53 protein-coding genes, 2 tRNA genes and 2 riboswitches (1 of these 57 only partly in view) are annotated in these 57,671 nt (G+C 32.0%); of the genes, 19 read left to right on the plus strand and 36 right to left on the minus strand.

Annotated features, from left to right (window positions below; all coding sequences use genetic code 11):
• Window positions 1–61: 61 nt before the first annotated feature.
• The 7 genes from B4L98_RS06650 to B4L98_RS06680 form a co-directional block, all read right to left on the minus strand.
• Window positions 62–136, minus strand: a tRNA-Pro gene (locus tag B4L98_RS06650).
• 60 nt (window positions 137–196) lie between these two features.
• Window positions 197–1,381 (minus strand): tryptophan synthase subunit beta, encoded by a 1,185-nt coding sequence (gene trpB, locus B4L98_RS06655; RefSeq protein ID WP_125349944.1) that lies wholly within the window; start codon window positions 1,379–1,381, stop codon window positions 197–199.
• Window positions 1,382–1,393: 12 nt separating this feature from the next.
• Window positions 1,394–2,065 carry a phosphoribosylanthranilate isomerase gene (locus B4L98_RS06660; RefSeq protein ID WP_125349945.1) on the minus strand — a complete coding sequence of 224 codons (672 nt, stop codon included), beginning with the start codon at window positions 2,063–2,065 and terminating at the stop codon, window positions 1,394–1,396.
• A complete protein-coding gene (gene trpC, locus B4L98_RS06665; RefSeq protein ID WP_125349946.1) occupies window positions 2,062–2,847 on the minus strand; it encodes an indole-3-glycerol phosphate synthase TrpC in 786 nt (261 codons plus the stop codon). Before trpC ends, B4L98_RS06660 begins: the two co-directional genes overlap by 4 nt.
• Window positions 2,844–3,830, minus strand: a complete 987-nt coding sequence (gene trpD, locus B4L98_RS06670) for an anthranilate phosphoribosyltransferase (protein ID WP_125349947.1) — start codon at window positions 3,828–3,830, stop codon at window positions 2,844–2,846. Before trpD ends, trpC begins: the two co-directional genes overlap by 4 nt.
• A 4-nt stretch (window positions 3,831–3,834) precedes the next feature.
• A complete protein-coding gene (locus B4L98_RS06675) occupies window positions 3,835–4,398 on the minus strand; it encodes an anthranilate synthase component II (RefSeq protein ID WP_125349948.1) in 564 nt (187 codons plus the stop codon).
• A gap of 3 nt (window positions 4,399–4,401) precedes the next feature.
• Window positions 4,402–5,796, minus strand: coding sequence for an anthranilate synthase component I family protein (locus tag B4L98_RS06680; RefSeq protein ID WP_219033919.1), 1,395 nt, complete (start codon window positions 5,794–5,796; stop codon window positions 4,402–4,404).
• A 253-nt stretch (window positions 5,797–6,049) separates the two neighbouring features.
• Here B4L98_RS06680 and B4L98_RS06685 point away from each other — a divergent pair, with 253 nt between their 5' ends.
• Complete coding sequence (locus B4L98_RS06685) at window positions 6,050–6,826, plus strand: enoyl-CoA hydratase/isomerase family protein (protein WP_219033920.1); 777 nt, start codon at window positions 6,050–6,052, stop codon at window positions 6,824–6,826.
• A 73-nt stretch (window positions 6,827–6,899) separates the two neighbouring features.
• On the opposite strand, the gene trxA is transcribed toward B4L98_RS06685, so the two are convergent.
• Together trxA and B4L98_RS06695 are read right to left on the minus strand one after the other, a co-directional pair.
• A complete protein-coding gene (gene trxA, locus B4L98_RS06690; RefSeq protein ID WP_084106970.1) occupies window positions 6,900–7,256 on the minus strand; it encodes a thioredoxin in 357 nt (118 codons plus the stop codon).
• 234 nt (window positions 7,257–7,490) lie between these two features.
• The gene (locus tag B4L98_RS06695) at window positions 7,491–8,126 is read right to left on the minus strand and encodes a suppressor of fused domain protein (RefSeq protein ID WP_286495266.1); all 636 of its coding nucleotides are present in this window, start codon (window positions 8,124–8,126) and stop codon (window positions 7,491–7,493) included.
• Window positions 8,127–8,614: 488 nt separating this feature from the next.
• Between B4L98_RS06695 and B4L98_RS06700 the strand changes: the two genes are divergently transcribed.
• On the plus strand, window positions 8,615–9,349 hold the full coding sequence (locus B4L98_RS06700) for a hypothetical protein (protein WP_286495267.1): 735 nt from the start codon (window positions 8,615–8,617) through the stop codon (window positions 9,347–9,349).
• Window positions 9,350–9,358: 9 nt separating this feature from the next.
• Window positions 9,359–9,760 carry a hypothetical protein gene (locus B4L98_RS06705; protein WP_286495268.1) on the plus strand — a complete coding sequence of 134 codons (402 nt, stop codon included), beginning with the start codon at window positions 9,359–9,361 and terminating at the stop codon, window positions 9,758–9,760.
• Between the two features lie 254 nt (window positions 9,761–10,014).
• Here the strand turns inward: B4L98_RS06705 and B4L98_RS06710 are convergent.
• Window positions 10,015–10,087: transfer RNA gene (locus tag B4L98_RS06710), tRNA-Met, on the minus strand.
• 169 nt (window positions 10,088–10,256) lie between these two features.
• Window positions 10,257–11,408, minus strand: a complete 1,152-nt coding sequence (locus tag B4L98_RS06715; RefSeq protein WP_219034062.1) for an LOG family protein — start codon at window positions 11,406–11,408, stop codon at window positions 10,257–10,259.
• 126 nt (window positions 11,409–11,534) lie between these two features.
• Window positions 11,535–11,622: riboswitch (adenosylcobalamin-variant (AdoCbl-variant) riboswitch) on the plus strand.
• Between the two features lie 129 nt (window positions 11,623–11,751).
• On the opposite strand from B4L98_RS06715, the gene B4L98_RS06720 reads away from it, so the two are divergent.
• Both B4L98_RS06720 and B4L98_RS06725 read left to right on the plus strand, forming a co-directional pair.
• Entirely contained in the window at window positions 11,752–12,165 is a 414-nt protein-coding gene (locus B4L98_RS06720; protein ID WP_114998110.1) for an acyl-CoA thioesterase, read from the plus strand.
• A 119-nt stretch (window positions 12,166–12,284) separates the two neighbouring features.
• Window positions 12,285–13,661, plus strand: coding sequence for a tryptophanase (locus B4L98_RS06725; protein WP_114998113.1), 1,377 nt, complete (start codon window positions 12,285–12,287; stop codon window positions 13,659–13,661).
• Window positions 13,662–13,701: 40 nt separating this feature from the next.
• On the opposite strand, the gene B4L98_RS06730 is transcribed toward B4L98_RS06725, so the two are convergent.
• The 5 genes from B4L98_RS06730 to B4L98_RS06750 all read right to left on the minus strand — a co-directional run bounded on the left by B4L98_RS06730 (window position 13,702) and on the right by B4L98_RS06750 (window position 19,775).
• Entirely contained in the window at window positions 13,702–15,135 is a 1,434-nt protein-coding gene (locus B4L98_RS06730) for a M28 family peptidase (protein ID WP_260392384.1), read from the minus strand.
• 125 nt (window positions 15,136–15,260) lie between these two features.
• Complete coding sequence (locus B4L98_RS06735; RefSeq protein ID WP_038336778.1) at window positions 15,261–15,743, minus strand: inorganic diphosphatase; 483 nt, start codon at window positions 15,741–15,743, stop codon at window positions 15,261–15,263.
• Window positions 15,744–15,773: 30 nt separating this feature from the next.
• Window positions 15,774–18,311 (minus strand): DUF5686 family protein, encoded by a 2,538-nt coding sequence (locus tag B4L98_RS06740; protein WP_291065158.1) that lies wholly within the window; start codon window positions 18,309–18,311, stop codon window positions 15,774–15,776.
• A gap of 76 nt (window positions 18,312–18,387) precedes the next feature.
• Window positions 18,388–19,365, minus strand: a complete 978-nt coding sequence (locus tag B4L98_RS06745) for a pyruvate dehydrogenase complex E1 component subunit beta (protein WP_291077870.1) — start codon at window positions 19,363–19,365, stop codon at window positions 18,388–18,390.
• 158 nt (window positions 19,366–19,523) lie between these two features.
• Window positions 19,524–19,775, minus strand: coding sequence for a TM2 domain-containing protein (locus tag B4L98_RS06750; RefSeq protein ID WP_219034059.1), 252 nt, complete (start codon window positions 19,773–19,775; stop codon window positions 19,524–19,526).
• Between the two features lie 174 nt (window positions 19,776–19,949).
• Window positions 19,950–20,092, plus strand: a riboswitch (cobalamin riboswitch).
• Window positions 20,093–20,126: 34 nt separating this feature from the next.
• Here B4L98_RS06750 and B4L98_RS06755 point away from each other — a divergent pair.
• Entirely contained in the window at window positions 20,127–21,935 is a 1,809-nt protein-coding gene (locus B4L98_RS06755; protein ID WP_291077872.1) for a TonB-dependent receptor plug domain-containing protein, read from the plus strand.
• Between the two features lie 6 nt (window positions 21,936–21,941).
• Complete coding sequence (locus B4L98_RS06760; RefSeq protein ID WP_280049930.1) at window positions 21,942–23,018, plus strand: DUF5074 domain-containing protein; 1,077 nt, start codon at window positions 21,942–21,944, stop codon at window positions 23,016–23,018.
• A 36-nt stretch (window positions 23,019–23,054) separates the two neighbouring features.
• On the opposite strand, the gene B4L98_RS06765 is transcribed toward B4L98_RS06760, so the two are convergent.
• The gene (locus B4L98_RS06765; RefSeq protein ID WP_291047932.1) at window positions 23,055–23,960 is read right to left on the minus strand and encodes an EamA family transporter; all 906 of its coding nucleotides are present in this window, start codon (window positions 23,958–23,960) and stop codon (window positions 23,055–23,057) included.
• A gap of 77 nt (window positions 23,961–24,037) precedes the next feature.
• Between B4L98_RS06765 and B4L98_RS06770 the strand changes: the two genes are divergently transcribed.
• Window positions 24,038–24,478 carry a nucleoside deaminase gene (locus tag B4L98_RS06770; RefSeq protein ID WP_115001927.1) on the plus strand — a complete coding sequence of 147 codons (441 nt, stop codon included), beginning with the start codon at window positions 24,038–24,040 and terminating at the stop codon, window positions 24,476–24,478.
• Here B4L98_RS06770 and B4L98_RS06775 read toward each other — a convergent pair.
• A complete protein-coding gene (locus B4L98_RS06775; protein WP_114998131.1) occupies window positions 24,475–25,221 on the minus strand; it encodes an alpha/beta fold hydrolase in 747 nt (248 codons plus the stop codon). The two genes, B4L98_RS06770 and B4L98_RS06775, sit on opposite strands and share 4 nt — an antisense overlap.
• A 45-nt stretch (window positions 25,222–25,266) precedes the next feature.
• Between B4L98_RS06775 and B4L98_RS06780 the strand changes: the two genes are divergently transcribed.
• Together B4L98_RS06780 and B4L98_RS06785 are read left to right on the plus strand one after the other, a co-directional pair.
• Complete coding sequence (locus tag B4L98_RS06780) at window positions 25,267–25,746, plus strand: hypothetical protein (protein ID WP_114998135.1); 480 nt, start codon at window positions 25,267–25,269, stop codon at window positions 25,744–25,746.
• A 27-nt stretch (window positions 25,747–25,773) separates the two neighbouring features.
• Window positions 25,774–26,358 (plus strand): hypothetical protein, encoded by a 585-nt coding sequence (locus B4L98_RS06785; RefSeq protein WP_291059755.1) that lies wholly within the window; start codon window positions 25,774–25,776, stop codon window positions 26,356–26,358.
• A gap of 2 nt (window positions 26,359–26,360) precedes the next feature.
• Here B4L98_RS06785 and B4L98_RS06790 read toward each other — a convergent pair whose 3' ends face one another.
• Window positions 26,361–26,954, minus strand: a complete 594-nt coding sequence (locus tag B4L98_RS06790; RefSeq protein WP_219034054.1) for a hypothetical protein — start codon at window positions 26,952–26,954, stop codon at window positions 26,361–26,363.
• A 124-nt stretch (window positions 26,955–27,078) separates the two neighbouring features.
• Between B4L98_RS06790 and B4L98_RS06795 the strand changes: the two genes are divergently transcribed.
• The gene (locus B4L98_RS06795; RefSeq protein ID WP_291059759.1) at window positions 27,079–28,137 is read left to right on the plus strand and encodes a hypothetical protein; all 1,059 of its coding nucleotides are present in this window, start codon (window positions 27,079–27,081) and stop codon (window positions 28,135–28,137) included.
• Window positions 28,138–28,187: 50 nt separating this feature from the next.
• Here the strand turns inward: B4L98_RS06795 and B4L98_RS06800 are convergent, their stop codons facing one another.
• From B4L98_RS06800 to dprA, 4 genes are all read right to left on the minus strand, one after another.
• Complete coding sequence (locus B4L98_RS06800; RefSeq protein ID WP_286495281.1) at window positions 28,188–29,339, minus strand: cystathionine gamma-synthase; 1,152 nt, start codon at window positions 29,337–29,339, stop codon at window positions 28,188–28,190.
• An 83-nt stretch (window positions 29,340–29,422) separates the two neighbouring features.
• On the minus strand, window positions 29,423–30,142 hold the full coding sequence (gene recO / locus B4L98_RS06805; RefSeq protein WP_291059761.1) for a DNA repair protein RecO: 720 nt from the start codon (window positions 30,140–30,142) through the stop codon (window positions 29,423–29,425).
• Window positions 30,142–32,415 carry a two-component regulator propeller domain-containing protein gene (locus B4L98_RS06810; protein WP_291077874.1) on the minus strand — a complete coding sequence of 758 codons (2,274 nt, stop codon included), beginning with the start codon at window positions 32,413–32,415 and terminating at the stop codon, window positions 30,142–30,144. The genes recO and B4L98_RS06810 overlap by 1 nt, the downstream gene beginning before the upstream one ends.
• A gap of 88 nt (window positions 32,416–32,503) precedes the next feature.
• Window positions 32,504–33,601 carry a DNA-processing protein DprA gene (dprA, locus tag B4L98_RS06815; RefSeq protein ID WP_286495283.1) on the minus strand — a complete coding sequence of 366 codons (1,098 nt, stop codon included), beginning with the start codon at window positions 33,599–33,601 and terminating at the stop codon, window positions 32,504–32,506.
• 88 nt (window positions 33,602–33,689) lie between these two features.
• On the opposite strand from dprA, the gene B4L98_RS06820 reads away from it, so the two are divergent.
• Window positions 33,690–34,844 (plus strand): SPOR domain-containing protein, encoded by a 1,155-nt coding sequence (locus tag B4L98_RS06820; RefSeq protein WP_291047954.1) that lies wholly within the window; start codon window positions 33,690–33,692, stop codon window positions 34,842–34,844.
• 78 nt (window positions 34,845–34,922) lie between these two features.
• Here the strand turns inward: B4L98_RS06820 and B4L98_RS06825 are convergent, their stop codons facing one another.
• The 4 genes from B4L98_RS06825 to B4L98_RS06840 all read right to left on the minus strand — a co-directional run bounded on the left by B4L98_RS06825 (window position 34,923) and on the right by B4L98_RS06840 (window position 41,184).
• Window positions 34,923–36,371, minus strand: a complete 1,449-nt coding sequence (locus B4L98_RS06825) for a TolC family protein (RefSeq protein WP_286495286.1) — start codon at window positions 36,369–36,371, stop codon at window positions 34,923–34,925.
• On the minus strand, window positions 36,364–39,531 hold the full coding sequence (locus B4L98_RS06830; RefSeq protein WP_291077876.1) for an efflux RND transporter permease subunit: 3,168 nt from the start codon (window positions 39,529–39,531) through the stop codon (window positions 36,364–36,366). The genes B4L98_RS06825 and B4L98_RS06830 overlap by 8 nt, the downstream gene beginning before the upstream one ends.
• 18 nt (window positions 39,532–39,549) lie before the next feature.
• Entirely contained in the window at window positions 39,550–40,632 is a 1,083-nt protein-coding gene (locus B4L98_RS06835; protein WP_219034048.1) for an efflux RND transporter periplasmic adaptor subunit, read from the minus strand.
• A 156-nt stretch (window positions 40,633–40,788) separates the two neighbouring features.
• Window positions 40,789–41,184, minus strand: a complete 396-nt coding sequence (locus tag B4L98_RS06840; RefSeq protein WP_125349977.1) for a hypothetical protein — start codon at window positions 41,182–41,184, stop codon at window positions 40,789–40,791.
• A 180-nt stretch (window positions 41,185–41,364) separates the two neighbouring features.
• On the opposite strand from B4L98_RS06840, the gene B4L98_RS06845 reads away from it, so the two are divergent.
• Window positions 41,365–41,886, plus strand: a complete 522-nt coding sequence (locus B4L98_RS06845) for an acyl-CoA thioesterase (protein ID WP_219034046.1) — start codon at window positions 41,365–41,367, stop codon at window positions 41,884–41,886.
• Window positions 41,887–41,934: 48 nt separating this feature from the next.
• Here B4L98_RS06845 and B4L98_RS06850 read toward each other — a convergent pair whose 3' ends face one another.
• Genes B4L98_RS06850 through B4L98_RS06865 form a run of 4 tightly spaced genes read right to left on the minus strand, consistent with a single transcriptional unit; the run spans window position 41,935 to window position 45,574 of the window.
• Complete coding sequence (locus B4L98_RS06850) at window positions 41,935–42,330, minus strand: acyl-CoA thioesterase (protein WP_038336752.1); 396 nt, start codon at window positions 42,328–42,330, stop codon at window positions 41,935–41,937.
• Window positions 42,311–43,315 (minus strand): Gfo/Idh/MocA family protein, encoded by a 1,005-nt coding sequence (locus B4L98_RS06855; RefSeq protein ID WP_219034045.1) that lies wholly within the window; start codon window positions 43,313–43,315, stop codon window positions 42,311–42,313. Before B4L98_RS06855 ends, B4L98_RS06850 begins: the two co-directional genes overlap by 20 nt.
• Before the next feature lie 5 nt (window positions 43,316–43,320).
• Window positions 43,321–44,982: a DUF6909 family protein gene (locus B4L98_RS06860; protein WP_125349979.1), complete on the minus strand. Its 1,662-nt coding sequence runs from the start codon at window positions 44,980–44,982 to the stop codon at window positions 43,321–43,323.
• A 13-nt stretch (window positions 44,983–44,995) separates the two neighbouring features.
• Complete coding sequence (locus B4L98_RS06865; protein ID WP_219034044.1) at window positions 44,996–45,574, minus strand: DUF3109 family protein; 579 nt, start codon at window positions 45,572–45,574, stop codon at window positions 44,996–44,998.
• A 71-nt stretch (window positions 45,575–45,645) separates the two neighbouring features.
• Here B4L98_RS06865 and B4L98_RS06870 point away from each other — a divergent pair, with 71 nt between their 5' ends.
• The 4 genes from B4L98_RS06870 to rsmI all read left to right on the plus strand — a co-directional run bounded on the left by B4L98_RS06870 (window position 45,646) and on the right by rsmI (window position 48,954).
• Window positions 45,646–47,382: a 1-deoxy-D-xylulose-5-phosphate synthase gene (locus B4L98_RS06870; protein ID WP_291047966.1), complete on the plus strand. Its 1,737-nt coding sequence runs from the start codon at window positions 45,646–45,648 to the stop codon at window positions 47,380–47,382.
• The gene (locus B4L98_RS06875) at window positions 47,382–47,663 is read left to right on the plus strand and encodes a hypothetical protein (protein ID WP_219034042.1); all 282 of its coding nucleotides are present in this window, start codon (window positions 47,382–47,384) and stop codon (window positions 47,661–47,663) included. Before B4L98_RS06870 ends, B4L98_RS06875 begins: the two co-directional genes overlap by 1 nt.
• Before the next feature lie 61 nt (window positions 47,664–47,724).
• Window positions 47,725–48,219 (plus strand): DUF4252 domain-containing protein, encoded by a 495-nt coding sequence (locus tag B4L98_RS06880; RefSeq protein WP_038336746.1) that lies wholly within the window; start codon window positions 47,725–47,727, stop codon window positions 48,217–48,219.
• A 60-nt stretch (window positions 48,220–48,279) separates the two neighbouring features.
• Window positions 48,280–48,954, plus strand: coding sequence for a 16S rRNA (cytidine(1402)-2'-O)-methyltransferase (gene rsmI / locus B4L98_RS06885; RefSeq protein ID WP_221854392.1), 675 nt, complete (start codon window positions 48,280–48,282; stop codon window positions 48,952–48,954).
• Here the strand turns inward: rsmI and recJ are convergent.
• Genes recJ through B4L98_RS06900 form a run of 3 tightly spaced genes read right to left on the minus strand, consistent with a single transcriptional unit; the run spans window position 48,951 to window position 52,131 of the window.
• Window positions 48,951–50,651 carry a single-stranded-DNA-specific exonuclease RecJ gene (gene recJ, locus B4L98_RS06890; protein WP_221854393.1) on the minus strand — a complete coding sequence of 567 codons (1,701 nt, stop codon included), beginning with the start codon at window positions 50,649–50,651 and terminating at the stop codon, window positions 48,951–48,953. The two genes, rsmI and recJ, sit on opposite strands and share 4 nt — an antisense overlap.
• 48 nt (window positions 50,652–50,699) lie before the next feature.
• The gene (locus B4L98_RS06895; protein ID WP_019974792.1) at window positions 50,700–51,449 is read right to left on the minus strand and encodes a uroporphyrinogen-III synthase; all 750 of its coding nucleotides are present in this window, start codon (window positions 51,447–51,449) and stop codon (window positions 50,700–50,702) included.
• Between the two features lie 7 nt (window positions 51,450–51,456).
• Window positions 51,457–52,131, minus strand: coding sequence for a DUF4271 domain-containing protein (locus B4L98_RS06900; RefSeq protein ID WP_221854394.1), 675 nt, complete (start codon window positions 52,129–52,131; stop codon window positions 51,457–51,459).
• Between the two features lie 66 nt (window positions 52,132–52,197).
• Here B4L98_RS06900 and B4L98_RS06905 point away from each other — a divergent pair, with 66 nt between their 5' ends.
• Together B4L98_RS06905 and B4L98_RS06910 are read left to right on the plus strand one after the other, a co-directional pair.
• Window positions 52,198–52,920 carry a polyprenol monophosphomannose synthase gene (locus B4L98_RS06905; RefSeq protein WP_280037302.1) on the plus strand — a complete coding sequence of 241 codons (723 nt, stop codon included), beginning with the start codon at window positions 52,198–52,200 and terminating at the stop codon, window positions 52,918–52,920.
• A complete protein-coding gene (locus tag B4L98_RS06910) occupies window positions 52,917–53,315 on the plus strand; it encodes a DUF4296 domain-containing protein (RefSeq protein WP_286495291.1) in 399 nt (132 codons plus the stop codon). The genes B4L98_RS06905 and B4L98_RS06910 overlap by 4 nt, the downstream gene beginning before the upstream one ends.
• A gap of 154 nt (window positions 53,316–53,469) precedes the next feature.
• Here the strand turns inward: B4L98_RS06910 and B4L98_RS06915 are convergent, their stop codons facing one another.
• Complete coding sequence (locus B4L98_RS06915) at window positions 53,470–54,954, minus strand: RagB/SusD family nutrient uptake outer membrane protein (RefSeq protein WP_286494932.1); 1,485 nt, start codon at window positions 54,952–54,954, stop codon at window positions 53,470–53,472.
• 15 nt (window positions 54,955–54,969) lie between these two features.
• A protein-coding gene (locus B4L98_RS06920) for a SusC/RagA family TonB-linked outer membrane protein (protein ID WP_286494933.1) crosses the window boundary here: on the minus strand, window positions 54,970–57,671 show its 3' portion. 427 nt of this gene lie beyond the right edge of the window; 2,702 of the gene's 3,129 nt are visible here — the last part of the coding sequence; the start codon falls outside the window, past its right edge; its stop codon occupies window positions 54,970–54,972.

Raw genomic sequence — 57,671 nt, forward strand, 5'->3', positions numbered from 1 at the left:
CTACACCCCGATTCGGTCATTCTTTTACGATAAATCTTTCTATTTTCGGATGAAAATTTTGTCGGGGTGGCAGGATTCGAACCTGCGACCTCCTGCTCCCAAAGCAGGCGCGATGACCGGGCTACGCTACACCCCGATAGATTTCATTATCGTGGGTGCAAATGTAAGGTGATTTTTGAAAATTAACCAAATATTTTTAAGAATATTTTTCGGAAACTTTCATATATGTTTCTAAATCTTTATCTCCTCTTCCTGAAAGATTCAGAATCACAATGTCTTGCGGTTTAAAATTAATTTTTTCTAAAGCAGCTAAAGCGTGAGAAGATTCTAATGCAGGAATGATTCCTTCCTCTTTTGTCAACATAAAAGCAGCTTCCAAGGCTTCATCATCTGTTGCATTTAAGAATTCAGCACGTCCAGTTTTGAACAAATGCGCATGTAAAGGACCAACGCCAGGATAATCTAATCCAGCCGAAATTGAATAAGGTTCAACAATTTGTCCATCTTTATCTTGCATCAATAATGTTCGACTTCCGTGAATAATTCCTTCTGTTCCTTTGATAGTTGTAGCAGCAGTTTCTCCAGATTCTACGCCCAAACCTGCCGCTTCAACCGCGATTAATTTGACAGAATCATCATTTAAAAAATGATAAAAAGCTCCCGCAGCATTACTTCCGCCACCAACACAAGCAATCACGTAATCAGGATTTTCTTTCCCATATTTCTCTTTCATTTGTGCTTTAATTTCTTCTGAAATAATCGCTTGGAATTTCGTTACCATTGCTGGATAAGGATGAGGACCAACTACAGAACCAATGATGTAAAAAGTTTCAGGATTATTGATCCAATAACGAATCGCTTCATTTGTTGCATCTTTCAAGGTTTTACTTCCTGAGGTTGCTGGAATAACTTCTGCACCTAACATTTTCATTCGTGCAACATTTGGTGCTTGACGAGCAATGTCAATTTCTCCCATAAAAACGATACATTCTAATCCCATCAACGCACAAACAGTAGCAGTTGCAACACCATGTTGTCCAGCACCAGTTTCGGCAATAATTTTGGTTTTACCCATTCGTTTTGCTAAAAGAGCTTGACCAATCGCATTATTGATTTTATGTGCACCTGTATGATTCAAATCTTCACGCTTTAATAAAATATTGGTGTTATATCTTTTTGAAAGATTTGGTGCAAAATACAATGGACTTGGTCGACCAACGTAATCTTTTAATAACAAATTAAATTCATTTTTGAATTCGTCTGTATCGATATATTGTGCTAAAGCTTCAGATAATTCTTCACAATTATGATGTAATAACTCTGGGATAAATGCTCCTCCAAATTCACCATAAAAACCTCTTTCGTCAACTTCGTATTTCATTTTGTTTCTTTTTTAATTTTGTTCAATTCGTCCATCAATTGTATCGATAAACTGTTTTACTTCGTCAGTTTTTTTTATTCCTGGTGCTGACTCAAAACCACTATTGATATCAAATCCAATACATTTCGGATGCTGAAAATTTTTCAAGATAAATGCATCTTCAAGTGTTATTCCGCCACTTAATAAAAAGGGTATTGATAACTGATAATTTGTTAACAATTGCCAATCAAATTTCTTTCCAGTTCCTCCGTAATTATTTGATTTTGTATCGAAAACAAAACTATCAATAACTTGTTGATAAGTGGTTAATTGTTGAAAATCTTCAATCGATTTTATGCCAACGGCTTTCCAAATTTTAAAGTCTAAAAAGTTTTCATCAGTTAATAATCGTTGATGTTTTTGATTGATTAATTCTTCACAAAAGTCAGCTGTTTCATCACCATGTAATTGGACAACATCTAATTTATATTCTTCAACTTTTTCGAGAATTTTCTCGACTGATTCATTCACGAAAACGCCAACTTTTTCTGCATTCGGAAAAACTTCAAAAATAGATTCGTCTTCTACAAATCTTTTTGATTTTGGATAGAAAATAAAGCCTACATAATCGGGTTCGATTGCTGCAATTTCTTTAAAATTTTCGATGTTATTATTTCCGCAAACCTTTACTTGAAAACGTTTCATTTTGATTCTTTTACAAATTGCTCAAATGCTTGAGATGGATTATCTGCTTTCATAAAATTTTCACCAATTAAAAATGCCTGAAATCCAGCTTGTCTTAATTCTTTTACTGTTTTAGGATCAGAAATTCCACTTTCCGCAACTTTAATTAAATCGGTTGGTAATTGTTTCAAGATTTGTTTTGATTTTTCAATATCAACTTCGAAATTTTTCAAATTACGATTGTTAATTCCAATCAAATCAATGAATTCATTTACCTTTTCTAATTGATCTTCTGAATGTAATTCCAATAAAACTTCTAATCCAATTCCCTTAGCAGTTTTAGCTAAATTATAGACTTCGTCTTTTGTTAAACATTCTGCAATTAATAACATCAAATCTGCACCAATCGCTTTTGTTTCGTACACTTGAAATTCATCAACAATAAAATCTTTACGCAAAACAGGAATATTCAACACTTCTTTTGCTTGTTTTAAATCATCAAAACTTCCGCCAAAAAATTGCTCATCTGTTAAAACAGAAACGACAGAAGCACCAAACTTTTCGTAACCGGAAACAACTTCTTTTACATTTGCGTCTTTGTTAATAAAACCTTTCGATGGTGATTTTCGCTTAAATTCTGCAATAATTCCAGATTTTAATTTATCTAAAATTGAAGCTTTTGTAGATTTAACAGGAAGCAAAAAATTTTCTGAATTTCTAAAACTTTCTATTGATTGAGTTTTCTGTTTTTCTAAAATTTCAATACGTTTTTGCGCGACAATTTCGTCTAATATCGTTTTCATGGTTTCATTAATTTTTGGAATACATTCAATGCTTTTTTACTGTCTAAACTTTCGTTCGCAATTGCTACACATTCGATTAAATCTTTGGTTGGATAAATTGTTTTAAGCGCTAAAGCAGCATTTGCTAAAACAACTTCTTTTTGTGCTTTAGTTGAATTTCCTTCTAAAACGCTCAAAAATATTTTTGAATTTTCTTCGATTGATTTTCCTCCTTTTATCTCATCAGGTTGAAGAATATTTAAACCAAAATCTTTACTTTCTAAAACAAATTCCCCCGAATTATTGAACACTTTTGTAGGCGATGTCAACGAAACTTCATCATAACCAGCCAACGCAGTCGAAATCGAATATTTCACGCCCGAATTTTGCATCACATAATGATATAATCGAGCAGTTTTGACATCATATGTTCCTAAATTTTGAAATTCTGGTTGAACAGGATTCACCAAAGGCCCCATTAAATTGAAAAATGTTTTTATCGCCAAACCTTTTCTAATCGGAGCAACTTTCGCTAAAGCCGGATGAAAGAGTGGCGCATGTAAAAATGTAATTCCAACTTCTTCGAACTCACGTTTTAATTTATCTTGATTAACAGAAAATTCGTAACCAAAATTATCCAACATATTCGAAGAACCGCTTACAGACGACGTTCCGTAATTTCCTTGTTTAATAATTTTCTCTCCAGCTCCAGCCAAGACAAAACAACTCAATGTCGAAATATTAAAAGTGTCTTTTCCGTCACCGCCCGTTCCTACAACATCAATCGCTTGCTTTGGTAAATTAACTTTGATGCATAAATCTAACAACGCTCGACGATATCCTTTTAATTCTTCCAACGTAATGTTACGCATATTAAAAATGGTCATAAATGAAGCTAATTCGACAGCCGAATATTTTTCTTCCGAAATTTCCACCATAATTTGATAGGCTTCATTTTCGCTCAAAGTATAATTTTCGAATAATAAATTTAATAATTTTTTCATCGTTTTAAGCTTCTAACCAATTCTTAATCATCTCATCTCCAAGTGGTGTTAAAATAGATTCTGGATGAAACTGAACACCGCGAACATCATACGTTTTGTGACGTAAAGCCATCACTTCTCCTTTTGGACCAACTGCTGTAATTTCTAATTCTTCAGGAAAATCTTCATTTGAAACTACCCAAGAATGGTAACGTCCAACTTCTAATTTTTTTGGTAAATTTTGGAATAACACTTCGTCTTTTATTACTTCAATTTTAGATTCAACTCCGTGAAAAACTTCTTGTGTATTTAATAATTTCCCTCCAAAAACTTCTCCAATTGCTTGTTGTCCTAAACAAACGCCAAAAATAGATTTTGTTGAAGCATATTTCTCGATGATTGGTTTCAATAAATTGGCTTCATCAGGAACTCCTGGACCTGGAGAAAGTAATATTTTATCATAATTATTCACATCTTCCAAAGTAATTCCATCATTGCGAACAACGGTAATATCATCGGCGAATTTCTTTAATGAATGCACTAAATTATAGGTGAACGAATCGTAATTATCGATAACTAAAATTTTCATAGTTTATAGGTTTTGAGCGATTTCTATTGAGCGACGAAGCGCTCCTAATTTATGATTGACTTCTTGTAATTCATTTTCTTCGACCGATTTGGAAACAACTCCAGCACCAGCCTGAAAATATAAGGTATTTTGTTTGCTGACGAACGTACGAATCGCAATCGCCATGTTGATGTCACCGTTGAATCCTAAATATCCAATTCCGCCACCATAAACGCCACGATTTTGATTTTCGTAACCGTCTAATAATTCCATTGCTTTGAATTTTGGTGCGCCAGAAAGTGTTCCAGCCGGAAAAGAGTCTGCAAAAACTTTCATCGTATTTACGCTTGGATCCAATTGAGCAGTTACTTTTGAAACCATGTGAATCACATGCGAGAAATACTGAATTTCTTTGTATTGTGCGACTTTTACATCAGCAGAATTTCGACTTAAATCATTGCGAGCCAAATCGACCAACATCACATGCTCTTCATTTTCTTTTGGGTCAGCAATTAATTTTTCGGTCAATTCTTTGTCCAAAGTTGGACTTCCAGTTCTGCGAACTGTTCCTGCAATAGGATGAATTTCTGCATGATTATTATTAATGATAATTTGCGCTTCTGGTGAAGATCCGAAGATTTTATAATTTCCGTAATCGAAATAAAACAAATAGGGCGAAGGATTTACAGAGCGTAAAATGCGGTAAACATTAAATTCGTCACCCGAAAATTTTTGTTTGAATTGACGAGAAGGAACAATTTGGAAAACATCTCCACGGAAACAAGATTGTTTACATTTTGTCACCATTTCTTTGAATTCATCATCTGTTAAATTCGATTGAATTTCACTTTCTACATTAAATGGATATTCAACAATTGATTTGTTATGAACAACACTTTTAATTTCAGAAAATTTAGAATCTATTTCATCATTTTGAAATTCGATGAATTGAATTTCATTGTGAAAATGATTGAACACCACAATATTTTGATAGAACGAATACGAAAATTCTGGAATCGTTGCTTCGTTTCCTTTTGCTGAAAATTTTACTGTTTCAAAATGTGGAATCGCATCCCACGCAATGTATCCAAATAAACCATTTACAGGTAAATCTTCTCCATTTTGAATCATAAACTGACTTGTAAATTTTTTGAATTTCTCTGTCAATTCTTGACCATTCAACGCATATTCTTTTGTTTCTCCATTCGCATACGTTTCATTCACAATTCCGTTTGTAACCTTAAAAGTTGCGATCGGATTTAGACAAATAAAAGAGTTAGCATCTGTCTTAGAATGATAGTCAGAACTCTCTAATAATAAGGCATTCGGATAAATATCTCGCAATTTCAAATAAAGCTGAACAGGAGTTGTTAAATCGGCTAAAACAGTTTCTTTCTGTATGTTAAAAGTTAAATTCATTTGTTAAATATTTAGGTTTAGAGCACAAAAAAAGGCTTGTCGGTTACGACAAGCCTTTTCTACATATAACTGCATAGAGGTCTTACGAACCAACGTTTTGTTGTTCGATATTCCACCACCAGTTATTTGTAAATAATGTTTTCATTGGGACAAATTTAGGAAGGATTTTGAATTGTACAAATTATTTTTTGATAAATTTTTTAGTTGAGTGAACAATTGATATTTTTGAGTGAATAATAAAAACACAAACAAAATGGAATATAATTATAACAATCTGATTGTTGAAGTAGAAAATAAAATTGCATTAGTTACCTTAAATCGTCCGCAAGCATTAAATGCATTGAACAAAGATTTATTAGATGATATTTCAAACTTTTTTACAGACGCAGATTCTGATCCCGCTATTCGAGTAATTATTTTAACAGGTTCTGGTGAAAAATCTTTCGTTGCTGGTGCTGATATCAAAGAATTTGCAAGTTTTGATGGTCGTCAAGGTGAAAAATTAGCTGCAAAAGGACAAGAAAATGTTTTTGATAAAATTGAAAATTCTAAAAAACCTGTAATCGCCGCAGTGAATGGTTTTGCTTTAGGAGGTGGTTTAGAATTAGCGATGGCGTCTCATTTTCGTATAGCATCAACCAATGCAAAATTAGGATTACCAGAGGTTACATTAGGTTTGATTCCAGGTTATGGAGGAACGCAACGTTTGCCAAAATTAATTGGAAAAGGTCGTGCAATGCAGGCAATTATGACAGCAGATATGTTTACAGCTGAACGCGCGTATGAAATTGGTTTAGTGAATGAAGTTGTTGAGCAAGCTGAATTAATTGATCGAGCAAAAGAAATTGCGACTAAAATTTCAAAAAATTCTTCTGTAGCGATTCGTCACGCGATTCGAGCGATTAATGCGTCAGATAAAGACAATGGTTTTGAAGTTGAAATTGAAAGTTTCGGAAATTTATTTGACGAAGAAGATTTCAAAGAAGGAACAACTGCTTTTGTTGAGAAAAGAAAACCTAATTTTAAGTAAATTTACATAAGCAAAAAAATCCGCTCATTGAGCGGATTTTTTAATCGACTTTGGTTGCAAAGCAAACCTATTTTTAAATATATTTTTTGATTTCTGTAACCAATTGTTCTTTTGGTCGTGCTCCACTTTGTTTCCATAATAATTCACCATTTTTGAAAATGGCAAAAGTCGGAACCCCTTGCACTTGATATCGTGCAGCTAAATCTTGATATTTATCAACATCCACTTTTAGGATTTTGACATCATCTCCCAATTCTTCTTTCACTTGTTGCAAAACTGGACCCATCATTTGACAAGGACCACACCAAGTTGCAAAAAAATCTAACAAAACTGGTTTATCTGAATTAATAATTTCTTCGAAAGTCATCGTTTTTGATTCTTCTTTGTTATTTGATTGATTTTTATTTCGGTTGAATAAATTTTTAAACATCTTTATTTTTTCTTCTTAAATATACTAAAAAAAGCACTTCCGAAGAAGTGCTTCATAATTAGCTTTACTAATTATTAACCTAACCTATGAAAAATTTATTCTACTGTTAGTGCTACTAACATTTAGGTATAATCAAAACAAATACCAAGCTTAAAACACTGACAATCTGTTTTTTACATTTAACATAATTTAAGAAATAGGTTAACGTAAATATGTTTTATTTTAGAAATTCTACTATAATTCACACACAAATTTTGGATTAACTGACTTTATTTCAGCTATCACTGACATTATTTCTTCTTTGGTTGAATTATCTTCCAATCTTTTCAATTGTTCCGAATTCAAACCAATCATTTGTATAAATGTAACTTTTCCATGTGGCGTATCAATTTCATCTAAATCATCATCCTTGATAAAAGCCAAACCAACAATATCCGTTTCCGAATCTGTACGAATTGGTCCTCCTAATGGTAAAAATTGGTATTCATCAAACCAAACTTTTGTTTCGTTCACGAATCGTCCCAAATTATTCATTAATTGAACCACCCAAAAAGGATCTTCACCATTATCATCTTTAACAGGTTTCACACGGAAAGAAAACTCAAATCCCCACTTACTAAAATCCGCTCCTACACTCTCTTCCGAATAGTATAAATGTGACATTCCGTAACTCACCAAATGATAATACCCATTGACATCAAAAACCGCAACTCCATCAATTGGATCATCACCTCCTTGAAAAGACATTACCTGCGGCGAATAAAAACGAGGCTCTAAAGTCCCATAAACTTCTTTTAAGCGATTTTCAATCGCAATTGCACCAACCGCTTGATCTGATTTATATTGTTTTTTGTATTCTTCTACATTCATGATGCAAAAATAGTTTATCCAATCTTAATTCTCAGTTAAAGACATAAAAAAAGAGAGCTTCTTGTTAGAAACTCTCTTTGTAGTCGTTTTGAAGAGCACAAAATGTTTTACCAAGTACTTATAACTTCTTTATACTTTTCTTTGATCTTTTACGATTTTAGAAAAATATTTTTTGATCATAAACTATTATTGAATAGGTAATTTTTCCTATTTTTACTGAGTTACGTTTTGGTTACTTTTGTACTATTTCGTAATATTCAAGAAAAGAAAAAAACTCATTATAGAAGGTGATAATATAAATGAGGATTCTTGATGACAAAAAATAATATCTATCATAAAGATATTGTAGGTTATAATCCTTATAATGGAAAATTGACTTTGCATTCGAGAAATCCTAAATGTGAAGATTTTACGATTAATCTAAATGATGTGTACCGGATCTTCTATATTATAAAACGAACTTTTTAAAAATACTAAAATTACACTATATGAATATTGAATTACTTTTAGTTTTTTTAGTACTTATATTTTTAATTTACTATTTATATAGTAAACTATTAAAATATCCAGAAGTTTTAAATTTTAAATATAAACCTGATTATAAATATGATTTTATTGATATAATTGAAGATAACATTGGTCAAGTAGAAAAAATAAAAATTAGAAGTAATGAAATTTCTGAATCTGATGGATGGATACCTCCTATAAATAGAAAATATTTTAGAGATTTTTATTTTGATGGTTCATGTAATCTAAGGCAAGTTGATTTTTATGAATGTATTAATGAAAAGCCTTTTGAAAAAGTTATTTTTGAATATAATAGTAATGGTAATCTTATTTATGAGAAAAGATTATTAAAAAATGGTAAAACAGAAGTCTGTAAATATTCTTATAGATGGTTTTTTAATTGTTTGAGTGTAAAGAAAAGTGACTCTGATGATGTTGAAAAGTTTTATTTTAAAAATAAAGAGTTGTATAAAAAGAAATTTATTCAGAATTACAAAATATTTGATGAACATAGAAAAAAAATTGATGTATATTTTTTAAAAGAAGGTCAGTTTGTAAATGATGATGATTTTTATAATTTTTTAAACAATTTAGATATTGAAAATGAATCAAAATCTATATACGAATATAACGAGAATAATGATTGGATATTAAAAAGACAATCAATTAACGAAAATTTAGAACAGGAAATTAAACGTGAAATATTTTATATATAAATATTAAGTATGAATAATTTAGAGAAGTTAGATGAGGTTGTATCTATTGAAATTGAATCATTAGAAAATAGAAAGTGGTACAAATATGAATTTAATGGTAAAAAATTTAAAATCAGAAAGAACGATAAAGAAATAAAGCTTAAACCATATGTAAGCATGTGGATAGTTTTATTTATTACTATTGTTATTTATCTTGGTATTTCAACTTTTCTCAATATTGTAAAAGAAGGTATTCATTTAAATGATGATTATAATGCTAATCATACTTCAATTACAATGTATTTGCCAATTGTTTTTAATCCTATTGTTATTTATTATATAATTAAATATGTATCGATAAATATCAAGAAAGGAGATGATTATACCAAATTAATAGATTTACTTGAGAAAAAAGGTTATAAAATCAATTAAAATGATAGTGTAATTTTTAATATAAAAATCCATCGTAAAAAACGATATAAAAATAGGTGTAAAAATGAGTTAAAAATCATATGCTTTTAACTGTTATTTACAAATGATAAAAACGCTATTCAGTTTTCGCTGTTTAGCGTTATATTGTTTTTTATATTCTTCTACATTCATCATACAAAAATAGTTTATCCAATCTTAATTCTCAGTTAAAGACATAAAAAAAGAGAGCTTCTTGTTAGAAACTCTCTTTGTAGTAGCGAGGACCGGACTCGAACCGATGACCTTCGGGTTATGAGCCCGACGAGCTACCTACTGCTCCATCTCGCGTTATTGGACTGCAAATATACGTTCATTATTTAAAATACCAAACATTTTTCGAAATTATTTTATTTTATTCGGACATAAAACAAATAAAAACCATATAAACCATTTTATTAAAGAGGTTTATGTAGTTTTAAATAATTAAATTTATTTTTAATAATCTTCTAAAATAATTTTAAATCGCTTTGATTGGTGGATGATTTTCGATAAAATCAATTGCTAAATCAGCACTATCTGTTAAAAATAATAACTCTTTATATGGTCTTCCTGTTGCTAATTGATGCAAAACCGAATAAATCGCTGTATCTTCTACATATCTTTTCTTACTCAAAAAAATCATTGGACTGTAATATCCGGAAGTTCCATAATGATTTTGAGCTGCTTCCTGAAAAATTTCTTGGGTTGTTCCTGCACTTCCAGGCGCATAAACCAAACCGAACAAGCTAATTGTTAACAACATATCTTCTCTGATACTATTTGAAAAATATTTTGCAATATTCGTGGCAAATAAATTACTTGGTTCATGACCATAAAACCACGTAGGAATTGCCAAACTTTCAGCACCATTTGGATAGATTTCTAAAACTTTTTTAGCATTCGTCATAAAATTCTTCGCCAAATATTCAGTTTTATCTTCATCAATAAAGTCTAAATCAGCCAAAATATGAATTGCATTCATCAAATCTTCATCCGAATAATTTGCCATATAAGCTCCTAGATTAGCAGCCTCCATAATTCCAGGCCCTCCACCAGAAACAACAAAATACCCTTTTTCAGTTGCTAATTTCGCCGCTTTTGCCGTTTCATTATAAAACTCAGAATTACGCGCAGTAGAATGTCCCCCCATAAAGCCAACCACTTTTTTCTTCGTCATTCCATTATCATCATATTTCAAAATTCGACGCAAACCATCATCAATAGACAAATCATGTAAGCGTTGTGCCAAAGCTTCTGAAACAGACGGATTATATTTATGTTTTTTAAAATGTTTATAGATTTTAAGATCGATACTTTGGTCATTATCTGGATTATAACCTTCCATCAGCTCTTGCCAAGTGTATAATTTTCCACGATAAGGATTATAAGGAACTGATTCAAATTTTGGATAAACAAATGCTCCTTTTTCAATTAAATAGATCGCTTCGTGTTGTTTAAACTTACAACCCAAAAACGATGTATTGCATAAATTATATTCTTCCCAATTAATTTCTTGACGCAAAAAATTAATATCTTGAACTACTTTATCGGTTAAATCTTTGGTTTGAGAAACTAATTCATTCCATTCTGATAGATTATGAACTAAATCTTTGATTGGTTTTATTTTCATTCTTTTTTCTTACTTCATTAAAAATTCGTAAAATGAATTTACACGAATTATTCCAAACCAACGAATTCGGCACAATAAATCTGCTAATTTTCATTTTTCTAATTTATATTTGCATCAAATTCGTGCTCAACTTATTGGGGAATCGTGTGCAATTCACGAACTGTCGCGCAACTGTGAATCAATATTTTTGATAAGTCAGAATGCCACTAATTGAGTTAATAATTAGTCAAAAACTTTCGCGAAAAAAGTAAAAATTATGTTCTATGAAATCATCAAACCACCACAAAAAAACATTATCAACTCAAAAAATAATGAAGAAAAGTAACGTGTAAATATTATGATAATGGAAGTGGAAAAAACACCAAGAGAAGAGTTGATCGAACAACGTATCATCAATTCTGAAACTCGCATTTTCAAAGCTGTTTTTCCAGGAGATACAAACCACCACAACACAATGTTTGGAGGGTCAGTAATGTATTTGATGGATGAAATTGCTTTTATGACAGCAACTCGTTTTTGTCGCAAACCTATTGTTACGGTAAGTAGTGACAAAATTGATTTTAAACACTCAATTCCAGCAGGAACTATCGTAGAAATGGTAGGAAAAGTGGTACGTGTAGGACGTTCAAGTTTGGATGTACAAATTGACGTTTTTATCGAAAGTATGTATCGTGACGGACGTGATAAAGCGATTTCTGGAACGTTTACATTAGTTGCAATTAACGAAAACAAACGACCAGTTCCTGTTATTGACTAACACAAGCTATAGAAAATTTTTAATCCTTTATCTTTTTGATAGAGGATTTTTTTATGATTTTCAATTAATAATTGATAATATTCTAAAGGTTTCTTAGTTTTACATTAAACACAAGAAAAATGGAATTACCTTTTGCCGAACCATTTCGTATAAAAATGGTCGAAGAAATTTATCAATCTACTCGAGAAGAACGCGAAAAGTGGATCGAAGAAAAAGATTACAACCTATTTAACCTAGAAAGCCACAAAGTATTTATTGATTTATTAACTGATTCTGGAACTGGAGCAATGTCTGATAAACAGTGGTCTGCAATGATGACTGGAGACGAAAGCTACGCTGGTTCTCAATCTTTCTTAAAACTGAGAGAAACCATTAATACCATTACTGGATTTGAGTTTCTTTTACCAACGCATCAAGGTCGTGCAGCAGAAAACGTATTATTTTCAGCTCTTGTAAAAGAAGGTCATGTTGTTCCTGGAAATTCGCATTTTGATACAACAAAAGGTCATATCGAATTTAGAAAAGCGCACGCAATTGATTGTACTATTGATGAGGCTTTTGACAGCGAATTGATTCATCCTTTCAAAGGAAATATCGATTTACAAAAATTAGAAAATGTCTACAAAGAATATGGGAAAGAACAAATTCCATTCACATTAATCACTGTTACGTGTAATTCTTCTGGTGGTCAACCTGTGTCTATAGAAAATATTCGTCAAGTTCGTGAATTGTCTAATCAATATGGAATTCCAGTCTTTTTTGATGGCGCTCGTTTTGCGGAAAATGCTTATTTCATCAAAGAAAGAGAAGAAGAATTCAAAACGGAAACGATTAAAGAAATTGTTTTAGAAATGTTTTCTTACGGAGATGGAATGACGATGTCTGCGAAAAAGGATGGTTTGGTAAATATTGGTGGATTTATTGCACTGAATAATGAAGAGCTATATAAAATTTGTGGAAATTTTGGAATTATCTATGAAGGATATTTAAGTTATGGCGGTTTAGCTGGACGCGATTTAGCCGCTTTAGCACAAGGTTTACAAGAATCTACAGAATATTCTTATTTACAATCGCGCATCAAACAAATTGAATATTTAGGGAATAAATTAATTGAATTTGGGATTCCAATTCAGCAGCCAATTGGTGGACACGCTATTTTTGTTGATGCTGTAAAGTTTTTACCAAATGTAACGCGCGAAGAATTTCCTGCACAAACATTGGGAATCGAATTGTACAAAGAAGCTGGAATTCGTGGTGTAGAAATCGGAACTATTTTGGCAGATCGTGATCCTAAAACACGTGAAAATCGTTATCCAAAATTAGAATTATTGCGTTTAGCAATTCCAAGAAGAACTTATTTCCAAAGTCATATGGATTATATCGCGGTTGCGTTGAAAAATATTTTTGATCGACGAAACGAAATTAATTCTGGTTATGAAATTTCGTGGGAATCTGAAATTTTAAGACATTTCACTGTAAAATTGAAAAAGAAATAAATAAAAAATCCTTCAGAAATTCTGAAGGATTTTTTTGATATTACCATCTCCAATCGCCCGAAATACGAAGTGGAGTTTCTAAATTTCCTTTGATTAAGGCTTCTTTTACTTCTTGCTCGTTCCAACGTTTTGAAGGAATTTCTTTCAAATTACTCAAACGATACAACAAATAGGTTTCCAAAATCACATTATTTTTCAAACCAATTTCTTCTACATAATCAAATGTATCGCAATTCGCGTGGTAACAATTTAACGCTCCTTTTGTAAATTGACTATCCGAAAGCCCAATAATAGGCACGCCTTGCAACATAAACGGTTGATGATCTGAATGTAAATCTACACTCGCAAATGTTTTCAATTTAAAATCTGGAATTACTTTTTGCACATCATTCGCATAATCAGTTAAAATAGGTAAATTACTTTCCATTGTCGAATAATAAGACTTTGGATTTGTTGTCATATCCATATTCGACATTGCTTTGATTTGATTGATAGAACCATCTTTCAGCGCTCGATTGACGTAATATTTAGAACCTATCAAACCAACTTCTTCGCCCATAAATAAAACAAATTCTATTGTTCGATCATTTTGAAGATTTAACTTCTTATATGTTCTCGCAATATCCATCACAGAAAAGCTTCCAACACCATTATCAATCGCTCCTGTAGCCAAATCCCAACTATCTAAATGTCCTCCAAGAACTATTTTTTCGTTTGGAAATTTAGAACCGATTTTCTTTGCAATAATGTTGCGACCTTTCATTTGTCCAACATCATTTTTCATTTCGATTTTAGCAATTTCTTTTCCTTTTGATAGATTTTCTTTAATTTTCAATCCATCTTCTAAACTAATATTAATTGCAGGAATTTTAATAATTTCTCCCGTTACAGAAGCCGTTCCTGTCAATAGAATTCCTCCAGCAGGGCGATTAAACAAGATAATTCCTTTCGCTCCGTACTTTTCTGCTAAAGCTGTTTTTTCGGAACGATGTAGATTTTCTATTTCTTTTGGCGTTCCATCCAACAAACCAAGCGCAGCAAAAACAATCTTTCCTTTTACTTTATCACCAATCTTTTTGTAATCTTCTTCAAGTCCATTTCCTAAATCAATCAATTCTCCCGAAAGACTAACATTTTCTGGCGAATGCGCCAAAGCAACGGCTTTTATAGGTTGATTATTGATTTTTAAATCTAAACTTCTACGATTCCATCCGCTAAATGTAAACTCTTGAAAAGACACATCATAACCATACGAACGCAACAAATTTGCTGCATATTCTTCTGCTATTCGTCCATTTTCTGTACCTGTTGCACGATGTCCGATTGTTTCGGTTGCTTTTTTTAATTGTTGATAAGCTTCAGAATTTTGTTTTACTTCTTTGTTAATCAAGTCTAAAACTTGTTGATTAGTTTGAGCAGATAAACTCATGATTGTAGAGATTAAACCTAGTGTTAATAAAAATTTCGATTTCATGTGTGAGTATTTCTATAAACTTAAAAATGTTTTTGGAAATAGTTGATAGAATGGAAGAAAAATTTACTTAAAAAAAATAGTCCTCAAAAAATGAGGACTATTTATATGAAATTATAAATTATTTCTTAATGAGCTGGTACGAAACGCTCTCTTGCATCTTGCAATAATTGTTCTGCTTCTGCTTTATCACCGTACCCTTCAATTGTTGTTGTCTTATTTTCTAAGTCTTTATAAACTCTGAAAAAGTGCTCAACTTCTTTCAATGTATGAGGATTCATATCAGTGATGTTTTCTAATTGGTTCCATGTTGGATCAGCAACTGGTACACAAATTAATTTTTCATCTTGTCCTTTGTCATCAGACATTTTAAGAACACCGATTGTTTTTACTTCGATTACACATCCAGGAACAGTAGGTTCTGTTAAGAAAACTAATACGTCAATTGGATCTCCGTCTAATCCTAATGTATTTTCTACGAAACCGTAATCAGCTGGGTAGAACATTGGAGAGTATAAAACACGATCAAAACGGATTCTTCCTGTTTCGTGATCCATTTCATATTTATTGCGAGATCCTCTTGGGATTTCAATGATTGCATCAAAAGTCATTGTAATATTCTTTTTTTTATTATGTATTTTCTAAAAATTCCAATCTAAACCGATTGTGATGCCAAATTTACGAACATCTGGCAAATTATTATAATTTCCGCGCCAATTAAAATCAACACGTATTGGTCTAATGTTTCCAAAACCAATGTTTTCGATCCCAAACCCGTATTCGTAGTAGATTTGTTGATTTGGTGCAAAATATTCTATTGTCGAACGATTAATAGCTTTACTTTTCTCAGAAATGTCTCCGTAAGCCGCTCTCAAGAATCCAACTTCTCTTAATTTTAATTTTTTGATTAACGGAACTTTGTTCAAAATCCAACCGTTAAAATGATGTTCCCAGTTCATCGTTACATATTCGTCTGTTACAAATTCATAATAATCTAATTGTGAAAATGTACCATAAACTTGTCCGTAACTCTCATTTCCAGGTAACGCACTCATTAATGATAAAGGAACACCTTGAAATGTTTTTCCTGCTTCTACAGTTACCAATGATTTACCAAAAGATCCAATCAAAATTGGTTGTGTATATAAAAATTGTAATTTATCATATTCAAAATCTGAATTAATTACACCTTTCAATCCTTTTGTATAACGCAACATCAACGTTGGAGCAAGTGTTGTCATTTCGTAACGATCAATTCCATATTGAGAATATTTTGCACCTGGACGAGCAATTACCGAAACACTTACACTTGAATTTGTTAAAGTTTCTTTAATCTGACCGTTTTTTTCATATCCAATCGAAAAATGTACTGCATCAGCTGGTTTGATCAATTGATAATTTCCATCAACACGAAACGTTACATTTTTCCAAGGCTCTATCGACGCATACACATTTGTCAAATTATTGTTACTCAAAAATGTATTATCTCCTTGATTGATGATTGATGACGAAGCAAAACTACGGGTCATAATTCCGTCAGAAGCCGTTAACGTTGCAGCCAATTGTTCTACATCACGTTTTGTTCCGATACCGACTTGAAAACGATTATATTTATTGAACATGTAACGAAAATCTGCTCCATATTTGAATTTATCATCTCGAAAACCATATGCCAAGAAACCTTGCGCACGCCACATATCATTTTGCGAAAAATATGTACGAGCTCCAGCTCTCAAACGGAATCCTTCGATTTGGTTGTATCCAAAAGATGAATATAAATTCCCGATATCAATTGCATTTCCAACATTGTAATATCCAGAACCAAAAATCTCGATTGCTTTCACAATATTATTGAATTTTGGTACTTTATTTAATTGCTCTAATGTTTCGTAAATCCCTTCTTGATCTTTTGTTAAAGCTTCAGGACGATTTTCTGCCCAAAACTGATTATCTTTTTCGTTAAGCGCAGCTTTTGCTGGATCTAATTTCTCGTAATAAAAAGCTTCGGGATGTGTTGTATCGAAATCGTAATTGTAATAATTCACCGTTTTATGCGCAAAAATACCTTTCGCACTTTCCTTTTTACTCAACAACGACATATCCAACATCGCGTATTCTTTTTTCGGATAGAAAATAGAATCATTTGGAATATCATATTCTAAATTCATGAAAATATTACGCACAAAATTCACATTCATTTCTTTCGTTGTCTCCATCACAACTTCTTTTACCGCATAGGCATCTTTCGAGATATATAATTCTCCTTTAAATGTCAATTCACCTTCGCGACGCGGATAATATTTGATTCGATAAGATTCTATTCCATCTACATCAACTGTATCTTTCAATTCATAATCATAAACCGCGAAACCATCTGTAGCAATTGGACTCACAAATTTGATATCCAAAATATTGACACGATTATCATAAATATCAATATCACGGAAAAGATTTTTTACCGTAGAAGCCACCACTTCATTTTTCTCGAAACCTGATGTTTTATTTGCAATTAATTCTCGACGTTCTTTTGTAGAAGGTTTATTAATTCCTGCAACATTGTAAATTGACTCATTCAAGAAAGCTGGTAAATATGTTTTTCCATTAATAGAAGAAGTATCTACTTTCTCGAAAACAAACTCCATTCCTTTAAAAATCTTACGTTTCATAAAAGTTGAATCGATATTACTAATATCAAATTGCAACTTTTCGTATTCATCATATTGATAATGTGGCGCTAATTTTAGCCCATTTTTCTTTTTACGCTTCCATACTTCACGCAAAATAGCATAAGCTGGATTTTCTTTCTTTTTAGGACGTTTTTTCTTTGCCGAAACAACCGCAGTTTGTAAATCTACCGTTCCGCCATCTTCTTCTGAAGTATTGTCTTCTGTTAAAAATAATTGAGCAATAAAATTATAATCGATTTTATTTTCGATAACATAATCAGAAGTTTCGTATCCATTTTTTGATACGACAATTTTATTTGTATTCGAACTAGATTCGATATAAAAAGTACCATCAGAGTTTGATGTTGCACTTACTTTAAGTTCTGGTAAACGAATATCTGCGTAAGGAATAGGCTTCTGAGTTTCAGAATCGATTACCTTTCCTTGAATTTTTACTTGCGCGTGCACAGACGCTAAAACAACTATAAAAAAAGCTGTTATATAACTTTTCATCAATTAGATTTGGTTAAAAAAATAAAGCCTAGCAAAATGTGTGCTAGACTTTACAAATATAGTTTATAAATCTTAATTATTTATACATCACAGCTTTTACAGCTTCAACTACATCTTTTGCATTAGGAATCCAAGTCTCATACAAGTTTGGAGCATAAGGCGCTGATGTATCTTTTGTTGTGATACGTTTGATTGGTGCATCTAAATAATCGAATGCTTTTTGTTGAACCATATACGTAATTTCTGAAGCAACTGAAGCGAAAGGCCAAGCTTCTTCTAAAACTACTAAACGATTTGTTTTCTTAACAGATTTGAAAATTGTATCGTAATCTAATGGACGAACTGTACGTAAATCAATTACTTCTACAGAAATTCCTTCTTTAGCTAATTCATCAGCAGCAATGTAAGCTTGCTTAATGATTTTCCCGAAAGAAACTAACGTTACATCTGTACCTTCACGTTTGATTTCTGCTTTACCAATTTCGATTGTGTATTCTTCATCTGGCATTTCCATTTTATCTCCATACATCTGTTCAGATTCCATGAAAATTACTGGATCGTTATCACGAATTGCAGATTTTAATAAACCTTTTGCATCATAAGGGTTTGAAGGAACAATTACTTTAAGACCTGGTACATTTGCATACCAATTCTCAAAAGCTTGTGAGTGTGTTGCACCTAATTGTCCTGCAGAAGCAGTAGGTCCTCTAAATACAATTGGACAGTTGAATTGTCCTCCTGACATTTGATAAATTTTTGCAGCGTTATTGATAATTTGGTCAATAGACACTAATGAGAAGTTGAATGTCATATATTCTACGATTGGACGACATCCCGTCATTGTAGATCCAATTGCGATTCCAGAAAAACCAGCCTCTGCGATTGGCGCATCAATTACACGTTCTGCTCCAAATTCGTCTAACATTCCTTTCGAAGCTTTGTACGCTCCGCTGTATTCTGCTACTTCTTCTCCAATTAAAAATATAGATTCATCGCGACGCATTTCTTCACTCATTGCCTCTGCGATTACTTCTCTAAATGTTTTTATAGCCATTTTATGCGATTTCGTTCTTTATTATATTTTTTCCTAAAGCAAATGTAATAAAAAACTTGCGAATTATTTAAAACGAATTCATTCAATAAAAAAATCCCAAAATAATCTAAAGTTATTTTGGGATCGAAAAATATTTAAAAAAGAATGTAATCTCTATTTTAGAACCAGCCTTTGTGACCTTCTACATATGTTTTATCAAACTCTTCGTCAGATTTAGTCAAATAAATAATCCCTTCAATAAATCCAATAAGTCCAGCAAATCCAAATGTTACAAAAGTGGCAATAATTTGAATAACTCCTTCTTTTGTATATCCTAAATAGAATTTATGAATTCCTAAATATCCTACTAAAATTCCTAAAATTCCAGCAATGATTTTTTTCTCTGATTTGTACGGCTGATTGTTTTCCATCGTTTTTAAAGTTTAAATAATAATTGTTTTTGTTGGTTACAAATTTAATTTGTCCATCATTCTTAAAAATCACTAGATATAATGATTTTGAATACTGTACAAATAAAATAAATCTGATCTTAATTTAAGGTTAACGATTTAACAATCTACTTTTTATAAAATCAATTGCTTTTCTTTACATTTGCATAAAATGGTGCTCAACGAGTGAGTTAAAAGGGAATTTGGTTCAATTCCAAAACTGTCCCCGCAACTGTAAATTCTAACATACTTTTTGTAAAAGAATAAGTCAGGAAACCTGCCATTGCTAACAAATTAATAGAAAATGTTTTCGGAGGAAAAACAGATTTTAATATGAAAAAACTTTTTCTTTGTTTTAATCTTATCGCTGGAATTGCTTTTGCACAGACGGATACCATCAATTTGAAACCTTTGATTTTGAACGATGCTTTTCTTAAAAATCATTACAAATCTCAAAGTATTATCAAACTTAATGATAGTATTTTAGAGCAAAATCCTAATCAACTGACGCAAGTTTTACAAGCGCAAACGCCAATTTATTTTAAAGAAAATGGACGAGGAATGGTTTCTTCGCCTTCGTTTCGTGGAACTTTAGCTTCGCATACAGCGGTAATTTGGAACGGAATAAATGTCAATTCGCAAACAACAGGACAAACGGATTTTAATTTATTTGCAAGTAATTCGTTTGACGGAATTTTAGTGAAACCAGGAGGCGGAAGTATTGCGTATGGAACAGGTTCTATCGGCGGTACAATTCATTTGTTGAATAAATTTGAGTATGACAAAGGTTTACAGCAAAAAATAAATTTAGGATACGGAAGTTACGATACATGGTCGGGAAAATATCAATTGAAATATAGTACAGAAAAATTTAGTTCTTCAATCGATTACGAACGAAATCAATCTGATAATGATTATAAAATTCCGAATCACATGAAGAAGAATTTGAATGGAAAATATTATTTCAATACAATTAATGGAAATTTTGGCTATAAAATTAATCCTGAAAACGAATTGAAACTTTATTCAATGTTCAATTTTGGAAAGCGCGAATTTCCTTTGGTTGACATTGGTTCAACGCCTTCTGGATACGAAAATCAGGATTACCGTTTGATGACAGAATGGAATTTCAATCCAAATGAAAAGTGGCAATCGCAGTTAAAATTGACATATATCCGAGAAGAAAACAGTTATTTCAACAATATTCACAAATCTTATTCGGACGATTTACAGGTGGATAATTATGTTTTAAAATATTATCTGAATCATCAATTGACTAATAATTTCGAGCTTTCATTTTTATCTGAAGCTAATTATAATCAAGGAAGTGGAAATAATTTGAATAAAAGCGATCAAAACTCAATCAATTTTGCCTTAATCGCGAAGCATAAATTATCAGATGTTTTGGAATACGAAGCGAGTATTCGTCAAGATTTTTCTGATACGTACCAAAATCCATTTATTTATTCATTGGGTTTTAATTTTCGTCCGATTCATTCGTATCAATTGAGAGGAAATGTTTCGAAAAATTTCAGAAATCCAACCTACAATGATTTATTTTGGAAAACTGGTGGAAATCCAGATTTGAAATCAGAATCAGCTTATCAATTTGAACTTGGAAATGATTTTATCAACAAAAATTTAAACATTCAAACCAATATTTTTTATAATAAGTTGAGTGATATGATTCAATGGATTCCGAGTTCGCAAAACACTTCTTATTGGGTTCCTGTGAACATCAACAAAGCTGAAACCTATGGTTTTGAAATGATTGGAAGCTACAAATGGAATGCATTTAGTTTCAATACAACTTATGCATACACCAAAACAAAAGATAAATTTAAAAATAAGGAATTGATGTATTCCCCAAATCATAAATGGACGGCGAGCGCACAATACACTTACAAACGTTTATCTGCTTTTCTACAAAATATTTATACAAGTAAAGTTTTTACCGATTCGGAAGAAGAAAGAACACTTGATGGTTTTTGGCTAACGAATTTAGGTTTAAATTTTACGATTTCACCACTTTATAGCGTTTCTATGAGTGTGAATAATGTGTTTAACCAAGAATATCAAACGCAAGAAAATCGTTGGCAACCCGGCACAAATTATAACATACAAATACAAATAAAATTTTAAAAAACTATGACTAAATTTAAATCAATCGCACTTATAGCCTTGGCAGGAGTATTTTTACAATCTTGTTCAAATGACGATGATGGGCCAAATAATGATCCTGAAAAAGGAAACTACTCGAAAGGAGTTTTTATTTTGAATGAAGGAGGTTTCAATTCAGCTAACGCAGAAATCACTTATTTTGATCCAACAAAAGATGTAAGTACAACAAATCCTATTCAAGAAATTTTCAAGACTGCGAACGCTGGTGCACAATTGGGTTCTGTAGGACAAAGCATGTATTTCAAAGGAAACAAAGCTTATATTGTTCTTAATGTTTCTAATAAAGTAGAAGTTGTAGACAACACAACTTTCAAAAAAATTAGTACAATTCCATCATCAGATAATATGAGCAACCCTCGTTATATCGTTTCTGATGATCAATTTTTGTATATCTCAAACTGGGGAGATCCTAATGTAACGACAGATGATTTTATTGCAAAATACAAAATCAGTGATTTAACATTTGTAGAAAAATATAAAGTAGATGAAGGTCCAGAAAAAATGATTCTTGACAATAACAAACTTTATGTTGCACAAAAAGGTGGCTGGGGAACAGGTAAAACAGTTACAATTATTGACCTTAAAACAAATGATAAAAAAAGTATAAATGTTGGTGATGTTCCGACAGATTTAACAATTCAAAACGGAAATTTATTTGTGCTTTCTCAAGGTGTTAATTGGGGAACTACTACAAAAGGAAAATTGGTTCGTTATAATTTAACTTCAGAAGATAAATTAGAAATGAATTTTCCTGATGGACAACATCCTAATTTCTTAGTTGCGGAGAATAGTAAATTGTATTACATCGTTAATAATTCTGTTTATTCTATGGCTACAAATGCAACAGCTTTGCCTACAAAAGCAGATTACATAACAGGTGCTGATAGTGTATATGGTTTCTATGTAAAAGGTGATACTTTTTATGTTTTAGACGCAAAAGATTACAATTCTAATGGACGATTATTAATTCAGAATGCACAAGGAGGTCTTAAAAATCCAGCAATTACAACTGGAGTTTCACCAAATTCTGTTTACATCAAATAATATTTCCTGAAAAATCAACATAAAAATATCTGAAGTTTAAACTTCAGATTTTTTTATGTTTTTCATTTTGAAAATTGTTTGTGAATTAAACCCTACAATCGCGAGTAAAATCAAACTATAACCGATCATTTGCATTAGAGAAACGGCTTCTTTGTAATAGAAAATTGCTAAAACAAAATTCATAATTGGATTCAAATAAATTAAAATTCCAACAGTTGAAGAGTCAATTCCTTTTAAAGCAAAATTGTTTAAGAACATTGGAATGATAGTGAACAAAATCACAATCATCATGATACATTGATAGAAAATTGTTTCGGTCGGAATTGGTCCTGAAAAGATGAAAACCAATGGTAACATCAGAATGGCTACAATTAATAATTGTGTCATCAACAAATTGAAACTATCAAAAACATTCAAACTTCTCTGAATAATGATATAGAGTGCAAATGTACAAGCTACAATCAAACTATAAACCAAGTCTATAAGATGACCTATAGAAATAACCAAACATGCTAAAAGACTAATACCAACTGCAATCCATTTTATTTTGGTCAAATGTTCTTTCAGAATAATGAAAGCCAAAACGGTAGTAATAATCGGGCAAACCAAGTACGAAAGCGATGCTGCTTGTACGCTAATATGATTCATCACGATAATAAACATCAACCAATTCGTCATCAAAATCAATGATCCGCCAACAATTAAACTTACTAATTTTTTCTGTTTCTTTTTATCAAATGATTTGAATAAATCATAATCAGCTTTCATCTTATTACGTCGAAATCCAACATTAATGACCACTAAAAAGAAAACGGAAACATACAATCTGAAAAATAGAATATCCAAAGGTGGATAACCGGCGATCGGTTTCAATCCGAAACTAAAAAATCCCCACATAAAGTAGGTTATAATGGCTGCAATGATATATTTTGATTGATTCATAAAAGAGGCATCAATTTGTACAAATGTATCGAATATCCAATTTGGAAATGATTATTTTTGCCTTAAATTTTATAGAAATGGAAAATCTTTTTACAGACGAATATTTTATGCGAATCGCCTTTAACGAAGCGGTTACAGCTTTCGAGCGAGACGAAATTCCAGTTGGAGCTGTGATTGTTTGCAACAACAAAATTATCGCGAAAGCACATAATCTAACGGAAACATTGACTGATGTTACAGCGCACGCAGAAATGCAAGCCATTACGTCTGCAGCAAATTATTTAGGTGGAAAGTACTTACAAGATTGCACATTGTATGTAACCTTAGAACCTTGCGTCATGTGCGGCGGAGCATTGTATTGGAGCCAAATCTCGAAAGTGGTTTATGGTGCTTCGGATGAAAAACGCGGTTTTAAAGCAAAAATTGGCGAATTACATCCAAAAACTGAAATTGTTTCGGGAATTATGGAAGAGAAATGCGGTCAATTGATGAAAGAATTTTTCCAACGTAAGCGCTAAATTGATTTCAAAATCGATAAAACCTCATCATAATTTTCTATAAAAGCCATGTGTCCGCCATCAAATTTGTACAAATGAATATTAGGTAAATTTGGAATTAAGATTAAAAATAATTCAGGATTAACTGTTTCATCATTCATTCCAACAATAATATAAATTCCACCTTTGAAATCATACAAAATCGACGAACGATCTGGACGCTGTCGCATTCCTTTCAAAGCTGCACAAACACCTTCAATTGGAGTTTTTAAAGCAATTTCTTTTACAAATTTCAACTCATCTTTGAATTGATCTCGATGATGCGCTGCAAATAAAGTAGGCATACTAAAACTCACCAACGCATTGAAATTTTTACGAGCAGTTTCACACGCTTTCAAACGTTGATTTTTCTTCGCTTCATCATCTGGTAAAGTCGAGGAGTTAATCAAAACAATATTTTCTACTCGTTCAGGAAAAAGATCAGCCAACGCACACGTCACATATCCTCCCATCGAATGTCCTACAAAAGCTACTTTTTCAAGATTTAATTCATCCAGAACTTCAATCACTTTTTCTGCCATTTCTTCCATCGTATTCACCTCTTGAAAATTTTCAGAATTTCCATGTCCAGGTAAATCAATTGTAATAATTTGATTGTGATGAAATAAATCATTCTGTAAACGATTCCATATTTTATGATTTTCCAAAAAACCATGTAAGAAAACTATAGGTTTCCCAACTCCAATACTTTCGTAGAACAACATATTTTGGTTCAGAATTTGTAATTAATTAAATACAAATTTACAACAATGAAAAAATATAATCCTATTATAATACTCACAATAGCTATTGGTGCTATTCTTATTTATTGTATTACAAGAAATAAATCACTTATAATTGGAGGTTCTGTACAAAAAGAAATTAAAAAAGATTCTTCTATTCAGGAAATTGCTTTTGCTTCTCCAAAGATTATGAATAATTCTGAATTGAAATTAATACAAGGAAAAGGTAAATTTGAAATTGAAAAAGTAGCAAAAGAAGAACAAACATTTAGTTTTAGAAATGATTCTTCTTCATCTGTTTTTATTCAAATAATTCCTCAAGATAAACTAGGAAACATTAGAATTAATCAACTTATCTCTCCAAATAATGAAAAAGATGGTCCTTTTGGACAAGAAATCAATTACGATTTAAACGAAAAAGGTTTGTATCAAATTCGAATTGGCGAAAGTTTGATGCAAGGCGATCCATTTGAAGGAAAATATACCTTGAAATTGCAGTTAAAATAGTTACTTTTACAACAGAATTTTTCTGTTATGAAATGGACTTTTATCGCTTTTATTACATTGATTACGCTTTATAGTTGTGAAGACAAATCTACACCAACCATTTATCCAAGCAAGATTGGAGTTGATTCTGCGTACAAGGATTTGGTAAAAAAAGATAAACCAACAACAGAAGATGTAATGAAAGAAGAAGTGGTAAAAACAGCTTCTCCTCAGAAAAAAGTTGTGATAAAACCTCAGCAAAAAATTATATCTAATACAGATAAAATTGTTCCTTTAAGCGCTAATAACACTACAGAGAATCTTGAAGTAAGTTATGCAAAAGCAAAAGCGGAACCGACTAAAATAGCGGGACAAACCAATACGTTTACGTTTAATGCAGATTCTGCAAAGAAAGTTTGGATCAAAATTTCTGCACAAGATTCTACAGCGAATATTAGAATTAATCACATCAAAGGACCTGCGGATTCTATAAAAGGTGGTCCTTTTGGCAAAGAAACCATTTTCGAATTACCTGCGCGTGGCGTGTATCAATTCTCGATTTCGGAGAAACCAACAACCCCAAAACCATACGCTGGGAAATATAAAGTTGAATTGAAATTATTGTGGAAATAAATCTATTTGTAATAGATTTTGTAGTTAAGTGAATGATTTTTCAAAATATCTTGTTTAATCATTTCACCATTAATTTCATTGTAATATTCGACTGATTTTTTTGTTACAATCAAATCAAAATAGCCATTTCCTTCGGGACAAAAAGGATTTTCGTAAGAAGTTTCTAAACCAATAAAATAGTTTTTGGCTTCGGAAGGTTTAAGTTTTAAATGAATCGGAAAAATATATTTTCCTTGATAATCTTTATCCACTTCAAACCATTTTTCTTCAATCAAACTTTGTTTATCCTCAATCGATTTTAGAATCATTGGTTTGAAATAATAATATTCGTTGCAATAATTTTTCTTTTTCACTTTTGATTCAAACAAAATTTCAATTGCGACAATTTCAATTTCTTTCTCATTTGGAAGTAATAAATTCGAAAATATTTTAAGTCCGAAACTTGTGTTATCCGTTAATCGAACCACTTGTTTAAACTTTGGACGAAATTGTTTGTAATTGGAATAATTCACTACCTCAACTTGATTGAGATTAATCGTATCCAACTTTTGAGCAAAACTCATCACAGAAAGTAAGAAAAGAATTAGAAACTTCATTTTATAAAAATAGAAAAAATTTTCAGTAAATGATTTTCTCAATTCATCCTAAAAAATCAACAATTCGTAAACATATATTTATACAAGTCTTTTGCTAACTATAGTTTTGATAAAAATTAACAACATGAAAACACTTATCAAAATCCTAAAAATCTTCTTTATTGCTCTAATTTCAATAATTACACTTATTTTTTTGTATTTATTTATTAGTAATAAAATTTTCTTAGCTTCTAAAAATGAAACAAATATTGGCTATCTAAAAAATAATAAAACAACAATTGACAGCAACTTTGATTCTCAGATTTTTGATAATAACTTCAACACTTCAAATGTTATTCTATTAGGTGAAATTCATGGTTTTGCTGACAATCAAAAATTAGATGAATTTATGTTTAAATATTTGAATAAGAATCTTGGATTCAACTATTACATTGCCGAAATGGACAGTTTAAATTCTAAAAAATTAAACACATTTCTAAGCTCCGATGTTAAAAATGAAAAATTATTAAAAGAAGTTGTTTTAGCTATTAAAAAAAGAATTCCTCAACAATCAAGTCAAGAGTTACTAAAAAAATGGAACAACTTGTATGATTACAATAAAACATTAAATGATTCATCTAAAATCGTTGTTTTGGGTATTGATACAAACTTTGATGATTCTAACAACAAAATTTCAAGAGATTCTGCAATGATTGAAAATTTTAATCATATCATTTCAAAGAATCATCTACAAAATGAAAAATTCTATGGATTATTTGGTCTTTTTCATACACTTCAAAAAAGTATGAATGATAAAGAAAAACCTTTTGCTGAAAGACTTTTAGACAATAAATATAACGTAACAAGCATCGTAAGTTATACATTGGACAGTGAAATGTATTTACCTAAAAATGATCAATTTCCTACTCCAGAAAATGAAAAAATAAACTGGGTAAATGCTGATGGACCGATGATGTTAATAAAAGGTATTCTTGATTTTAAAGAACTTGCAAAGTCTAATTCCATTTCAATTTTTAATCTTAATGCGAAAAATTCACCATACAAATCTTCTCAAAATTTAATTCAAATAAAGTCAAGATTATTTGGAGAAAACATTACGCCAAAAGAAAATTTAAAAACAACTGATTATTTTCAATACGTTGCAATTCTTCGTAATTCTGAAGCATTAACTCCAATTCAATAAAAAAAACGGAATCTTATAGATTCCGTTTTTTTTTATTTTCCTTATATCGATTAAATCAAATTCAAAACTTGTTCTAAATCTTCTAATAAGTCATCTATATCTTCGATACCAACAGACAAACGAATTAAATCATCTGTAATACCAATTTCAGCACGTTTCTCAGCAGGAATAGACGCATGTGTCATCGTAGCTGGGTGATTTGCTAATGATTCAACACCACCTAAAGATTCAGCCAAAGTGAAAACTTTTAAGTTTTCTAAAATTTTGAAAGCATCTTCTTTCTTCCCAGAAGTCAACGTAAACGTTACCATTCCTCCGAAATCTTTCATTTGTTTTTTCGCAATTTCGTGTTGCGGATGATTTTCCAAACCTGGATAATACGTGTGCGCAACTTTTGGATGAGCCTCTAAAAATTGTGCGATCTTCATTCCGTTTGAACAGTGACGATCCATACGAACAGCCAAAGTTTTGATTCCACGTAAAACTAAGTAAGAATCTTGTGGTCCTAAAATTCCTCCTGTTGCAAATAAATTGAAGTGAACATCAGTTGCCAATTGCTCTGAATTAACCACAATTGCTCCAGCAACTAAATCTGAGTGACCTCCTAAATATTTTGTTGCAGAATGCATCACTATATCTGCTCCCAACTCAATTGGTCGTTGTAAATAAGGCGAAGCAAATGTATTATCAACAGCGACTAAAATATCAGATTTTTTTGCTTTTACAGCATCATTTACCGCTTTGATATCAACCACTTTCATCAATGGATTTGTAGGTGTTTCAACCCAAACCATTTTTGTATTATCATTGATTAAAACAACAACAGCCTCAACATTTGTCATATCTACGAAATGGAATTTCAATCCAAATTTTTCATAAACACGTGTAAACAAACGGTAAGAACCTCCATATAAATCGTCCATCGCGATGATTTCATCACCTGGTTTAAATAATTTTAATACACCATCGATTGCTGCCAAACCAGAACCAAATGCAAAACCTGCAACTCCACCTTCGATAGATGCTAATGCATTTTCTAAAGCAGTTCTTGTTGGATTTGCACCACGAGAATATTCGTATCCTTTGTAATCTCCAGGTGATCTTTGTGCGAATGTTGATGTTTGGTAAATTGGAGTCATTACGGCTCCTGTAGAAGGGTCATGTTGTTGACCTCCATGTATAGCTTTTGTATTGAATTTCATTGTAAATGCTTTTAACTATAGCAAATATATGGAGTTTTATTTATTCTTTGTTTTAAAGATTTGTTAGAATTTATTTCGGGAGATTAACTAAACAATTCGTATAAAACTTGTAATGATTTTGGCTTCTTAAAATTATTGGTGTGAATTTGATAGTACTTCACTAGAATTTCGAGTAAAAGAGAACGTTGCGATTGGTTGAATGTATTTTTTGAATCTTCGGAAAAGTGTAATTCTAACAATTTTTTGAACAAAACAGCTTCATCTGCTTTCAACATATTGATAGATGAATTCGAATTTGTGAAAAATCCATTTTCTAAATCGAATAGATTTCCATCAATTTCTAAGTTGGGATAAAAACCAAGAAAATGTGATAATTGAATTAAAAAAATCAAATGAAAATCTGCAAAATCATCTTTTTTTTGATCAAATTCTTTTAACGAATGTTCAATGTAAAAATATAATTCTGGATTATCTGATTCTTCTTTTAGAACTAAGTTTAGGATTTCAGCTAAGAAAAAAACAATCGCCGATTTGATGGGATGAAAATGCAACGATTCATAATAATGCGACGTCTGAGCTGATTTTAAGAAAACCAATTGTTGTTCATTTGATTTCGGTTGAAAGCTCAAATCTATTTCTGCTAGCGGAAAATACAACGAAGTATTTCGCTTTTTTTTGGAGAAAACTCCTTTTGCTATAAATGATTTAAGGCCAAAATCTTGTGTATAACAACGAATAATTAAACTCGTGTCACCATATTTTAAGCTTGAAAGTACAATGGCTTTGGTTTCTAAAATTTTCATTAACGGACAACTGCAATTTTTAATGTTTTGGTTTCTGTACCATCAGCATTTGTCATCAAAACTAAGTAAATTCCAGAAGCTACTGGCTTTCCTTTTGCATTATTTGTGTTCCATTCTACAATTCCTCCTTCTGCTTTTTTCTCAAAAAGTAAATTTCCAACAATATCTGTAATCTTAACCAACGCACGATTTGGAAGATTTTTTATCGTGACATTCCCCTTATATTCTGGACGATAAGGATTAGGATAAGCAATTGCATTGTTAAAATTATTCGCTTCTGTCGATACATCTCCGTTATACGAAACCACACCTTTTTCCGTTGCAAAATATACTTTTCCTGTCGATTCATCAATCGAAACATCGTACACAACATCCGAAGGTAAAGGTGAATTTTTAGACGTAAAATGTAATTTCGTCGTTTCTCCACTATCCGAAACATAATAAACTCCTGCCCCATTTGTTGCAATCCATTTATTATTTGCGTTATCTACTTTTATAGCGTAAATCCCAACATCAGTTAACAACGCTTCCGGAATTCCATCTTGAATAATAACAACAGGCTCGGCAATTATATTATTAGAACTTACAGCATTATCAGCTCCGTACAACACAACTAAACCTTGCCCTGTTCCGATCCAAAGATTTCCACTTTTATCAAGTGAAACTGTATGTACATCATCACTTGGTAAGTCTCCATTTGCAACTTTTATATTTACAATCTCTTTAAAATTTGAGTTATCCACAACAGAGATTCCACCATAACGTGCATTAGGAAAAAAAGTATATTGGCTACCTGCTATAGGTTTTACAGCAGTAGAAGCTATATTTTTTTCAGATCCAATAATTTCCCAAGAAGTATTTCCATTCTTTCTTCTTGCATAATAATTAAATTTTGAATCAGGATATCCAGCACCTGCCGCTTTATCTACAGGAAAAGAAGCTGCAACATATAGATTTCCTAAAAGATCGTAATTAAGACCTGCTATTCTTGAACTAGAAAAATCATTTTTTTGTAAAATTATTTTTGGCTCATCGTTATCTGCTAAATTAAACTCTAACACATCTCGTCGTCCATCTACATCTCTAACATCATAATTATAAGATCCTACTACAAATTTATTATCATCTAATGGATTCACTTCTACTTGTACTATATCTTTTGCTTTAATTTTTGAGAAAGAAAAATGTTTCCAATTTTTACTATCGTAATATGAAAAACCATCTACATTTTCAGCTGGAGTATTATAAACATCTCCCATTCCTCCTGGTGCAATCCAGACTTTACTTTTAGCTGTTGATACAGACCAAGCTTTATTATTGAAAGGTCCATCGGGATAAAATTCTTTATGATTAGATAAATTAATAATTCCATGATTTACAGATCCTCCAAAATAAATATTGTTAATAAAAATTCCTGTGTTGAAGTTTATAACATTTCCATCTTGATCATTTTTAGAATAATGTACACCACTCAAATCAGAAACTTGATTGTTTTGAGTAACAATTAATTGTCCATTAGATGATTTTAAATTAAGAATTGTATTATAAGAACCCACTGAAGAGCCATTTAAAGTTTTCAATTCATTGTTTACCGAATAATAAATCTCATTTTCAAATAATTCTATATTCGAAATATTTTGTCCCAAATTTTTGTATTGCCATTTATTAATATTTGGATTATTTATTTTCTTATCCGATAATTCACTAAAAAAAATTCCTTTTGAAGTTGCAATATAAAGTATAGAAGATTGTGGTTCTATTTTTTTAAAAACTAAAGCATCATTTACAATTACATCATTAAAAATTTGATCTATAATTTTGATAGAATTTGTGCGTGTCGTTTCTTTAAATTCTTCATCTTTTAAATCGAAAGAAACAATTCCAAAAGCTCCAGAAATAAACGCAATGCCATCATTTATAAAAATATGATTGACTTTTTTATCACCCGAAAAACCATTCCATTTGATATCCAAAACCATTGTCGATTCTCCAGATTTCAATAAATCTAAACCTCCATTTTCATACCCAACTAAAAACGAATCCGAATCTTTATCATAAGCCATTGCAGAAACCCCAACATTGTTCAAAAAATTGGTTTTATTTAGTTTAATCCAATCACTTGTTGGATTTAGAGGATTGAACAAGAAAATTCCGTTTTCAGTTCCACAATAAATCACACCATTTACTTCTTCCAACAATTTCACATTATTGTAAGAAAAAAGATCAGTCCAACGCACTTTATCATTTTGAGCGTTTAAACTTGTGAAAATCATGGTGATGAAAATGAACAATTTTGTCTTCATAATGCACAAAAATACTGTAATTTATAACAAAATAACTTGCTAAAAATTGTATTGCTTGTTACAATAAATCATAAAATTTACCTGGAAGAGTAGAAATTATTTGTTTCAATTCTAAATCTAATAAAACTGGCATCAATTCGTAGGATTTCAAATTTAAGTCAAAAGACATTTTATCAATATGTTGTTTTCCATTGGTTTTGAGATAATTTACAATTAAATTTTCATCATTAGAAAACTCAATAAACAAATCTATTTGTTTTGGTTTCTTCTTCGAATTGAAGTTAAAATAATCAATAATATCTTTCGAATTTTCGACCAAATAAGCTTGATGAGATTTTATCAAATAATTACACCCAATACTCAACGCATCCGTTGATTTCCCTGGCAAAGCAAACACTTCTCGATTATATTCATTTGCAAATTTTGCAGTCACCAAACTTCCACCTTTAAAAGCAGATTCTACCACAATTGTAACATCTGATAAGCCTGCAATAATCCGATTTCGTTGCAAAAAAGCTTCAGGTGTAGCAATTTTAAAACTTGGTTGCTCCGTTATCCAACCTCCTTTTTGTAAAATTTCAATCGCAATTTTTTTGTGAGTAGCAGGATAAATTCGTTCAAAATTTGTTCCCATTACCGACCATGTTGCAACATTATTTTTGAGCGCATTTGTATGTGCTTCTATATCGCAACCGTACGCCAATCCACTCACAATTGTAACATCAAAATCTGCTAAACCTTCGATTAATTCAGTAATAAAATTTCGTCCATAATTAGTCATTTTTCGCGTACCAACAATCGAAATCTTTTTGTTATTGAATTGATTAAATTCTAAACTTCCTTTACAAAAAATCACCAAAGGTGCATCAATACATTCTTTTAAGAATTGTGGATAAGCTTCATCATAAAAAGTTAAAATATTGATTTGATTATTTTTACAATATTCTATTTCGTTAAAAGCTAAATCTAACCATTTTTTATTCCCAAAATCTTTGCTTATTTGCTGTCCAATTCCCGAAATTTGCAGCAAATCTTTTGGTTTACAATTCCAAGCAGCCTGTGCTGAACCAAAAAATTGAATAATTTTTCGAGCTGTGATATCGCCAATTCCTTTCTGAAAAGAAAGTGCTAAAATATATGGTAAATCGGTTTGCATTTTGTTAAATTACTAATATTAAACCAACTAAGCAGAATTTTAAGTATTTATTTTTTGCTAAATCTAAAAAAAATGTTAATTTCGTAGTATGAGGTTAGAAGAGCATATTAGTCAATTATTATTTCAGCACGATTGTGTAATCGTTCCAAACTTTGGTGCGTTTATCTCAAACACTGCTAATGTGGCGTTTGACGAGCAAACAAACACATTTATTCCACCAAGAAAAGAGCTTTCTTTCAATACAACTTTAACAAAAAGTGATGGTGTTTTGGTGAATAAAATTGTAGAAGATGAGCCAATGTCTTTTGAAAATGCGCAAACATTTTTGAATGAACAAGTTTATTTTTGGCAAGAACATTTGAAAAATGGAAAAGTTTTAACCTTACAAAATATCGGATCATTACAATTTAATGACGCTGGAAAAATTGACTTCAAACCAGAAAATGCTCAAAATTATTTCATCGCCGCTTACGGTCTTTCAAATTTACAAGCCAATTACATTTTAGATTCGTCTAAAACTAAAACCTCTAACAAACACATGTCAAAATTTTTAGCCGCAGCCTCATTAATTCCCATTATTGTTGGTGGCTTCCTATATTTTAATACGCCGCAACCCGTACAAGAATTCGTAACAGAACAATGGAGCGGTTTGGTTTTACCAATGATTGGTAAAGATGACGCAACCAAAACTGAAAAACCTACAGTGCAATACGATGTGTATAATATGCCGCAAACGATTGCTGAGCCTTCTTTAGTTGAATATCAGATTGCCGAAACGGTAACGAAAACAGATACAATTGAAACGCCTAAAAAAGTTGAAATTACAGTTGTAAAGGAAACGAAACTGAATGAAACTGAAAAGGAGATTACGGCAATTGTAAAGGAAAAGCCTTCGACAAAAGAAATTGTAAAAACAGAAACAAAAAAATTAACGAAAGTTGAAGCTCCTAAAACAGCTGAAAAGAAAGTTGAGGACAAAAAAGAAGTTGCAACTAAAACAACTTCAAAATCTAACAATAAAAAATATCAAGTAATTGCGGCTTCGCTTAAACGTCAAGAAGATGCTGATCGTTTGGTTCGAGAATTGAAAAAACAAGGTTACAAAGATGCAGGAGTTTCTTATGTAAAAGGTCGCTATTATTATGTTACATATAGCAGCTTCAATAACATAGAAGACGCGCAAAAATATATGAATGATGTGAATAAAAAGTCTCCTGGAACTTGGGTTAGAACTGAAAATTAAATCATTTTTTAATACAATATAAATCGAAATAAGCTGCCCAAAAGGCAGCTTATTTCTTTGTTAGAATGAATATGAAAACTACTTCCAGCCACCACCTAAACTTTTGTATATAGCGACAACTGTACTTAATTGTTTTTCTTTTGTTTCGATTAATTCCATTTTTGCATCCAATAAATCACGTTGAGTTGTTAACACTTCTAGATAATCTGCACGATTATTTTTGAACAACTGATTCGCAATATCAATAGATTCTACAAGTGCTTTCGCCTGTTTATCTTTGTACGAATAACTTTGTTCTAAGTTATTAATCTTCGACATTTGATTTGACACTTCTAAATAAGCATTTAAAATCGTTTTATCATATTCGTACAACGCTTGTATTTGATGAGCATTTGCTGTATTAAACTCCGCTTTTATCGCACTTTTATTGATTAAAGGCGCAGCTAATTCTCCAGCCAACGAATATAAAATAGACTCTGGCATTTTTACCAAATAAGATGGTTTGAACGCATTTAGTCCTAAAGCCGCAGAAATATTAAGTGACGGATAAAACTCTGCACGAGCCACTTTCACATCTAAAGCAGAAGCTTTTAACTCTAATTCTGCTTGTTTGATATCAGGACGATTTGATAATAATTCAGAAGGAATTCCTGCATGTACTGTTTGTGGAATCAAATCCATAAATGACGAACCATCACGTTTTATCTTTTGCGGATATCTTCCCAATAAAGCATTAATCCTATTCTCGGTTTCCGTAATATCTTGTTTAATATTAAACTCTTCGCTTTCTGATTTTAATAATTCTGCTTCAAATTTCTTCACCGCTAATTCAGTTTCACGCGCTGCTTCCTTTTGAATTTTAACTACACGAAGTGATTCTTTCTGTAACTCAATATTTCGATGAATTAATTCCAATTGACTATCTAAAGACAATAATTCATAATAAGACGATGCGATCTCTGAAATTAAATTTGTCAAAACAAAATTCTTTCCTTCTACCGTTGATAAATATCGCGCAATCGAAGCATCTTTCGAATTACGTAATTTTTTCCAAATATCAACTTCCCAATCAGCGCTCAATCCAATCGCATAATCCATCAAAGGATCAGGCATTTCTTTCCCGGGTTTTATCTCAGTCGAAGCATCACCAGCACCTTGACTTGTATAACGACCAACTTTCTCAACTCCAATTCCTGCATTTGCTGAAACATTTGGCGATAATTTTCCGTTTTTGTACAACACTTCATTTTTAGAAATCTCAATTTCTTGAAGTGTAATCATCAATTCTTGGTTATTTTTTAACGCTTCTTCAATCAAAACGACCAAATTTGGATCAGTAAAAAATTGTTTCCAAGGCGTCAACCCAGAACTTGGTGCATCATCATTTTGCACATTTTGATAAGCTTCTGGAATTTTTGGTGCTTGATGATTTTCAATCTCTTTGCTTACCGCAGGAGCTTTACAGCTCCAAATCATTGTTCCAAAAAGACTTATTGCAATTATATTTTTTAAACTATTTTTATTCATCTTCCGTGATTTCTTCTGTTAAAGGATTTTCATCTTCATATTTCACCAATTGCATTTTATCCGCCAAAGCGCCAAACGCAACATATAAACCGGGTACAATAAACAACCCGAAAATAGTTCCGAACAACATTCCGCCTGCAGCAGCAGTACCAATTGTTCTATTTCCTACTGCTCCCGGACCAGAAGCAATAACCAACGGAATAAGACCTGCAATAAACGCAAATGATGTCATCAAAATTGGACGGAAACGAACACCCGCACCTTCAATCGCTGATTTTACAATTGATAAACCTTCGTTATGTTTTTGTACTGCAAACTCAATAATCAACACCGCATTTTTACCGAGAAGTCCAATCAACATCACCATTGCAACTTGTGCATAAATATTATTTTCTAATCCTAATAATTTCAAGAAGAAAAATGCTCCGAAAATCCCTGTTGGTAGTGAAATGATAACTGGTAAAGGCAAAATAAAACTTTCGTATTGTGCTGCTAAAATCATGTAAACGAAAATTAAACAAATGGCGAAAATAATCACTGCTTCATTTCCACGAGAAACCTCATCTTTCGATATTCCTGCCCAATCAATTCCAAAACCACGAGGCAAAGTATTCTTAGCTACTTCATTAATCGCTGCAATCGCTTGTCCACTACTATAACCAGAAGCTGGCGTACCACTAATTTCTGCTGCATTATACATATTGTGACGCGTAATTTCTGATAAACCATATACTTTTTCAATTTTCATGAAAGCTGAATATGGAACCATTTCACCTTGATCATTTTTCACATACAATTTCAATAAATCTTCCGGTAGCGCACGATATTCTGGCGAAGCTTGTACCATCACTTTATAAGGTCGGTCAAATTTGATGAAACTTGTTTCGTAATTAGAACCAACTAATGTTGATAAATTATCCATCGCATTTTCGATCGAAACTCCTTTTTGTTCGGCAATATCATTATCAATTTTCAAGACATATTGAGGAAAGGAAGCACTATAAAATGTGAATACAGAGCTCAATTTTGGACGACGAGTTAATTCTTTTATAAAATCACGGCTCACTTCTTCCATTTTATGATAATCTCCACTACCCGCTTTATCCAATAATCTCAACTCGAAACCTCCTGCAGCTCCATATCCAGGAACAGATGGTGGTTGAAAATATTCGATATTCGCACCATTAATATTTCCAGCTTTTTCTTCTAATTCTTTGATGATTTCTTCCGCAGACTTAGAACGTTCGTCCCAACTTTTCAAGTTAATTAAACAAGTTCCAGAGTTTGCTCCTGTACCTTCTGTCAAAATCTCATAACCAGCCAAAGATGAAACTGATGAAACGCCATCAATTCCTTCCGCTATTTTTTGTAATTTTTGAGAAACTTCATTCGTTCTTTCTAACGTAGAACCTGGAGGTGTTTGAATAATTGCATAAAACATTCCTTGGTCTTCGTTTGGAATAAATCCAGAAGGCAAACTATTATTCAAAAAGAAAACTCCAGCGCAAAATGCAAGTAAAATTCCGAATGTAACAGTTCGTTTGTTAACTGTTTTGGTTAAAACTTTTTCGTATTTAAAAGAACCTTTGTTGAACAAATTATTAAACTTCAACAAAAATTTATTTAGCATCGTTTTCTTTCTTGGTTGATTATGATTATTTTTCAAAATCATTGCACACAAAGCTGGTGTAAGCGTTAAGGCAACAATTCCTGATAAAATAATTGATGTTGCCATCGTAATCGAAAATTGACGATAAAAAATTCCAACTGGACCAGACATAAACGCAACTGGAATAAAAACAGCTGCCATTACAAATGTGATTGCTATAATTGCTCCACTAATTTCGCGCATCGCTTCTTCCGTCGCTCGTAAAGGCGAGAGATTTTTCTCTTCCATCTTGGCGTGGACAGCCTCTATCACCACAATCGCATCATCGACGACAACTCCAATCGCCATAACTAAGGCAAATAATGAAATCAAGTTTAATGTAATTCCAAAGAAACTCATTAACGCAAAAGTTCCGACCAAAGAAACAGGAACCGCCAACGCAGGAATCAATGTAGAACGCCAGTCACCTAAGAATAAAAACACAACAATCCCAACTAAAACGAAAGCTTCAAAAAGTGTATGTACCACTTTTTCCATTGAAGCATCTAAGAATTTCGAAACGTCATATGAAATCTCGTAATCCATTCCTTTTGGTAAATTATTCTCTTTAAGATCAGCCATTAATGCTTTGATATTTTTAATCACTTCACTCGCATTACTTCCGTACGATTGTTTTATCACAATTGCGGCAGAAGGTTTTCCGTTCAATGTTGAGTAAATATCATACATCGAACTTCCGAATTCTATATCAGCAACATCTTTTAAACGTAAGATTTCTCCATCAGGATTTGCTCTTAAAATGATGTTTCCATATTGTTCTTTTGTGTTATATCGACCTGAATATTTTAATACATATTCAAAAGCTTCTGAACGTTTTCCAGAACTTTCCCCTGTTTTCCCTGGCGAAGCTTCAATACTTTGTTCATCCAACGCTTTCATCACATCATCCGCAGAAATATTATAGGCTTGCATTCTATCTGGTTTTAACCAAACACGCATTGCATATTCTCGGTTTCCTAAAATATCTGCATCTCCAACTCCATTAATACGTTTCAACTCAGATAAAATATTGATATCTGCATAATTATATAAAAATTGTTGGTCAGCTTTTGGATCGTTACTGTACAAGTTAATGTACATCAACATGTTTGATTCTTCGCGTGTAATTTTCACTCCTTCGCGAACTACTAAAGGCGGAAGTTTATTGACAACCGAAGAAACACGGTTTTGCACATTTACAGCTGCAATATTGGGATCAGTTCCTAAATCAAATATCACTTGAATAGACGCTTCACCGTCATTCCCAGCATCAGATGTAATATATTTCATTCCTGGAACACCATTTAGCGCACGTTCTAATGGAATTACCACCGATTTGATTAATAATTCATTATTTGCACCCGGATATTCCGCTGTAATATTCACCTTTGGTGGCGAAATTGAAGGGAACTGCGTTACGGGTAATTTGACTAATGATAGAATTCCTAAGAAAACTATAATCAACGAAATGACAATCGATAGAACGGGTCTTCGAATAAATTTATCAAACATAACTTTGAATTTTTTAGATTAGTTTGATTTTAATTTCAACGATGAAAGAACTTTTCTTGGTGCAATAAATTTCGTTTTGATTTTATCATCATCTTTCACTTTCTGAACACCCTCTAACAAAATATTATCTTTCTCCGAAAGTCCGCTTTCTACCACATAAACATCAGGCATTTCTAGACCAATCGTGATATTTCTCGATTTGACAACACCATTTTTATCTACTACAAAAACATAGGTTTTATCTTGAATTTCGTAGGTTGCTTTTTGTGGAATTAATAAAGCATCATGTAACGGAACTGTCATTTTTACTTTCCCTGTTTCACCATTTCTTAACAGATGATTTGGATTTGCAAAACGTGCACGAAACGCAATATTTCCTGTTTCGTTGTTAAATTCTCCTTCTATCGTTTCTACCAAACCTTTTTCTGGTAAAGGTTTATTATTCGCCATAATCAACGAAACTTGTTTATTCGCTCTATCTTGAATATTTGTTTGATAATCTAAATATTCAGGTTCAGAAACGTTGAAATAAGCAAACATTGATGAGTTATCAGATAAATTTGTTAATAACATTCCTTCGTCAATCAAGCTTCCCAATTTCATAGGAATTCTATCAATAACACCAGAAAATGGTGCACGAATATCTGTAAATGATAAATGTAATTGAGCCAATTGCATTTCTGCTTTCGATTTTTCTAATCGTGCTTGCGCAATGGCTTTTTCGTTCTTAGAAACGACATTATTATCAGCCAAAGTTGCTGAATTTTGTAATTCAATTTGTGCCTCTTTTACCTCAGCTTTCGATTTTAAATATTCGGCTTGATACATCGAAGGCATAATGCGAAACAACAATTGACCAGCTTGTACATGTTGACCTTCATCCACAAAAACTTTTTGCAAATAACCTTTTTCTTGCGCACGAATTTCGATGTTTCGTACCGATTGAATTTGGGCTACATAATCCTTATCTACAATCGTATCCATTTTGATTGGCGTTGTGATTGGATAATCTTTCACTTCTTCTTTTTCCTGTTTTTTTGATGAACAACTTGTTGTCAACAATACAGTACTTAGAGCTACAAATAATGCGACTCTTTTCATAATTCTTCTAACTATTAAATGTAAAATTTGATGAAATGGATTTCTTGGCAGAAGTAGTTTTACCAAAAAATATTACATACAAAAATTGGTTAACATTCAGCTATTCATGAACTGAACACTAATTTTTGGTGTAATTTTAAAAATTTAAGAAATCAATCAAATTCTGATTGTACGTAACAAAATGTACTTACAACTCGAAAATTTGATGGTTTTATTGTAGAAGATGTGCTTCTTTCTTAAACCTTGAATCATAAAGTTTAAAACCAGAACAACACTTAATAGTTTGATACAAGTTTCTAAATCGATTTTGTTTGATGTCTGAAAATCATCATCAATCGTTTCGATACTTGGATTAAATTCTTGAAATTGATTTGAATTTGAAGTTTTAGAAAATTTAGTTTCAACAATTTTACTTGCGTGATAAATATGTGTATTATCGTTAACAACTGTCTGCGAAGTTAAATTTCCTTGAAAATGTTGAGTACCCGCAAACACTTTAGTTTCCGCAAAAAATAGCAGAAATAAAGCAGACAGCAAGTATGTGATAAACATTTTCATAATTCTGTTCAAATGTAAGACTTGAAATAATACAATAATCTATATTAACATTTTTTAACTATAAAATTTTATTGATTTAATAAAAAACTCAATTACAAATACTTAACACAACGATAATAACTGTTTCAAAACTCGAATATTTTGTTGAAATTTGCACCCAACAAACAAAAGTTTATGGCGAAAGCAAAAACAGCAAAAGAGTCGTTAGCAGTAATGACAAACTTGGTTTTACCGAATGAAACCAACAACTTAGGAAACATGTTCGGAGGCGAATTATTGGCTTCTATGGACAGAATTTCTTCTATTTCTGCGAAAATGCATGGTGGAAGTTTTTTGGTTGTAACAGCAAGTGTCAATCACGTTGCGTTTAACATTCCGATTCCGATGGGAAGTACAGTGAAGTTAGAATCTAAAGTAACTCGCGCATTCAAATCATCGATGGAAGTGTATGTTGATGTCTATGTTTACGATTACGAAAATTGTGTTTATAACCAAACAAATAGCGGTATTTATACATTTGTAGCCGTTGATAATGATAATAAACCTGTTCAAGTCCCTGAATTAATTCCAGAATCTGAACAAGAAATCGAGCGTTATGAAGCTGCTTTGCGTCGTAAACAATTAAGTTTGATTTTGGCTGGCAGAATGAATCCTGCTGATGCACACGAATTAAAATCGTTGTTTATTACAGAATAAAATAAAAAAGTCGAAACAATGTTTCGACTTTTTTATTGATATAATTTTTTAACCTTTTCCAGCTAAACGATCCACCACATATTCTATTTGTGTTTTCCCGTGTGGTTTTGGTTTTCCTTCTGCATCTAAATTTACCATCGTAATTCGATCGACTGTAATAATGGTTTCATGCGTCATTTTGTTACGTACTTCGCATTGTAAAACCAATGAAGTTGTTCCAAATTTCACCACTTCAATTCCAATTTCTACAATATCACCTTCACGAGCCGAAGCCATAAAGTTGATTTCCGACATATATTTGGTCACAACATGCGAATTTTCTAATTGCACAATGCTATACAACGCCGCTTCTTCATCAATCCAAGCCAAAAGCTTTCCTCCAAAAAGTGTTTTGTTTGGGTTAAGATCTTCTGGTTTTACCCATTTACGAGTGTGAAATTTCATAGTTTTCTATTTTAAGTTCTTGCTTATTTTCTGTTGCCAAATGATTCGCATCCGAAATAAACTTGACTAAATTTACAGCATATTTTCCATCTAACAAAGATTCATTATGACGGATTAACGCGTCAGAAATTTCGGCAATGGCGTTAGGATGAAAATTCTTTTGTTCAGTAGAAATTTTGTTTGAACAACACACATTTTTTAAATCAGAATAAATCATTTGATTAAGATATTGATCTCCAATCTTTATTGTTCCTTTTTCAGCAATAAGCGTGATATTACTTTCGAAATTTTTATTGAAAACTGACGTTGTATAAATCATATGTCCGATTGCTCCATCGGCAGTAAAATCAACACAACCCGAATCATCAAATTCTGTCACTTCTTGATGCGTAAAATTGAAACTTTTTGAATTTGTACAAATTACCTCATCAAACCAAAAATTCATGATATCAACAAAATGCGAAAATTGAGTAAATAAAACACCTCCATCCATTTCTTGGTTTCCGTGCCATTCACGCAACTTGTAATAATTCTTGTTACGATTCCAATAGCAATTAATATTCACCATGAAAATTTTCCCTAATGAATTATTATCTATCAAATTCTTTACATATTGCACAACTGGAGAAAAACGAAGCTGCATCGACGTAAAAACTCTAAGTTTCTTTTCGTCAGCAACTTTCAGTATTTCAGTAATATCTTCTACAGTTAATGCAATTGGTTTTTCAATCAAAACATTTTTTCCCGCTTTTAAACAACGAATCGCATGTTCGCGGTGCAAACCATTTGGCGTAGCAATCACAACAACATCAGTTTCTTGATCTTCGTTCAGAAAACTTTCAAGTGTTGAATAACCTTTGAAAGGTAAATCTTCTGGTAAATTGAAATCAATCACCGAAATTAATTGCGCATTTTCCGTTTCTTCTATCGCTTGTTGATGTACACGTCCAATATGACCGTAGCCTAAAATGGAAAAATTCTTCATTGAATTTATTTAATAATTTTTTCTAATATCTTTTGTGTGATTAGATAAGTTGGTTTTACACCTGTTAATCCTAAACCTCCAGAAGCCAATGTACTTCCTGTTTCTAACGGATTATCAGAAGCGTAATAAGCATACATTACTTTAACATCTTTATCAATGTGATGTCTAATTTTTGACGCAACCTGAATCGCTTTTTGATAATGCGCACCTTCCATTTCTAATCCAATCGCTTGGAAAGACGAATTTTTGAAATACTCTAAAACGTCTTTATTTTGTAATGATGTTCCTAAAACCGAAATCATTGGTCCTTCGTAAACACCTAAACCTTGTCCTTCGAAATCTGCAGCGGTTAATTCGTTATCAAAAACATAATTATCTGTTGTTCCTTCGAAAACGTGTGCTGTCGCAATCATTATATCACCTTTTATTCCTTCAAGAATACCAGCTTTACCCATAATCGCAACAGATTTTACATTCATTTTGAATTTTACATCTCCTACTTTGTATGGTTTCAACAACTCATCCATCGCCTCAAATGCTTGCTCACCAAAGGCATAATCCATTACAATAATCACCTCATTGTTCTTATCTTTTGCATAAGAAAACGCAGAATTGGCAATGTTTACTTTAGATAAATCAATAATCTGAACATCGATATTTGTTCCTGATTGATCTTTGATGTAAACTAAACCATTTTGTTGAGTGTATTCATTTAACGAATCACGCAACATTTTGTTGTTTGCCGCACTCAAATCTTCGTAAATTTCTACACCATCATTTTTGTATTTTCTTTTTAATCCATCATAGGCATACAACATGTTAGACACACTATGCATATTAGCAGAAATAATGTGAATGTTTTTATCTTGAAGATTATTTTCGAATAATACACGTTTGATTTCATTCGCCCATTTTTCTCCAATCATATGATGACCAATCGATTCACGTAAAGTTGACGTAAATGTAATTTCACGTTTCTTTGTTCCGATACGATCTTGTTGGCTAGTATAGCCCATCCAATAAACTACACGGAAAAAATAATCTTTGTCGTCTGCTTTACTGAAATAATGATGAATTTCTTGTGTTTCTTCAAATGTTCTTCCTAAAATCGTCGATAAATGCATCAAAGCAACTTCGCGTTCTTTTCGAGAAATTTCAACTTCATTAAATGCAACATTTTCGATAAATTCCCACGCTCTACTTTTAGAAAGTGTTTCGTTACTAAATGCTCTATTTCTGATTTTATCCGCTTCGTTATATAAAAACGTTAAGTGCGTTAACACATCATAAATGTCAGAACGACCGCGAGAAATTTCGATATTCATCTGGTCATCATCAATTCTATAACAAAAACGACGACGTTTTGCAGGAATAATTGGTGTAAAAATAGAACGATCATAGCCTTCGTCAGATGTAAAAGACACATATGGCGTTTCTACAATTCCTTCTGGTAAACGATCTAAAACATACATTAATCCACTTAATTCTACTTTGTTTGGATCTGTCATTGATCCGTAGATTTCAGGATTAATTTCGAATAATAAATTTCTTAATATTTTTCCAGGTGCACCAGATGGACGGTACACTCCTCTATGAAATAAATGACGCATAGAGATATATAATCTTTCAATAGCGTCAGTAGATCTTCTTGCTCTTGTTATTGACATAATAATTTTTTTTTTACTTTTTTTGGTTGTTTAATTCTTGTTGAATGTCCATTAATTCATCGTACCATTCTTGTCCAAATTTTCGGACCAACGAATCTTTTGCAAATGTTGCAACATTCACTTTCAATTCTTTTCCTAAGGTACAAGCATCTGAGCAGATATCCCATACATCATAGTTCACAGAAGTGAAATTTGAATATTCCTTAACACGAACTGGATACAAATGACAAGAAATTGGTTTTTTATAATCGACCTTTCCGTCTTCGTATGCTTTTTCAATACCGCATTTTGAAAAACCATTTTCTTCGAAAACTAAATAGGCGCATTCGCGATTATTGACTAATGGAGTTACCCAATCACCGTCAGTATCCATTGTGTATTTACCTTCTTGCTCAATCACCGCAATTCCTTCGGGACGCAAATAAGGTTTTACATCTTCATAAATATCGTCTAATACAGTTAGTTCGTCATCATTCAAAGGCGCTCCTGCGTCACCTTCTACACAACAAATCCCTTTACATTTGTTAAGATTACAAACAAAATCTTCATTTAGTAGTTCTTCAGATACAAGGGTTTTTCCTATTTGGAACATGTTACATTAAATTTTGTAACATGCAAAGGTACGGAAAATTCCTCAGAAAAATGTAATTTTGTAAAAGAATAATGGATAATCTACTTTCAAAAATCAATCATCCTAAGGAACTTAGGACTTTTGAAGCGTCTCAATTAACTGCTTTAGCTCACGAGATGCGCGAGTTTATTTTGGATACTTTGAGTGTAAAACCAGGACATTTAGGTGCTAGTTTGGGTGTGATTGAATTAACGATTGCATTACATTATCACTACAATACACCTAAAGATTTGTTGATTTGGGATGTAGGTCATCAATGTTATCCACATAAAATTTTGACTGGTCGTCAACAAATTTTCGATTCTCTTCGTCAGAAAGATGGTATTTCTGGTTTTCCAACGCGTACAGAAAGTGAGTTTGATACATTTGGAACGGGACATTCTTCTACATCTATTTCAGCAATTGTTGGGATGGCAACAGCAGATAAAATCAATCAAATCAATAGAAAACATATTGCAATTATTGGTGACGCATCAATTACTTCTGGAATGAGTTTAGAAGCATTGAATCACCTTGGATCGACAGATTTGGATGTTTTAGTGATTTTGAATGATAATGATATCGGAATTGATCCTTCGGTTGGTGGTTTGAAAAAACATTTTAAATCATTAGAAAATCAATCCGAAAATATCTTTACCAATTTTGGTTTAAATTTCATCGGAACAATTGATGGGCACAACTTTGATGAATTACTGAATGCTTTCAATAAAGCTGATTCAATCAGAGGTCCAAAAGTTTTACACATCAAAACAACAAAAGGAAAAGGTTACGAACAAGCCGAAATCGATCAAGTAAAATGGCATGCTCCTGGTTTGTTCGATAAAGAAACGGGTGAAATAAAATCGAAGAAAAAAGAAAAATCGTATCAAGATGTTTTTGGAAAAACCATGCATCAATTACTTGAAAATAATTCACAAATTGTAGCCATAACGCCTGCTATGTTAACAGGAAGCAATTTAGTAAAATGTCATCAAGATTTCCCAAAACGAGTTTTTGATGTCGGAATTACAGAACAACATGCGGTAACGTTTGCAGCTGGTCTGGCGACGCAAAACACCATTCCGTATTGTATGATTTATTCGACATTTTTACAACGTGCCTACGACCAAGTGATACACGATGTAGCGTTACAGAATCTACCAGTTGTGTTTTGTATTGATCGTGCAGGATTCGTTGGTACAGATGGCGCAACGCATCATGGTTATTTTGATATAGCATATTTACGCGAAATTCCAAATATGATTGTGTCTTCGCCTCGAAACGAAAAAGATTTCAAAAATCTATTGTATACAGCACAGTTTACAACTCGTCCTTTTGCAATTCGTTATCCAAAAAATAATATCCAAACAAGTAATTCTAAAGTCGAAAAAATAGAAATCGGTAAATCTGAAATTATTTTTGAAGGAAATCAATTAGCAATTCTTTCGACTGGATTGATTAGTTCTCGAATCGAAGAAATTATCATCCAAAATCATCTTCAAGATAAAGTTGCTTTGATTGATTTTCCTTTTATCAAACCTTTAGATGAATCTCGTTTAAAAGCTATTTCGTTGAAATATTCTACCATACTAACTTTTGAAGATGGGATTAAAAAAGGAGGTTTTGGAAGTGGAATTTTAGAGTTTCTGAATTCAATACATTACAAAGGAAATATTACAATCAACGGTTATCCAGACGAATTTATCGAACACGCTTCGATTACCGAATTAGAAGAAATCGTTGGTTTGGATGATGAATCAATTTTGGAAATGATAAAAAGTTATTTGTAATGGAAAATGAGTATTTAGAAAAAGCTTTAGTTGGTTTTTTATTAGGTCTAGGAATGTTAATATTTATATCTCCTTTCTATTATCCATATTATAAAAATAAAAAATCGAAACCTAAATTTGGAATTGATTATGCAGTAAAAAGAGAAAATAAATTAGACCATTTAAAAGACGGTTTTAAAGTTTTAGCTTATAATCGATTAATAGGTGGAATTATAATAGGATTTTTCCTGATAATTTCTTCAATTGTCTATTTGGTTTTAGGAATTATTGAATATTTTTAAACTTAATAATTTTCGGTACGAGAGTTGTAATAGCTTTTTCTAATTTATAAACACAACAACAATGAAAAAAATAATCGGTTTATCTTTTATAGCAGTATTGTTAACATTGCAATCTTGCGGTACAACAAGCAACATGCAAGAATTCTACAAAAAATATGATAATCAATCTACTGTAATTCCTTTACCTTCTTTTGCGTTGAAATTAGCTGGAAAAGCTGGTGGAACAGATTTATTTAATTATTTAAAATCGGCTAAAGTTTTTGTTGTTTCAGATGCTGGACAAGGAAAGCAAAAAAGAATCATGAATGATTTGCAGTCATCTATGCGTGGTGAAAAATATGAGAACTTAGTAAAATTCAAAGCGAAAGACAGCCGTTTGAACATTTCATTACAAGAAGATGGCGGACGAGTTAAGAAAATGATTTTTGGAATTAACGGTTTACGAAATGTATTGGTTATCGATTCGAAATTAGATATTCCTAGAACAGATTTAGACAAAATTTTGGACAAAGTTTCGGCTGAAGATATTGCAGATTTAGCAGATATTTTGAAATAATATAGGAAGCCAGCTAATTTGCTGGCTTTTTCTTTTGAAATTACTTTGTAACTTTGTCGCATGAGTGGAAAATTATATTTGGTTCCGACGCCAATCGGAAATTTGGGAGATATGACATTTAGAGCGGTTGATGTGCTAAAAGAATCGGATGTGATTTTGGCAGAAGACACGCGAAATAGTGGTATTTTACTGAAACATTTCGAAATTTCTACTCCAATGCGTAGCTACCATATGCACAATGAGCATCAAGCAACTGAAGATATTATTCGTCAGCTAAAAGATGGTCAAATCATTTCGATTATTACTGATGCCGGAACTCCAGGTATTTCTGATCCAGGTTATTTATTAGCAAAAGAATGTGTAGCAAATAATATCGTAATCGAATGTTTACCAGGTGCAACCGCTTTTGTTCCTGCATTAGTTGTTTCTGGATTACCAAATAATGAATTTACTTTTGTTGGATTTTTACCTGTGAAAAAAGGTCGAAAATCGAAATTAGATTCATTAGTAGAAGAAAAGAAAACGATGATTTTCTACGAATCTCCACATAAAATTGGACGCACATTAAAAGATTTAGCCGAAGCTTTTGGAGCTGAACGCAAAGCAAGTTTATCACGCGAAATCTCGAAAAAATTTGAAGAAACTTTACGCGGAACATTAACTGAATTAGCCGAAATAGCTGAAAAAAGAAATTTAAAAGGTGAAATGGTTTTGGTTATAGAAGGACATCATTAATCGTTGAAGCGAATATCTTTGATATTCAATTGCCAAGTTCCTTTTCCTTGCCAATAATTCATTCCGATTGTGTAAACCATATCAAACGATTGTCCTTTCTCTAATTTTGGTCCAAATTTCCCTAATTTGAAACCAATTGCAGGAAACGTAATACGTGTATCTCGCTGATGTACGTACAAACGCGCGTGTTCTTTACCAACTAATCGGAAATCCGTTGCTAATAAATCCTTCGAAATAAAAACAGGATTCATATTATCTGGTCCAAAAGGCGCCATTCGCATCACCGATTCCAAGAAAGAACGTGTCATATCCTTAAAAGAAATCTCTTTATCGATCAAAATTGATGGCGTAAAATGTTTTCCATTCGACATTTCTTTCACTGTTTGATCAAATCTAATCTTGAATTCTTCAAAGTTTTCTTCTTTCATTGCCAAACCAGCAGCAGCCATATGTCCACCAAACTGTGTTAACAAATCTTTGTTTTTTTCGATTGCCGAATGTATGTCAAACTCTTGAATAGAGCGAGCCGAACATACAATTTCGCCTTCATTATTCTTCGTGCAAACAATGGTTGGTTTATAATACAAATCGACCAAACGAGAAGCAACAATTCCGATTACTCCTTTATTCCAAGAAGCATCGTAAACAATGGTCGAATATTTTTCTTTGGTATTAATTTGATCCAGTTGAAAAAGTGCATCATGTGTCATATCAAGATCCAAGGTTTTGCGTTCATTATTTAATGAATTTATATCATTCAAATATTTACGGCAATCCTCTTCATCTGTACTCAACATAAAACGAACCGCTTCCGAACCGTGTTTTATACGACCTGCAGCATTAATTTTTGGCGCAATAGAAAAAACAACATTCGAAATATTGACATTATTTTTAATATTAGTCGGAATTAATTGCTGAAAAGCTAAACGAGGTTCTGAATTTAATCGTTTCAAACCAGCAAAAGCCAATACACGATTTTCTCCTGTAATCGGAACAATATCAGCCGCAATACTTACTGCAACTAAATCTAAAAGAGATAAAAGATTTTCTTTCGGAAGATTAAATTTCTCGGTATAAGCTTGTACCAATTTAAACCCAACGCCACAACCGCTCAAATCTTTGTAAGGATAGCGACAACCTTTTTGTTTCGGATCTAAAACAGCGTACGCTTTTGGCACAGAACGATCTGGTAAATGGTGATCACAAATAATATAATCTATGCCTTTTGATTGTGCATATTTTATTTCTTCGTGTGCTTTAATCCCACAGTCTAAAGCAATAACAAGTGAAATATTATTTTGTACAGCGAATTCTATACTTTGTTGAGAGATTCCATAACCTTCATTATTTCGGTCTGGAATATAAAAAAAGACTTTCGAGTAGATAGAAGTCAGAAATTCGTAAAACAAAGTTACAGCTGTCGTTCCATCTACATCGTAGTCTCCAAATATTAAGATATTTTCTTCATCATCAATTGCATTTTTGATACGTGAAACCGCATCAGACATTCCTTTCATCAAAAAAGGATCATGCAATTCGTCTAAGGATGGATTAAAATACGATTTGGCTTGAGCAAAATTCGTAATTCCACGTTGGACTAATAAAATAGCAAGCACCTCAGATATGTTAAGCGATTCTCTTAAATCCTTAACAACTTCAGTATTGGGCTGTTCTTTTATTTCCCATCTTTTTTCCATCTCTTTAATTTACATATTTTTTAATTAGAGAGAAGGGTAAAGCGAATATTATTTTGATTTATTTGCTTCTTTCACGTATTTATCTAACGCCATTGTCATTGAAGGCGTTTGTGGTGTTGGCACCTCAATGTCTACACGTAATCCCATCTCTTTTGCTTGATCTACTGTCGATTTTCCGAAAACGGCAATTCTTGTATTTTCTTGCACGAAATCTGGGAAATTTTCAAATAATGATTTGATTCCTGAAGGTGTAAAGAATACTAAAATATCGTATTTTACATCAGACAAATCAGATAAATCACTCGATACAGTTCTAAACAAAGTTGCTTTTTGCCAAGTTAATCCTAAACTATCTAATAAAGTAGGAACATTTGGTTTTAAAACATCAGATGCTGGTAATAAGAAGTTTTCGTCTTTGTGCTTTTTAAATAAAGGCACCATATCCGCAAAAACTTTTTCTCCAATATAAATTTTACGTTTTCTGTAAACAATGTATTTCTGTAAATAGAATGCAATTGCTTCTGATTCGCAAAAATATTTCATAGAGTCAGGAACAGTAAAGCGCATTTCTTCTGCTAAACGAAAAAAATGATCAATAGCGTTTCTACTTGTAAAAATTACAGCAGTCACTTTGCTAAAGTCAATTTTTTGTTGTCTTACTTCTTTAGCGTCTATTCCGACAACTTGGATAAATGGTCTAAAATCAATTTTGATTTTATTTCTTTTTTCAATCTCGTAGTATGGCGAGTTTTCTGCCTGAGGCTTAGGTTGAGATACTAATATTGATTTAACTTTCATAGTAATTTTAGATTACTTTACCTACAATTAATAGTTTTGCTAATACCATTATAGGTAAAATTTCTAGGGTGCAAAGGTACAAAATATTATAATACCAAACTGATTTATTGTCACTTATTTGTTTTGCATATATATGATAAATTTCGAATATTCTATTCAAAAACAACAAAATAAAGCCAATCACCATCAAGTAATCTTTGTTAATTTGTGTGTAAAAAAACAAAAAACAAATAATAAGTAAGAGTAAAACATTTTTTGCATTAACAAAACTCGAACTTTTCATAAAATATGAAACAGAACTAGATTCGTAGAAAACACGATAAAAAATTACCTCAATCATCAACCTAAAGAGCATAATCAAACTGATTAAACCAAAGGTAATTCCGACACGTGAAAGATAATAAAACTTAAAATTTGGAATATGATTATACGTAATATCAAAATACGAAACCAACAACAAACTTATCAGTAAAACCGTCACACCATTGACAATAAAACTAAATAACGTCGTATTATCATCTGTAAAACTCATGTATTCGGTTTTATTATCTAGCGTTTTGAAATTTTTCGCAAACAAGTATTTTGCTGCACAAACCAATAACAAACACACCGTCAAAGCAATAAGAACAGTATCATTGCCAAGTGTATTTTTTCCTATCGAGATTAAATCGTTTGTTTTCATAATTTTTTCAAAAATACAAAAGACTAACAATCTTATAACTATCTTTATGCCCACAAAATAATATTTATGTCGGACAAATTAGTTATTATCCCGACCTATAACGAAAAAGAAAACATAGAAGCCATTATTCGTGCAGCTTTGGCTGTTGACGGAGCATTTGATGTGCTTATTGTTGACGACAGTTCTCCAGACGGAACGAATGATATTGTAAAACGTTTGATTCCTGAGTTTAATGGACGTTTGCATTTAGAAATTCGTACCACAAAAGATGGTTTAGGACGCGCTTATGTACATGGATTTAAGTGGGCTTTAGCAAATAAATACGAATATATTTTCGAAATGGATGCCGATTTTTCGCATAATCCAAATGATTTACCTCGCTTATACCAAGCTTTAGCAGATGGTGCCGATTTAGCTATTGGCTCACGCTATTCTAATGGTGTAAATGTTGTGAATTGGCCAATGAACAGAGTTTTATTGTCTTATTTTGCGTCGAAATATGTGAGCATCATCACGCGATTACCTGTTCATGATGCTACAGCAGGGTTTGTTGGTTATAGAGCAAACGTGTTGAAGTCTCTGGATTTGGATAAAATACAATTCAAAGGGTATGGATTTCAGATTGAAATGAAGTACAAAACTTGGATTAAAAAATTTACACTAAAAGAAGTTCCAATTATATTTACAGACAGAACTTTAGGCGAATCAAAAATTAGTTCTGATATTATTGGAGAAGCCGTTTTTGGTGTAATTTCGTTACGATTAAGAAAAATATTTGGCAAATTATGAAAAACTTGATCTTTTTATCACTGATTTTTTTGAGTATTTTTAGTTGCGCACCAAAAAATTACGACAAACCAAAAGATCTCATCGGTAAATCTGAAATGATTGATATTCTTACTGATTTATATATTAGTCAACAAGGATTGCAGATGTTTCCTATTCAAAATCAAGATCAAAGTATCGATTTAGCAAAAGATGCGGTAGATATTATGAAAAATTATGATATCACATTTCATCAATTTTCTGAGAGTTACAAATATTATATGATGCAACCTGAAAAATTCAAAGAAATGCTGAATGATGTGAAAATAAATCTTGAAGATAAATTATCTGACGAAGAAAAAGAGCGTCAAAAAAATCAAAAGAATAGCTTAAATAATACCATAAAAGCAGAAAAATAACAAAAACCCTCAAGTGAATCACTTGAGTTTTTTTTTGTTTACTATATTTTAGTATACATAATTTTTTTTTAAATAAAATCGAGGCTTTCCAAATGGAAAACCTCTAAAAATGTTATATTTCTCTATGAGGAGAAGATATATATAAAAAATGTTATCACGATGGATTCTGTTCACACAACGGATTCGAATTGATTTCAGCGACAGGAATTATCCATTGCCATTTTAAATCTGTTGGCTCTATTGTATAAACGTTGTTAATAACAGTTGCATTGTGATTTGCTCCTGTACGATCTAATTTTTGACCTAATCGTTTTAAATCGAAGAATCTAAATCCTTCTCCCCATAATTCGATTCGTCTATTCAGTAAAATCTGTTGATAATATGCATCCCCAGAAGTTGTAAATCCTGTGAAAGATGTATCCCTTGCTTTTTCTAAAGTTGTTAATACTGCTTTAGATTCTGTTTCTTTTCCTAATTTATATAACGCTTCTGCTTCTATCAAATACATTTCTGCCACACGCATAAACGGTACATCTCCTAAAGAACTTGATGTACTTTGTGCTAAAAATTTTTGAGATGTATATGCAAATAGTGAATAGTTAGACGGTAAATCTAAACTTGTATGCTTTCCTGTCGGATCCACAACTTGCGTACGAACATCTGTTGTTGGAAAAGCATTGTACAAATTGGTATTCATCACTTTTGGAGCAGTACGAATTTGAGATGAATTGTAATTTCGAGACATATAAGCATGGAAATTTCCGAAATAGTCGGATTGATCTTCTTGAATTGTTACGCCCCACATCCATTCTGGATTTGAATAATCATTAAACCCAGCTTTGTATTGCGTTTGTGACATTAACGAAAATTGTGATTTTACCTCGTTAGCATATTCAGCAGCTTTTGCATAATCTTGCTGAACCAAAGCAACTCTTGCCATAATACCTTTTACATTTTCGATCGAAAAATGTGAAGCATTAGACGCTTTTTTTCCTGTTAAATAAGTTTCTGCTTTGGCTAAATCATTCCAAATTTCAGTATAAACTTCTTGTACAGTTGCACGCGTTTTTGGATCAACATCTTTTGGATCATCTCTTAAAACAACTCCTAAATCAGAATTTGCGGCACCTGCTACATATCTTTTACCATACAACTGAACTAATTGAAAATATCCAAATGCACGGTAAGCATAGGCTTCTCCAATAGCTTGATCTTTTATATCCTGATCTCCCGATGCATCATCTCCGTATGTAATAATGTTATTAGCATTTTTGATCATTTCGTACCAAAATGTCCAAGGATAAGATGAAGTTGTAGAAGAATTGTTGCTTTGAGAAATCCATCTTAATTCACTTACAAACCAGCCATTTCCAGTAGAAGGAAATACAACATCTTCTCCCATTACATCTGTAATAATCAGTTGTGCTGTATAACCATTATTACCTTGAGATTCATTTTGTCTAACATACATATTTCTATGCATTCCATTTATTGCAGCCATTAAGTTATCTGCTGTAGAATAAATTGTTTGATCACTTACTGAGGATGTCGGAACAACATCTAAATAATCATCATTACATGATGATAACGAAAATGATGATAATCCAATAACTACTAGTAATAATTTTATCTTTTTCATTGTAAATTCATTTTTTTAGAAAGAAACATTTAGTCCTAAACTTACTGTTCGAGACGGAGTGTAACGATAAGTTGTTGTACCGTTGAATGACTGCGCTGGTTCTAAACCTTGTCTTGCGGTCCAAGAATATAAATTCTCACCAGAAACATAAACTTTCAAATTGCTTAAACCAATTCCTTCAATTGCTCGTTTATCGAAATTGTAACCTAATTGTACTGTTTTGATTGTTAAATAATCTGAACTAACCAACCATCTTGACGAAGCAGCAGAAGCATTTGTTGTATTCGCAGTACTCATAATTGGCACATTTGTAACATCTCCTGGACTTTTCCAAGCTGATAACATATCTGTACTAATTGCTTGTCCTTGTGGATAAGAACTCATTAATAACGCATAATTACTATCATATGTTTTTCCTCCTAATTGATAATTCAACATAATTGAAGCATCAAAATTTCCAACTCTGAAATTATTTGTAATACTACCATAAACATCTGGTAATGATGATCCTGAATAATCATACAATGCATTCGCATAATTAGTAGTTACTTTAGTTCCGTTAACTGTACGTGTATTAGAATCGTCTGCTTTTGTTGGATCTTGAACATACAAAGCTGCTCCATCCGAAGAGTCTACACCATACCATTGACGCAACCAGAAATCATACAAAGAATGACCTTCTGCAATACGTTTTGTTCCATTGATAATTGCATCATCTTTTCCATTAGCCATTTTCAACATTTCGTTTTCGTTATGAGCAGCAATCAGACCTAAATCCCATGAGAATTTATCATTTCTAACAATCCCAAAGTTTAATGAAAGCTCGATTCCTTGATTTCTCATTTTACCAATATTTTGATAAATAGAATTTCCTGGAACTCCAGCAGAATTTGGCACAGGAACAGCGAAAATCATATCTTTTACATCTTGTAAATAATATTCTAATGATCCTGAAATTCTATTTCTGAACAATGCAAAATCTAATCCTACATCAAACGAATTTTTAGATTCCCATGTTAAGTTAGAATTACCAACTTGACCAAGTAAGACTCCCGATTCTGTCCCATTGTTATATCCCAAAGAATATAAATCTAAATCGACCTCATAACCTGGTTCTTCGCCAATTCCGCCATCATTCCCAACTTGTCCATAAGAAGCACGTAATTTTAATTCATTAATAACTGATGAATCTTTTAAGAAATCTTCTTTGTGGATATTCCATCCACCACCTACAGACCAGAAAATACCTTGATTATTTTCATCCGAAAAACGAGATGACTTATCTAAACGAGCAGAAGCAGACAACAAATATTTGCTTGCATAATCATAGTTAACGCGTGCAAAATATCCTTCTTTTCTAATGATGTAATTGTACCCCGTTGCACTTGTTGTATTCAAGAAATTGACTAGTTCATAAATACCAGAAACAGTTTCTCCAGTTTTACGAATATTAGAATAATCAGTTTTTCTCTCAAAACTTTCGTGACCTAAGATTGCATCGAAGTTGTGTAAACCGAATGATTTTCTATAATTTAAGATTTGATTGAATGTTGTACCTGTATACTTATATTCCGTAATTTCTAAAGCAGCAGTACCAGACGCATCTCCAATTTCTTTATTACCATATTCTTTGTATTTGTAATTTCTTACATCATATGATAAGTTTGAAGTAAATGTTAAACCTTTTGCAAGTTTAATCTCTGCATTAAATCTTGAATTAATAGAATTAGAATCTTGATATTGATTATTCAACAAAGTTTCTTGCAACACATTTCGTCCAGAACTTGCACTAGAACCTCTACCACGAGATTCGTTTCCATCATAAACAGGATTTCCTTCTGTATCATAAACACGTTGTCCATTTGCATCATACAAATAAGGCGAATAAATTGGCCCCATTGCTCGTGTAAAATAAAATGGATTGATATAAGAAGAACCTCCACTAGAATCAGCTTGATTCGATTTAATTAAACTTCCTGATAAATTAGTTCCTAATTTTAACCAATCTGTAACTTGAGAATCTACATTTACACGTGCATTATAACGTTCGAAATCAGATTTTATCACATAACCAGATTCTTTATTATAACCAAAACCTGCAAAATATGTTGTCTTCTCATCACCACCCGAATAATCTATATCATACTTTTGAAAAGACCCTACACGAGAGATATAATCTTGCCAATCAAAATCATTGTATAAAGCATCAGATGAAGTTAAAACTCCATCTACAACAACTTGATTATCGGCAACTCCGTAAATATTATTTTTAAGATTATTTGTAATTAAATTCGTTGAAGCATAAGCATTCGCTTGTGCTAATGTTGCAGAAGAATTTGAAGCTAAATAGCCATTTCGCATAGATTCCCAAGTAGCAACATAATAATCTCCTGCTCCAACTCTCGAATATTCTGGTATAGCTCTCGTTACAACTCCTGTATTTGAAGATAATCTAAAAGATCCTTTACCTTTTTTACCTTTTTTTGTTGTCACCATAACAACTCCATTTGCAGCTGATGCTCCATATAAAGAAGTTGAAGCAGCATCTTTTAAAACGGTCAATGATTCGATATCATTTGGATTCAAATCTTGTAAACTTCCTGTGTAGATAACCCCGTCTACAACATACAATGGCGAACTAGATAAGTTATAAGAACCTACTCCTCGAACTTGCACTTCCAATCCAGAACCAGGCTGACCAGAACCAGTTGAAACTT

The organism is Empedobacter sp. UBA5528, assembly GCF_002426075.1.
GTDB lineage: Bacteria > Bacteroidota > Bacteroidia > Flavobacteriales > Weeksellaceae > Empedobacter > Empedobacter falsenii_B.

Bases quoted from the DNA above. Each gene is read 5' to 3' on its own strand.
- trpB (WP_125349944.1), bottom strand. From the start codon at position 1,381: ATGAAATACGAAGTTGACGAAAGAGGTTTTTATGGTGAATTTGGAGGA.
- B4L98_RS06660 (WP_125349945.1), bottom strand. From the start codon at position 2,065: ATGAAACGTTTTCAAGTAAAGGTTTGCGGAAATAATAACATCGAAAAT.
- trpC (WP_125349946.1), bottom strand. From the start codon at position 2,847: ATGAAAACGATATTAGACGAAATTGTCGCGCAAAAACGTATTGAAATT.
- trpD (WP_125349947.1), bottom strand. From the start codon at position 3,830: ATGAAAAAATTATTAAATTTATTATTCGAAAATTATACTTTGAGCGAA.
- B4L98_RS06675 (WP_125349948.1), bottom strand. From the start codon at position 4,398: ATGAAAATTTTAGTTATCGATAATTACGATTCGTTCACCTATAATTTA.
- B4L98_RS06680 (WP_219033919.1), bottom strand. From the start codon at position 5,796: ATGAATTTAACTTTTAACATACAGAAAGAAACTGTTTTAGCCGATTTA.
- B4L98_RS06685 (WP_219033920.1), top strand. From the start codon at position 6,050: ATGGAATATAATTATAACAATCTGATTGTTGAAGTAGAAAATAAAATT.
- trxA (WP_084106970.1), bottom strand. From the start codon at position 7,256: ATGTTTAAAAATTTATTCAACCGAAATAAAAATCAATCAAATAACAAA.
- B4L98_RS06695 (WP_286495266.1), bottom strand. From the start codon at position 8,126: ATGAATGTAGAAGAATACAAAAAACAATATAAATCAGATCAAGCGGTT.
- B4L98_RS06700 (WP_286495267.1), top strand. From the start codon at position 8,615: ATGAATATTGAATTACTTTTAGTTTTTTTAGTACTTATATTTTTAATT.
- B4L98_RS06705 (WP_286495268.1), top strand. From the start codon at position 9,359: ATGAATAATTTAGAGAAGTTAGATGAGGTTGTATCTATTGAAATTGAA.
- B4L98_RS06715 (WP_219034062.1), bottom strand. From the start codon at position 11,408: ATGAAAATAAAACCAATCAAAGATTTAGTTCATAATCTATCAGAATGG.
- B4L98_RS06720 (WP_114998110.1), top strand. From the start codon at position 11,752: ATGGAAGTGGAAAAAACACCAAGAGAAGAGTTGATCGAACAACGTATC.
- B4L98_RS06725 (WP_114998113.1), top strand. From the start codon at position 12,285: ATGGAATTACCTTTTGCCGAACCATTTCGTATAAAAATGGTCGAAGAA.
- B4L98_RS06730 (WP_260392384.1), bottom strand. From the start codon at position 15,135: ATGAAATCGAAATTTTTATTAACACTAGGTTTAATCTCTACAATCATG.
- B4L98_RS06735 (WP_038336778.1), bottom strand. From the start codon at position 15,743: ATGACTTTTGATGCAATCATTGAAATCCCAAGAGGATCTCGCAATAAA.
- B4L98_RS06740 (WP_291065158.1), bottom strand. From the start codon at position 18,311: ATGAAAAGTTATATAACAGCTTTTTTTATAGTTGTTTTAGCGTCTGTG.
- B4L98_RS06745 (WP_291077870.1), bottom strand. From the start codon at position 19,365: ATGGCTATAAAAACATTTAGAGAAGTAATCGCAGAGGCAATGAGTGAA.
- B4L98_RS06750 (WP_219034059.1), bottom strand. From the start codon at position 19,775: ATGGAAAACAATCAGCCGTACAAATCAGAGAAAAAAATCATTGCTGGA.
- B4L98_RS06755 (WP_291077872.1), top strand. From the start codon at position 20,127: ATGAAAAAACTTTTTCTTTGTTTTAATCTTATCGCTGGAATTGCTTTT.
- B4L98_RS06760 (WP_280049930.1), top strand. From the start codon at position 21,942: ATGACTAAATTTAAATCAATCGCACTTATAGCCTTGGCAGGAGTATTT.
- B4L98_RS06765 (WP_291047932.1), bottom strand. From the start codon at position 23,960: ATGAATCAATCAAAATATATCATTGCAGCCATTATAACCTACTTTATG.
- B4L98_RS06770 (WP_115001927.1), top strand. From the start codon at position 24,038: ATGGAAAATCTTTTTACAGACGAATATTTTATGCGAATCGCCTTTAAC.
- B4L98_RS06775 (WP_114998131.1), bottom strand. From the start codon at position 25,221: ATGTTGTTCTACGAAAGTATTGGAGTTGGGAAACCTATAGTTTTCTTA.
- B4L98_RS06780 (WP_114998135.1), top strand. From the start codon at position 25,267: ATGAAAAAATATAATCCTATTATAATACTCACAATAGCTATTGGTGCT.
- B4L98_RS06785 (WP_291059755.1), top strand. From the start codon at position 25,774: ATGAAATGGACTTTTATCGCTTTTATTACATTGATTACGCTTTATAGT.
- B4L98_RS06790 (WP_219034054.1), bottom strand. From the start codon at position 26,954: ATGAAGTTTCTAATTCTTTTCTTACTTTCTGTGATGAGTTTTGCTCAA.
- B4L98_RS06795 (WP_291059759.1), top strand. From the start codon at position 27,079: ATGAAAACACTTATCAAAATCCTAAAAATCTTCTTTATTGCTCTAATT.
- B4L98_RS06800 (WP_286495281.1), bottom strand. From the start codon at position 29,339: ATGAAATTCAATACAAAAGCTATACATGGAGGTCAACAACATGACCCT.
- recO (WP_291059761.1), bottom strand. From the start codon at position 30,142: ATGAAAATTTTAGAAACCAAAGCCATTGTACTTTCAAGCTTAAAATAT.
- B4L98_RS06810 (WP_291077874.1), bottom strand. From the start codon at position 32,415: ATGATTTTCACAAGTTTAAACGCTCAAAATGATAAAGTGCGTTGGACT.
- dprA (WP_286495283.1), bottom strand. From the start codon at position 33,601: ATGCAAACCGATTTACCATATATTTTAGCACTTTCTTTTCAGAAAGGA.
- B4L98_RS06820 (WP_291047954.1), top strand. From the start codon at position 33,690: ATGAGGTTAGAAGAGCATATTAGTCAATTATTATTTCAGCACGATTGT.
- B4L98_RS06825 (WP_286495286.1), bottom strand. From the start codon at position 36,371: ATGAATAAAAATAGTTTAAAAAATATAATTGCAATAAGTCTTTTTGGA.
- B4L98_RS06830 (WP_291077876.1), bottom strand. From the start codon at position 39,531: ATGTTTGATAAATTTATTCGAAGACCCGTTCTATCGATTGTCATTTCG.
- B4L98_RS06835 (WP_219034048.1), bottom strand. From the start codon at position 40,632: ATGAAAAGAGTCGCATTATTTGTAGCTCTAAGTACTGTATTGTTGACA.
- B4L98_RS06840 (WP_125349977.1), bottom strand. From the start codon at position 41,184: ATGTTTATCACATACTTGCTGTCTGCTTTATTTCTGCTATTTTTTGCG.
- B4L98_RS06845 (WP_219034046.1), top strand. From the start codon at position 41,365: ATGGCGAAAGCAAAAACAGCAAAAGAGTCGTTAGCAGTAATGACAAAC.
- B4L98_RS06850 (WP_038336752.1), bottom strand. From the start codon at position 42,330: ATGAAATTTCACACTCGTAAATGGGTAAAACCAGAAGATCTTAACCCA.
- B4L98_RS06855 (WP_219034045.1), bottom strand. From the start codon at position 43,315: ATGAAGAATTTTTCCATTTTAGGCTACGGTCATATTGGACGTGTACAT.
- B4L98_RS06860 (WP_125349979.1), bottom strand. From the start codon at position 44,982: ATGTCAATAACAAGAGCAAGAAGATCTACTGACGCTATTGAAAGATTA.
- B4L98_RS06865 (WP_219034044.1), bottom strand. From the start codon at position 45,574: ATGTTCCAAATAGGAAAAACCCTTGTATCTGAAGAACTACTAAATGAA.
- B4L98_RS06870 (WP_291047966.1), top strand. From the start codon at position 45,646: ATGGATAATCTACTTTCAAAAATCAATCATCCTAAGGAACTTAGGACT.
- B4L98_RS06875 (WP_219034042.1), top strand. From the start codon at position 47,382: ATGGAAAATGAGTATTTAGAAAAAGCTTTAGTTGGTTTTTTATTAGGT.
- B4L98_RS06880 (WP_038336746.1), top strand. From the start codon at position 47,725: ATGAAAAAAATAATCGGTTTATCTTTTATAGCAGTATTGTTAACATTG.
- rsmI (WP_221854392.1), top strand. From the start codon at position 48,280: ATGAGTGGAAAATTATATTTGGTTCCGACGCCAATCGGAAATTTGGGA.
- recJ (WP_221854393.1), bottom strand. From the start codon at position 50,651: ATGGAAAAAAGATGGGAAATAAAAGAACAGCCCAATACTGAAGTTGTT.
- B4L98_RS06895 (WP_019974792.1), bottom strand. From the start codon at position 51,449: ATGAAAGTTAAATCAATATTAGTATCTCAACCTAAGCCTCAGGCAGAA.
- B4L98_RS06900 (WP_221854394.1), bottom strand. From the start codon at position 52,131: ATGAAAACAAACGATTTAATCTCGATAGGAAAAAATACACTTGGCAAT.
- B4L98_RS06905 (WP_280037302.1), top strand. From the start codon at position 52,198: ATGTCGGACAAATTAGTTATTATCCCGACCTATAACGAAAAAGAAAAC.
- B4L98_RS06910 (WP_286495291.1), top strand. From the start codon at position 52,917: ATGAAAAACTTGATCTTTTTATCACTGATTTTTTTGAGTATTTTTAGT.
- B4L98_RS06915 (WP_286494932.1), bottom strand. From the start codon at position 54,954: ATGAAAAAGATAAAATTATTACTAGTAGTTATTGGATTATCATCATTT.